This is a genomic window from Mesorhizobium sp. P2_A12, from assembly GCF_056405075.1.
The window spans coordinates 1-54,546 of sequence record NZ_JBFUCU010000019.1 but is presented as its reverse complement, the minus strand read 5'-3'; the positions used below and the strand labels follow the sequence as shown (position 1 = coordinate 54,546).

Below are 54,546 nucleotides of genomic sequence, written 5' to 3'. Positions count from 1 at the left end.
CAGATGACGTGGCGGGCGCCACGCTTGCCGTTGGCGCGCGTGTTGATCTCCTCGACAGCAAAGCCTGCCTGCTTCAGCCGCCGCGTGAAGCCGCCGTCGGGGCCTTGCGACCACACCGCCAGGACACCGCCCGGCTTTAGGGCGGTGCGCGCGGCTCCCAGCCCCTGCAGGCTGTAAAGCGCGTCGTTGGATTTGTGGACGATGCCTTGCGGGCCGTTGTCGACATCGAGCAGGATGGCGTCCCAGGCAGCCGGCTCCGACCGTATCAACTGGCCGACGTCGGCCTCCTCGACAGTGACGCGCGGATCGTCGAGGCAGCCGCCAAATACCTCGGCCATCGCGCCGCGTGCCCAGGCGACGACTGCCGGCACCAGCTCCGCAACGACGATGCTGGGATCATTGCCGAGTTCGGCGAGGGCGGCGCGCAAGGTAAAACCCATGCCGAGCCCGCCGATCAGCATTCTCGGCCGCCGATGGCCGGCAATCCTTTGGCAAGACAGTTTTGCCAGCGCTTGCTCGGAGCCGCTGAGGCGGCTGTTCATCAACTCATTGGTGCCGAGCATGATCGAGAATTCGGAACCGCGCCGCTTGAGGCGAAGCTCTTGTTGGCCGTCTGGGGTCTTTGCCGAATCGAGCTGGACCCAGGGGATCACGGGCTTTCTTTCTGTTTGGCCGTGACCTTATCCGAAACGGCCTAGACCGCGACAGCCGGCTGGCTCCAGCGGGCGGCGACAAGCCGGTAGGGGATCAGCGCCACAATGGCGATGATCAGCTTCACACTGAGGTCGCCGAGAGCCCAGGAGATCCAGCGCATGGCGTCGACATGGAACACACCCATCAGTGGTGCGGTTTCGAGCGCGAAACTGTCGTTGGGACCAGCGAAGGCGAAAGCGGCCGAGAAAGCGACGGTAAAGAACACGGCGGTGTCGAACACCGAGCCGACCAGTGTGCCGACGATCGGCGCCTGCCACCAGCTCTGCCGTCGCAGCCGGTTGAACACGGTGACGTCGAGCAATTGCGCACAGAGGAACGCAGCACCTGACGCCGCGGCGATGCGCACCAGCCGGTCGGCCGCGGTCTCGAATTCCATCAGGCCGTGGCGGAAAAGGAAGGGCGGGACGAGGATCGAGCAGATGACGGCAGTCATGAAGCCGACAAAGACGATCCTGCGCGCCACGGCAGGCCCATAGCGGCGGTTGGCGAGATCGGTGACCAGGAACGAGAAGGGATAGGTGAAGGCGCCCCAGGTCAAAAGGTCGGCCAGCGACAGGCTGCCGATCTGCCCCTGCATCGGGAACTGCACGAGAATGTTCGATGCCACGACGACAAGCGCCATGGCGGCCACGAAGGGCAGGTATCGCGAGAAGGAACTCATTTTTTTATCCTGGGTAATGGAACCAGCGGAGCGTTATTCCGAAACCGAATCACGCTCGCTTTGTTTGAGCATCGGAAGCCACTTTGAAAGGCTTGGATCCGATGCCCAAGGCGGTCGTCCCCCGCCTTTAAACGATGTTAGGCAGCAGGCTGATCGGCAAGCTTCTTGGCGATCTGCTTCTTCAACAGACGCGCGCGCTGCGACAGTTCCTTGACGTCGGCCTTGGCCAGGAAGGCATCCAGACCGCCGCGATGTTCGACCGAACGCAGGGCGTTGGCCGAAATGCGCAGGCGCACGTTCTGGTTCAGCGCTTCCGAGATCAGCGTCACATTGACGAGGTTCGGCAGGAAGCGACGCTTGGTCTTGTTGTTGGCGTGGCTCACATTGTTGCCGGACATGACTGCCTTGGCAGTGAGTTCGCAGGTGCGGGACATAGTTCTAACCTTCAGTTCTCGGGTCTGCCAAACCTTTATGCCCACGCCGGGTGGCGCGCGGTTCTGGTCAGGCGGCCTTATGGAAAAAGTTGGCGTTCCATAGTTGCATTTCGCCGGTGCGTCAAGCTCCGGCATGCCCACGGACGCGCCCGGCATTTCATATTAAGGCCGGAATTCATCCTATAAGCGGTCTGACAGGGACATGCCAGCCCGGAGTTGCCCGCCTCCGGCCAAGAATCAAGGACCCGATGCCGCCATGCTTCGTTCCTCTCTCGCCCTTGCTGCCGTGCTCGCCATCGCCTTGCCGTCCGCCGCCACAGCTGCCTCGCCGCAGTCGTTCAAGGGCGAGTACATCGTGTCATTTTTTGGTCTTTCGATAGCGAAATCAACGTTTTCCAGCCACTATGAGAACGGCGCCTACGCGATCGAAGGCAGCGTCAGAGCTGCCGGTCTCGCCAAGCTGTTCGACGATACCCAGGGCACGGTCTCGTCCAAGGGCACGATCTCGGGCAAGAAGATGGTGCCGCAGGCGTTTCGTGCCGATTACACCTCCGGCAAGAAGGCATCGGTGGTCGATATCCGCTTTGCCAATGGCACGGTCACCTCGACGCAGGTCATCCCGGCGCCGGACAAGCGCGATCCCAAGAGCTGGGTGCCGATTGGCACCGGCGACCTGGCATCGGTGCTTGATCCGATGGCCGCCACGGTCATCCACGCCGACAGCCTAGACCAGGTCTGCGGCCGCACGGTGAAATTCTATGATGGCGAGATGCGCGCCGATCTGACGCTGACCTACGCGTCGAAAGGCACGATCTCGGTGCCGGGTTACAAGGGCGATACCATCACCTGCCGGATGGGCTTCGATCCGGTGGCGGGCTATCGCAAGGGCCGCAAGGCGCTCAACTACCTGAAGGACCGCAGCCGCATGATGGTGACGTTTGCGCCGCTCGGCCAAACCGGCGTATATGCGCCGATCCACGCCACGGTTGGAACGCAGATCGGCACCTTGACCATCAGCGCCAGGCGTTTCGAAGCGGTACAATAGGTCAGGCGCGCCACTGGGGACAGAACGGGGCGCACCACTGGAGACAGAATGGGGCGCGCAACACTCATAGGCTTTTCGGCGGTCGCCATGTGGGCGCTGCTGGCGCTGCTTACGGATGCCTCCGGCCAGGTGCCGCCGTTCCTGCTGTCGGCAATCACCTTTTCGATCGGCACCGGGGTCGGGTTTGTCGCGCGGCTGGTCATGCCGGCCCCCGACAAGAGCCAGAAGATACCGCCGCAGGTTTGGCTGATCGGCATTGCCGGGCTGTTCGGCTACCACTTCTTCTACTTCACTGCGCTGCGCAATGCGCCGGCGGTGGAGGCGAGCCTGATCGCCTATCTGTGGCCGCTGCTCATCGTGCTGGGTTCGGCGCTGATGCCGGGCGAGCGCCTGGCCTGGAACCATGTCGTCGGCGCGCTGCTCGGCCTTGCCGGCACCGTGCTGATCGTCACCAAGGGCGGCGGCCTCGCCTTCGATGCCCGCTACGCCTTCGGCTATGCCATGGCCGCCGTCTGCGCCGTGCTGTGGTCGTCCTATTCGCTTTTGTCGCGGCGCTTCCCGTCGGTGCCGACCAGCATCGTCACCTGGTTCTGCGCCGCCACCGCGGTGCTGTCGCTCGCTTGCCACCTGACGCTGGAAAAGACCGTGCTTCCGGAGGGTGCCGGCCAGTGGCTGGCCGTGCTCGGGCTTGGCCTGATGCCTGTCGGCGCGGCCTTCTACGCCTGGGATATCGGCGTCAAACGCGGCAACATCCAGGTGCTCGGCGCGGCAAGCTATGCGGCGCCGCTATTGTCGACGCTTGTGCTGATCGCGGCCGGCGTCGCCGAGCCGTCGCTGCGCGTCCTCGCCGCCTGCGTGCTCATCACCGGCGGGGCGGCGCTGGCGGCAAAATCGCTGTTCCTGCGCAAGCCGGTCGCGACGGAAAGCGGAGCCAAGGCATGACGATGCCGTTTGCAGGCGGCATCGACGCCAATGCCAATGCGACGTTGATCTTTTCGCTGGTGGCGGCGGTGATCTACGCCTTCATATCAGGCATGCCGCCGACGCTCGCCCGCTCGGCGGCAAAGACACTGGCCGTGGCGATGCTTGCCGTGCTGGTGGCGCTGCAAGGCGGCCCGCTGCTGCTGGTCATCGCCCTTGCGCTCAGCGCCGCTGGCGATGCCTTCCTGTCGCGCGACGGCGAAAGGGCCTTTCTCGGCGGGCTGGCCAGTTTTCTCGTTGCCCACATCGTCTATGTCGCGTTGTTCTTGCGCAGTGGCGGCGGCCTGGAGTTGCTTGGCGCCGAGTCGTGGCGCGGGGCGATCGCGCTGGCAATGGCGGCGTTCGCGATCGTCATGCTGGCGGCGCTCTGGCGGCGTGTCGGTCCCGGCCTGCGCATTCCGATCGTCGCCTATGTCGCGGCCATCCTCGCCATGGGCGTTTCGGCACTGACGACGGGCAGCGTCTCGATTGTCGGCGGCGCGCTGCTGTTCATGGCATCGGACGGGTTGCTCGCCGCGGAAAAATTCCTGGCGGCCGCCATCTCGCCGCACCGCGTCTGGATGCGTTTGGCCGTCTGGGGTCTCTACTACGCCGCCCAACTGGCGATCACCCTAGGATTCCTGCTGAGCTAGGGGTTCTCGCTGAGTTGGGGTTGTTTCGGCTGCCAGCCGGGCTCTGCCAATTCGAAGGTGGCGAACTCAAAGCCTGGAGCGACTGTGCAGCCGACCAGCGTCCATTCGCCCAGGCTGCGCGCCGATTGCCACCAGCCTGCCGGGATGACGACCTGCGGCCGCTCGCCTGCCGCCAGGTCGATGCCGAGCACCTGCTCGAACACGGCGCCATCTTCCTCACTCATCGACAACGCCAGCGGGGCTCCGGCGTGGAAATGCCAGACCTCGGTGGCGTCCTTGACCCGGTGCCAGGCCGAAACCTGGTGCTGTTCCAAAAGGAAATATATCGCGGTCGAATGGCCGCGCGCGCCGCCGGCGCCGTCGCGAAACGTCTCCGCATACCAGCCACCTTCCGGATGCGGCTTCAGGCCGAGGATCGCGATGATTTCGGCTGCGCTGGTCATGGGTTCCGGACCATCCTGTGCTTAGAAATTATCCTTGCGTTTGCGGATTTCGGCGAACACCTCGGCGTCCGAGGCCTTCTCCAGCCCAAGATGCTTGCGGATCGCCGGGTCGTGCCAGCGCAGGAACGGATTGGTCGACAGTTCCTCGCCGATCGTCGTCGGCAGCGTCGACTTGTTGTCGGCCCGCAACGCCTCGATCTTGGCGGCACGTTCCTTCAACGCCGAATTGGTCGGGTCGACGGTCAGCGCGAAACGGGCGTTGGAGAGCGTGTACTCGTGGCCGCAATAGATGACGGTCGCGGCGGGAAGCGCTGCAAGCTTTTTCAGCGACTCGTACATCACCGGCGGCTTGCATTCGAACAGCCGCCCGCAGCCCAGCGCAAACAGCGTGTCGGCGGTGAACGCCACCTTCGATGCCGGCAAGTAGTAGGAGACGTGGCCGGCGGTATGGCCAGGCGTGGCGATCACCTCGATGCGTTCATCGCCGAGATGAACGACGGAACCGTCTTCGACGGTTTCGTCGATGCCGGGAATCTTCGCCTTTTCCGCTTCCGGGCCGATGATGCGCAGCTTGAAGCGCTCCTTCAGCGCCAGATTGGCCTCGACATGATCGACATGGTGATGCGTGGTCAGGATCATCGTCGGCGTCCAGCCGGTGCGCTTGAGCGCGGCCAGGATCGGCGCTTCCTCGGGCGCATCGATGATCGCGGTCTGGCCGCTTTTGGGGTCATGCACCAGCACGCCGAAATTGTCGCTGCGGCAGTTGAACTGTTCGATTTCGACCGGCATCGCATCTCTCCGTTGTCGCCGCAGACATAGGGCGCCAAGGCGCCGATGTCATCCCGGAATGTCGAATGACATTCCAGGGAGATGACAAGTGTCACTCGGGAATGTCGACCTCGTCGAGGCCTTTTGTTGAAACCCGCCGATATCACGGCTACATCCCTCGCATGCATTCCGACATCGTCGATCTTCGCTCCTTCTATTCGACAACGCTCGGCCGGTTCGCCGAGCGCTCGATCACCATGGCGCTGTCGTCGATCTGGGCGGCCGTGCCCAATGAGCGGCTGGTCGGCCTCGGCTACACCTTGCCGTGGCTGGAGCGTTTCGGCACCGATGCCGAGCGGGTCTTCGCCTTCATGCCGGCAACGCAAGGCGCCGTGGTGTGGCCGGCGACGGGGCCGACGGCGACGGCATTGGTCTTCGACGAGGAGCTGCCGCTGGTCGATTCCTGCATCGACCGCATGCTGCTGGTCCATTCGCTCGAACATGTCGAAAATCCGCGCGAAACGCTGAACGAGATCTGGCGGGTGCTGTCGCCGGCTGGCCGCGTCGTCATCGTCGTGCCCAACCGGCGTGGCGTCTGGGCGCGCTTCGAGCATACGCCGTTCGGCAATGGCCGGCCGTTCTCGCGCGGCCAGCTCACCGAACTGCTGCGCGAGACGAATTTCACGCCGGCAGCCTGGTCCGATGCGCTGTTCTTCCCGCCATCGCGGCGGCGCTTCATGATGCGCTTCCAGAACGTGCTGGAACGCGCCGGCCGGCGGCTGTGGCCGATCTTTTCCGGTGTCATCGTCGTCGAGGCGCAGAAGCGGCTCTATCAAGGCGTTCCGGTCGCCCAGCGTGCCTCGCGTCGCGTCTTCGTGCCGGTGCTGTCGCCGCATGGCGCCACGCGGCTCGGCCGTCAGAATGAGGCCGGGGATGCCAGGCCATCGGCTGCGGGGGTGACGGCTTCGTGATCGCGACAAGAACGCCTGGGGCCTTGTCCCACCCTATCTGTCGCAAGGGGGCTCGCAGCCCATTTGAACGACGGATGCGATCAAGTCTCTCCATCCGGTTTCAGCACTGAACGCAAGGACCTCAGCTATGGCTGATCAACTGGACAATGCAGCCACCGTTCAGCCGGCTGCCATGGCGGTCGAAGCCAGCAGCCTGCGTGATCAGGTGGCGACGATCAGGCAAGCGCTGACGGGATCACCGGTTCGCAGCTGGTTGCTCTGGACATCGGGCGGCATCATGGCCGTCATCATCGCAACGTCGATCGGTCAGGTCCTGCTCAACCGCTGGAACCAGCCTTTCTACGATGCGCTTGCGCGCCGCGACATGGCGGCCTTCCTGCACCAGCTTTTCGTCTTTGCGGCAATCGCCGGCGGACTTCTGGTGCTCAATATCGGCCAGACCTGGCTCAACCAGATGATCAGGCTGAAGCTGCGCGAGGCGCTGACGCTGGATCTGATCGACCAGTGGATGCGGCCGGCGCGGGCCTTTCGTCTTGCCAATGCCGGCGCCATCGGCGTCAATCCCGATCAGCGCATGCAGCAGGACGCCGCGCATTTGTCCGACCTGTCGACCGATCTCGGCGTCGGCTTGCTGCAGTCATGCATCCTGCTCGTGTCCTTCGTCGGCGTGTTGTGGGAACTGTCTTCGGGCTTCGTGTTCCATGTCGGCGGCACCTCCCTGGCCATACCGGGCTACATGGTCTGGGCCGCCATCCTTTACGCCGGTACCGCCTCCTGGCTGAGCTGGCTGGTCGGGCGACCGCTGATCCGCCTCAACAGCGACCGCTACACACGCGAAGCCGAGCTGCGCTCATCGATGGTGCGCGTCAACGAGAATGTCGATGCCATCGCGCTGTACCATGGCGAGGCCGATGCCAGGCGACGGCTCGGGCTTGACCTCAGCACGGTGCTGGGCGCCATGCGCCGCATCTACACCGCCCAGATCAACCTGTCCTGGGTGACCGACACCTATGGCTGGATCACCGTCGTGGCACCCATCCTGGTCGCCTCGCCAGTCTATTTCTCGGGCGAAATCAGCTTTGGCGGGCTGATGATGGCGGTCGGCGCCTTCAATCAGGTTCACTCTTCGTTGCGCTGGTTCATCAATAACATCGGCAGCATCGCCGACTGGCGTGCCACGCTGATGCGCGTCGCCGACTTCCGCATCGCGCTCAATGAGACCGATGTGCTGCACGACAAGGAAAGGCGCATTGCCTTCGGCGAGAACGCCAATGGCAGCCTGACTTTCGAGAAGCTTGAAGTGGCCTCGCGGGACGGCTGCACCAAACTTGCCGACCAGCATGTCGAAATCCGCCCCGGCGAGCGCGTCATGATCACCGGCGACCCGGGCGCCGGCAAGACGTTGTTCTTCCGCGCCATTGCCGGCCTGTGGCCATGGGGGAGCGGGCGGATCGGCCTGCCCGCGGGAGAAAATCCCATATTCGTGCCGCGCGTCCCGTATTTCCCGACCGGTACGCTGCGCGAGGTTCTGGACCACCCGAACGGACCTGCGCCGGCAAGCGACGCCGACATTTCGGCGGTGCTTGCCGAAGTCGGGCTTGGACGGCTGTCATCCTCACTCGATCGCAGCGCGCGCTGGGAGCATGAGCTGGGCGATGACGAACAGCGTTCGCTGGCCTTCGCCAGGCTGGCCTTGCGGCAGCCGAAGTGGGTGATCATCGACGAAGCCCTGGACGCGTTCGACGGACCCTCGCTGCGGCGCGTGCTGTCGACACTGGAGAAGCGCTTGCCCGGGACCGCGATCCTCAACATCGGACGCGGCCTGCACAACAATCAGTTCTTTCCGCGCGCGTTGACGATCGTCAAGGATACCGGCGCGCAGGCGCTGAAACCCGTCCGCGTCAGGGCCGGTGCGATCGACCCGCCGCCGGCGACCGCCCGCCGCAAGAAATAGGCTGTTTTCCCGGGGCTACGGGCTCCAAGCTTTATTTTGCCGCGATCGCGAAGGAAGATTTCCCAAAGAAACAACCTTGGCGTCGGCCATGCTTGATGCTTTGCGCCTGCTTGCCTGTCTTGCCTGTGCCCAGGCTACTCCGGTCGCTCCGCCGCCGGATGCGCTGGCGGTCGATGTCGAACTGGTGCTGGCGGTCGACATTTCGCTGTCGATGGACGAGAAGGAGTTCGCCCTGCAGCGCGCCGGTTATGTCGAGGCGCTGCGGCACCCCGATTTCATCCAGGCGGTCCGCGCCGGCAAGACGGGTCGCATCGCGCTCGCCTATTTCGAATGGGCCGGCACGGTGCGCGACGACGCGATCATCGACTGGCAAATCATCGACAGCGCCGAGAGCGCCAACAGCTTTGCCGACAAGGTTGCGGCCCGACCGTTCCGCAGCTTCCGCGGCACCTCGATTTCCAGTGCACTGGCTTTCGGCACCGAGCTTTTCGATCGCCCTTCTTTCGAGGGCGAACGCCGCGTCATCGATATATCTGGCGATGGTCCCAACAATATCGGGCCGCCGGTCACCGCGACGCGCGATGCGGCAACCGCCAAAGGCATCGTCATCAACGGCCTGCCGATCCTGATCAATCCGTCACCAACCTTCAGCCATCTCGACCAGTATTATGCGCAGTGCGTGACCGGAGGGCCTGGTTCCTTCGTGTTGCCGATCTACGCTGCCGCCGAATTTTCGACCGCCATCCGGCGCAAGCTGATCCTCGAAGTGAGCGGCATTCAAGAGAGGACGAGGGTCATCCCCGTCGACGCTGCCGCGCCTGTCGACTGCCTGAAAGGCGAGCGGGACAGACGGTTTTTTTCGGACCCGTATTTTCCGGAACTCGACCGATAGCTTTCGTCGTAGTGACAGGGGTCAGGCCGGACGGGCCTCGAACTTTTGCCGAAACTCATCGTGAAGGTCGCGGCGCCAGCGCCGGCCATAGACATAGCCATTGATCAGTTCGGGCAGCGAGTAGCCGAGGTCTTTCGACGAACGGTTGGCCATGTAGCCCGAGAAGGCTTCCGGAATCCGGCACTTCAGAATATCGGAAATGATCTGTCGCGTGATCATGTAGGGCGGAATATGCGGGTAGGAGCGGGCAATATTCGGGTGTTTGCGCATCAGGTTCGCATAGGCTTCGACATAGCCGTGGCGGCGTCGCGAAATCGAATTCTCCGAATTGTGCTTCGTCCAGTCGATGTTCTGAGACAATTGCGCACCGAAGCGCAGGGCAAGACGCAGCAACAATTCCCGATCTTGCATCCGGGCGATGTCGCTGTCGTAGCCGCCGATGGCCAGCAACGCCTCACGGCGGGCGGTTATCGCCGATCCTGCGATCAAGATTGTCTCCGCGACCAGCGTTCGTTCCAGCGTGGCCGAGTTGAGGAATGCATCGCGATTGATGCAATTGGTGGCGTGTCCGCCCTTCAGGGAGACATAGGAGCTGATCAGCACTTCGAGCGCGGGATCGGCATCGAACCAGGTCAGTGTCCGTTCGAGCCTGTGCGGCAGATAGACATCGTCGGAATCGAGGAACGTCACGATGGGGGCGCGCGCGCGCTCGATGCCTGCATTGCGGGCGGCATTGGCGCCTCGCCATTTCGCGCCGACATAGATCAGTCGCGGATCGCGAATGCCGGCCAGCGCCGCCGCTGTTCCGTCCGTCGAGCCATCGTCGACGACAATATGCTCGTACCTCGGCATGCTCTGGGAAAGTACACTTTCCACGGCGCGCAATACCGCCTCACGCCTGTTGTGAGTCGGCGTAATCACCGTGATGAGAGGAGCGTGCACTGTCTTCCCGGTCATACTGCGTCAGCCATTTCCAGCGCAAAAAATACGCTTCCTGCCAGATCTTTCGATCTTCAGGACGGTCAAATGGATCGGACTCCCCCTTCGATATCCCCCGTATTGGTCACGACGCTACGAAAAACAAGCGCACCTGTCACCCCACAGGGATGCTGCTCAATGCGTGTGAAATGACGAATTCCAGAATCTAGCGCTTCAACTGCAACACTATTGCCGCGCGTTTTGCTTGCGAATCGCCCTTGCGATGAATGACGCGTCTAGAATCCGAATGCATTCCACTACGTAAGACGTAATCGCATCGCGCCGGTGTTTGGGCAGATTGCCGTGGCGAGGTCGGCTGGTCGGCTTCGGTTCCAGAGGAAGTACCTGTCATGACAGCCTACGCCGTTGCCCATATGCGCCAAGCCGGGATGGGTCCGCAACTCGTTGAATATCTGCAAAGGATCGACGCAACGCTGGCCCCTTTCAGCGGCCGTTTCCTGGTCCATGGCGGCGATATCGAGGTCATCGAAAACACCTGGCCGGGCCACCTGATCATCATCGAATTTCCTGACAGGCAGCACGTATGCGGGTGGTACAATTCGGCCGCTTACCAGGCGATACTGTCGTTGAGGACCGACAACTCGGAAGCCGATGTGATCTTCGTTGACGGCGTAGAACATCCGCATATGGCCACGGATGTCCTTGACCCAGCGTGAAGTCGACAGGAAAAGCGCGTAGCGCTTTCCCTGAGGGAATTGCGTCCAAACGAAGAGATAGAGCAGCGAGATTACCGTTTCAGCAAGAACACCGCCTGCTGGCCGAAGAAGTTCCAGAACCACCATGGCATCGACAGGCCGATCTTCTGGCCATTGGCGTCGAGCGCGGTTGCTTTTTCCACGGTGGCGCCAAGCTCGTCGCACAGATTGACGAAGTCGCGGATGGTGCAGAAATGGATGTTGGGCGTGTCGTACCAGGAATAGGGCAGGTCCGTGGTCACCGGCATGCGGCCATTGAGGAACAACGACATGCGGACCCGCCAATGGCCGAAATTGGGGAAGGACACGATGGCGCGATTGCCGATCCTGAGCAGTTCCTTGAGAACCAGCTTCGGGTTGCGGGTGGCCTGCAAGGTCTGCGACAGGACGACGAAGTCAAAGCCCTTGTCGGGATAGAACTCGAGATCTTTGTCGGCGTCGCCCTGAATGACGCTCAAGCCGCGTGCCACGCATTCGTTGACGCCACGCTGCGACAGTTCAAGGCCGCGGCCGTCGACCTGTTTGGTGTCCTGCAGCAATTCGAGCAGTGAGCCATCGCCCGAACCGACGTCGAGCACGCGCGACTGTGGCGGGATGAGGTTGGCGACGACTTCGAGGTCGACGCGCTGGTTGCGGGTGACGTTCATGGCTTCGCCTCCTGCTTGGCGCATGATCCCGATCCGGAAAGTCTGTAACTTTCCGGGGTCATGCGCTGAGCCCTCGCGCCCGCGCCGCGGAGCCGATGAAGCCATTGATGGCGGCAAACAGTTCCGGCTCGTCGAGCAGGAAGGCGTCGTGGCCGCGATCGGTCTCGATCTCGACAAAGGACACCGACGCGCCGGCCGCATTGAGCGCATGCACGATCGAGCGGCTCTCTTCGGTCGGAAACAGCCAATCCGAGGTGAAGGACACCAGGCAGAAGCGGGTTTTCGTACCGGCGAACGCATCCGCCAGCCGGCCGCCATGGTCGGCGGCGAGGTCGAAATAGTCCATCGATCGCGTCATGTAGAGATAGGAATTGGCATCGAAGCGGTCGACGAAAGTCATGCCCTGGTGGCGCAGATAGCTCTCGATCTGGAAGTCGGCGTCGAAGCCGAAGGTGAGCGCCTCGCGATCCTGCAGATTGCGGCCGAACTTCCGGTGCAGGGCGGCTTCCGACAGATAGGTGATGTGGGCGGCCATGCGCGCCACCGCCAAGCCCTTTTCCGGGCGTTTGCCGTGCTCGAAATATTTGCCGCCGTGCCAGTCCGGATCGGCCATCACGGCTTGCCGGCCAACCTCATGGAAGGCGATGTTCTGTGAGGAATGGCGCGCGCCGGTGGCAATCGGCAGAGCCGAGAAGACGCGCTCCGGATAGCTCGACGCCCATTCCAGCACCTGCATGCCGCCCATCGAGCCGCCGAGGACGCAAAACAGTTTTTCGATGCCGAAATGGTCGATCAGCATCTGCTGGGCGCGCACCATGTCGCGGATGGTGATGATCGGCAGGTCGAGCCCATAGGGCTTGCCGGTGGCGGGATTGGTCGAGGCCGGGCCGGTCGAGCCCAGGCAGCCACCAATGACGTTGGAGCAGATGACGAAGAAACGACTGGTGTCGATGATCTTGCCGGGGCCGATCAGCACTTCCCACCAGCCCGGTTTGCCGGTCACCGGATTGGTGCTGCCGACATGCTGGTCGCCGGTCAGCGCATGGCAGACGAGGATGGCGTTGGAACGGGCGTTGTTCAGCGTGCCGTAGGTCTGGTAGGCGATCTGGAACGGCGACAGCAGTGTGCCGGCATCGAGCTTGAGCGGCTTGTCGGGCCCAAAGCGCAGCACCGGGCTCGACGGCTGATCAGCCTCGTTGTTGGTTTTTCCAGCGCGCAGAGCGGCCATTGCATCCATCTCACACTTTGAATCCGCACGGTGCTTTCGAAATTGGAGGCCAATGCGGTGTCCGGCCGGCACGGACAACAAAAAAACCGGCATTGCAGTCGCAAAGCCGGTTACAGGATGCAAACGGCCCTTTAGCAAGTTGTTTAACGTGGCTGCAAGCCGACCGGCCAAATCACCACGGAAGTTCTCACCCCTTCTAGGACTGCGGCACGCCGGCGTCAACGGCCAGCCGTAGTCCAGAGGCTGCCACCTCTCGACATTGCGAGCCGTGGCTTGTATTTCCGCTGCGGCTTCCAGGCGGAAGCGGTCTCGACGGATTTTACGACATGAGCCAGACACCGGACAAGGCACGTCCAACCCCGCGCGCGGGCATCATGGATATCGACGCCTATGTGCCGGGCAAGAGCACGGCGCCCGCCGGTGTCGCCAAGGTGTTCAAACTGTCGTCGAACGAGAACCCGCTCGGTCCGTCGCCGAAGGCAATCGAGGCAGCGCGGGAGATTGCTGCGAAGCTCGACGTCTATCCCGACGGCACCGCCAGGCGGCTGCGTGAGGCGATCGCCGAGGTGCATGGTCTCAATCCGCAGAACATCATCTGTTCCAACGGCTCCGACGAAATTCTCGGCCTTTTGGCGCAGACCTATCTCGCTCCCGGCGACGAGGCGATTTTCACCGAACACGCCTTCATGGTCTACAAGATCTACATCCAGTCGGCCGGCGCCACTCCGGTCGCGGTCAAGGAGACCGATGAGTGTGCCGACATCGATGCGATGCTGGCCGCGGTCACACCGCGCACGAAAATCGTGTTCCTTGCCAATCCCAACAACCCGACCGGGACCTATGTGCCGTTCCAGGAAGTGCGCCGCCTGCATGCCGGCCTGCCCAGAAATGTGCTTCTGGTGCTCGACGCGGCTTACGCCGAATATGTCCGCCGCAACGATTATGAAGCCGGCATCGAACTGGTCGGCGGCGCCGAGAACGTGGTGATGACCCGCACCTTCTCCAAGATCGGCCTCGGCGGGGCGCGGATCGGCTGGATGTACGCGCCGATGCACATCGTCGATGCCATCAACCGTGTGCGTGGCCCTTTCAACGTCAATGCGACGGCGATCGAGGCCGGCATCGCCGCGATCCGTGACCGCGACCACGTCCAACGCAGCGTGATGCACAACGAAACGTGGCTCACATGGCTGAGCGAGGAGTTTGGCAAGCTCGGGCTGCGGGTGACGCCAAGCGTCGGCAATTTCATTCTGATCCATTTTCCCAACGACCAGAAATATTCGGCTGCCGCGGCGGACGATTATCTGACGGCGCGCGGCTATATCCTGCGGCGCGTTTCCGGCTACGGCTTCCCCAACGCGCTGCGCATGACCGTCGGCACCGAAGAGGCCAATCGCGGCGTTGTCGCCGCTCTCACGACTTTCCTGAAAAGCTAGAACACCATGACATCACCGATGTTTGAAAAGATCGCGCTGGTCGGCATCGGCCTGATCGGCTCGTCGCTGGCCCGCGTCATCCGCCGCGAGGGCCTCGCCCGCCACGTCGCCATCTCGACCCGCAGTGCCGCGACGCTGGCGCGGGCGCAAGAGCTTGGGCTCGGCTCCTCCTACACCACCGATGCGAAAGAAGCGGTCCGCGATGCCGATCTGGTCATTGTCTCGGTGCCGGTCGGCTCGTCGGGCGCTGTGGCCGAGGAAATCGCGCCGGCACTGAAGCAGGGCGCGATCCTCACCGATGTCGGCTCGACCAAGGCATCAGTCATCGCGCAGATGCAGCCCTATGTGCCCGATGGCGTGCATTTCATTCCGGGCCACCCCCTGGCGGGCACGGAAAAATCCGGCCCCGATGCCGGTTTCGCCGACCTGTTCGACAATCGCTGGTGCATCTTCACCCCGCTGCCCGACACCGACCCGGATGCGCTGGAGAGGCTGTCGGAATTCTGGCGCCGTTGCGGCGCCAACATCGACACCATGGATCCGCAGCATCACGACATGACGCTGGCCATCGTCTCGCACCTGCCGCACATCATTGCCTACAACATCGTCGGCACCGCCGACGATCTGCAGTCGGTGACAAAGTCCGAAGTGATCAAATATTCGGCTTCAGGTTTTCGCGATTTCACCCGTCTCGCCGCCTCGGATCCGACCATGTGGCGCGACGTCTGCCTGCACAACAAGGACGCCATCCTTGAAATGCTGGCGCGGTTCTCGGAAGATCTGGCGTCGCTGCAGCGGGCGATCCGCTGGGGCGACGGCGAAAAGCTGTTCGATCTGTTCACCCGCACCCGCGCTGTGCGCCGCTCGATCATCGAGGCCGGCCAGGACATCGACGTCCCCGATTTCGGCCGTCAGGCGGTCGAGCACCCGGCGAAGGCATAGATCGGTTCTTCAGCCTGCTGGCCAGTGGCTTTTCATCATCGCCATCGTCTCGGCCCGGTCCGGCGCGCCCAGCCTGCCGCCGAAGCGCAGGCATTTGAGCGCGGCGGCCGCACTGGCAAAGCGCAAGACCTGCTCGACCGGCATGGCTTCTGCCAGCCCGACGGCGAAGGCGCCGTGAAAGACATCGCCGGCGGCCAGCGTGTCGACCGCCTTGATTTTTGGCGCCGCGACATGGCGCGATGATCCCGTCGCGCGATCGAACCACCAGGTTCCACCCGCGCCGCCGGTAATCGCGACAAATGCATCGCCGCGCCGGGCAAGTGCCTCACAGGCCTGGCGCGAATCCAGTTCCGCGCCGCACAGTATGCGCGCCGCCGGCTCGGAAGCCACGATATGGGAAGCCAGCGGCAGCAGCAGCTCCAGCACCTCCCTCGGCGCGGTATCGGCATCAAGGATCGCCGGGCGGCCGATGGCGTGCGCCGCCTCCAGGGCAAGCGCTGCAGCACCGGGCCAGCGGACGTCGACCAGCACGGCATCGAATGCGGAGAGGTCGGCGACCGGTAAAGCCTCGGGATCGGCCTGGGCTTGGCTGTCGTAGAAAGGCACGATGATGCGCTCGCCGTGCGCGTCGACCAGGATCGAGGCGAGCGCCGAGCGGGCGCCACTGACGCGGCGCACGAAGCTGCAATCGACGCCTTCCGCCTGGATCCCGGCGATCAACTGATCGCCGACGGAATCGTCGCCCGTGCTCGCCCACAGCGATACGGCGGCGCCCAGGCGAAGTGCTGCGCAGGCCGCGCTCGTCGCCATGCCCGAGGCAATCTGGACGCCGTCGGAGGCGATGAACTTGCCTTGGTGGTCGGGCAGCGTCTCGACACGCAGGATCGTATCCAGCGTCAGCGCGCCGACACTCAGCAGTCTCACGGTTTTTGCCATCGATGCGCTATTCCACCGGCTTGATCTTGCCCAGCGGAATGAAGCCGAGCGAGGCCTTGCCCTTGACCACCTTGAGCGGCATCGACGGCTGGTTGCCGAGCAGCGCCAAGCCAGCAAAGCCCTGCTCGATTTGCGTTTTCTGCTCGGGGATGGCACCGCCGAGGATCGCCGCCACGGCCTTCGGATCCTTCAGCGTGATCGTCAGGTCGGCGTCGATCAGACCTTCGGCATCGACCGACAACGGTCCGGAAACGGTGACGCGCGCCGTGCCTGACGACAGGTCAAGGTTGCGGATCTCGATCGCCTGGCCGCGCAGGCTCTTCACTTGCCTGCCGATCAGCGCCACGCCATTCTTCAGCGTCACGTCGCCGCTGGCATCGAGCGCCGGCAGCACGCGCCCGCCGATCGCCTCGGAATCGATCTCGAGATCGCTGAAATTGCCGAGATAGTTGATATCCCCACCGTTCGGCTGCAATTGGCTGTCCGCCTTGCCGGCACTGAACAGTTCGACCGGATCGGTGTCATCAGCCGGATCGGTCTGGCCGGAGAGACCCTCGGCCTGAAGCGAAATGCGGCGTGGCAGCGGCCATGACAGTTTGACGTTGGCTTGCAGATTGTCCCAGTCGATCCACAACGGCATCATGCCCGGAACGGAGGTCCTGAGCGGACCGCGCAGATCGGCAACCGGCGACAGCGGCTGGATGATCTGGGCGACCGCATTGAAGCTGCCGGCCGAGGCCGCGATGTTCTTGGCATCGTCCTCATAAGCGAGATTGTCGCAGGAGACGGCAAAGCTCAGCGGATAGCCGCTGACCTGGAGATTGGCGCAGCCGGCCTCGACACCAGTCTTGTTGAGCGCGGCAACGGCCTTGTCGGCTTCACTTCTGACCCGGTCAGCGAGATAGAACCAGCCAGCGCTGTAAATGGCGAACAACACGACGATGAACGCGGCAAGCCAGAACAGGCGGCGTCGGCGCTTCGGTTGGCGTTCGTCACTTGACGTCATGCTTTGGCTCTCGTTAACGCATGGGTGTTGCAGGCGGACTCGCGATTCCGACAACAATAGGTAGACAGAGGCGGACGGAAAAAACACCGATTCCGGTGTGGTGCTGCCATTCTTTACAATCAGGCGCGGCGATATGGGCGATTTTTGGGTGTTTGGCTATGGGTCGCTGATCTGGCGTCCGGGTTTCGCGCATGTCGAGACACAGCGCGCCCGCCTGCACGGCTACCGGCGCTCACTGTGCGTCTATTCCTTCGTGCATCGCGGCACGCGTCAGCGGCCGGGGCTGGTGCTTGGTCTCGACCGTGGTGGCTCCTGCGTCGGTTTGGCGTTCCGCGTGCCCGGCGAATTGCGCGATGAGGTCATCGCCTATCTGCGCGAGCGCGAGCTGGTCACCAACGTCTATCTCGAACGTACGCTCAAGATTCGCCTTGCCGTCGGCCGGACGGTCGAAGCCGTGGCCTACATCGTCGACCGCCAGCATGAGCAATATGCCGGCGCGCTCGACGCGGCGCATGCAGCGGCCGTGGTGCGCGGCGCGGTCGGCCAGTCCGGCAACAATGAGGACTATGTGATCAGCACGCTGGAACACCTCGAGGCGCTGGGCATAAGCGACCACTGGCTGGAGGATGTCGCGCGCCGGGTAGCGCCTTTGTGAAGCGCTGGCTCTGCGGAAAAAGTCGTCAGGCCTTTGACCTCGATATGGCAAGACCTAGGTTAGGTTTTGAACCTCAGCCAGGGCTGCATTCACCGGCCCCCTAATCATCCCGGAGATACGCCTTGCAGAAACGCCGTCTTGGTCGCACCGATCTTTCCATCGCGCCGCTGGTTCTGGGCGGCAATGTCTTCGGCTGGACCGCCGACGAGAAAACGTCGTTCGATCTGCTAGACCGCTTCGTCGGGGCCGGTCTCAACGCCGTCGACACGGCGGACGCCTATTCGCGCTGGGTGCCAGGCCACAAGGGCGGCGAATCGGAAACAATCATCGGCAAGTGGATGAAGGACCGGGGCAATCGCGATCACGTCGTGGTGGTCACCAAGGTAGGCTCGGATATGGGGCAGGGCCACAAGGACTTGTCCGCGGCCTATATCGAAAAGGCCGTCGACGCGTCGCTGAAGCGGTTGCAGACGGACGTCATCGACCTCTATCTGTCGCACTGGCCGGATCCGACCACGCCCTATGAGGAAACCCTTGGCGCCTACGAGAAGCTGCTCGCCAAGGGCAAGATCCGCTATGCCGGCTGCTCGAACCTCGACGCCGGCCAGTTGCGCGCGGCACTCGATGTGGCGAGCCTGCGCAGCCTGCCGCGCTACGAGGTGCTGCAGCCGGAATACAATCTCTACGACCGTTCCTCCTTCGACGGGCCGTTGCGCGATCTGTGCGTGGCCGAGGATATCGGCGTCATCACCTATTTCAGTCTGGCCAAGGGCTTCCTCAGCGGCAAATACCGCAGCGAGGCCGATCTCGGCCAAAGCCCGCGTGGGGGCGGGGTGAAAGACTACCTCAACGCGCGCGGCACGCGCATCCTCGCGGCGCTCGATGCGGTGTCGGCCAGACATTCGGCCAAGCAGGCCGAGGTGGCGCTTGCCTGGGTTATCGCACGGCCAGGCGTCACGGCGCCGATCGCCAGCGCCACCAGGCCTGAGCAGATGGACAGCCTGATCAAGGCGGCGTCGCTGAAATTGACCGCCGACGACATGGCCGAGCTCGACAAAGCGAGCGGCTGACACTTCCGGCGGCCGCTGCTCGCACGAACGTCCAATACCAACCTCCTGTCTTGCCATACCGTCCTTCGCACGGGGCAAGACAGAGGGTGAGATGGCCGAATTTTTCGCTTCACAGCCGGATCTTTGGCGCCAGCTGTTCGCGCTGGTGCTTGCCGCCACTGTCGTCATGGGCAGCCCGGGGCCGGCAACGATAAGCGTCACCGCCGTCGGAGCTGCCTTCGGCTTGCGTGATTCATTGCGGTACGCCTGGGGGATCGTCCTCGGCACGATCGCCGTGCTGCTGGTGGTGGCCACAGGGGTCATGGCGGTGCTCACGTCGGTGCCGAAGCTGGCACCGCTGCTGGCTTTCGCGTCCGGCGCCTATATTCTCTATCTCGCGTTCAAGATCGCCACGGCTCCGCCATTGGCGGCGCGCGCGGCCGAGGCTACGCGCCCGACATGGCTGGCCGGGTTTTTGCTGGCTGTCGCCAACCCAAAAGCCTATGTGGCGATCGCCGCCGTGTTCGCCGGCGCTTCGTCGAGCCAAAGCGCCGACGATATTGGCCTGTGGCTCAAGCTGACCGTTCTGACGCTGATGATCGTCGCCATCCACGCTTTGTGGCTCGTCGCAGGGGCGGCGTTCGCCCGCTTCCTGCGCAGGCCTGCGGCCTCGCGGATCATCAATCTGGTCTTTGCCGCGGCGCTTGTGTTGACCACCGCGCTGGCCGTGTTCGGCTGATTGTTGGCTCGGAGCTTTTCAGGCTTTCGCGCCGAGTTCCCGCAACCGGTTCACCGCGGTCGAGGGCAAGGCCGGCGGGTTGGGAGTGCGGGATGCCTCGATGAGAAGCTGGTCACAGGCAGCCTCCGTCTCACCGATCAGCCGGGCCATGAATTCGTCCTTGCCCAAGCCGGGCGGGATCGGCGGTAGGAACCGCGCCTTGATCGTGCCGGGGTAGCGCAGGAATTTGCGCCGCGGCCAGTAGAGACCGGCGACATGGGCGACCGGCACCACCGGAACGCCAAGCTGCGAATAGATTTCGACGATGCCGTATTTGTAGGCCGGTTCGTCGCCCGGCGCGCGGCGCGTCCCCTCGGGATAGATGATCAGCTGGCGTGGGTTGCGCGCCATTTCCTGCCTGGTGGCGGCGACCACCGCCTTCAACGCTTTCGAGCGGCTGCCGCGGTCGACCGGGATCATGCGCATCTTCATGATGTACCAGCCGAAGAACGGGATCCAGGTCAGTTCGCGCTTGAGGATGTAGAGCGGATCCTGGAGGAACGGGAAGAAGGCGATCGCGTCCCAGAACGATTGATGCTTGGGCGCCAGGATGAAAGAACCCTCGGGCAGGTTTTCCAGGCCGGTGATGTCGCTCTTGGTCCCGGCAATCTTGTCATAGAGCCACATGCACGTGCGTGACCAGAATTTCGGCACGAACCAGGCGCGGTGACGGGGCGACAGGAAATAGTAGGGGGTCCAGAGGATCATCTGGACGATCAGATTGACGTAGAAGACGAAATTGAACGCCAGCGATCGGACATACAGCATGGAGGGAGGCCCGGTGAGAGGTGTGCGTTGGTTACACCAAGCGCGGCGAAAAAGGAAATGGCCGCGAGCCGCTCTGACGAGCGAAGGAGAACGATGGTCGGGCGGCTCGTTTCAGCTACGTCAATCGCGCCAGCCGCTCCTTCAGACGCGGGGCAGCGAAATCGAGAAAGGCCCGCAGCTTGACCGGCAGCAGGCCGTGGCCGGCATGCACCAGGCTTACCGGCCATGGTTCAGGCTCGAACTCCTGCAGCAGGATGCGCAGCGCGCCTGACCGCAGCGCGGCTTCGATCTGGTAGGAAAGCACTTTTGTCACCCCGATGCCGGCAATCGCGGCGTCGATGGCCGCCTCGGCGGTGTTGACCTGAAGCCGCGAGCGGACCTGAACCGGGACTTCCGTCCTGCCCTGGGCGAAGCTCCAGGTGGCGGCAGAAGCAAGTCCCTCGAAGGTGATGCAACTGTGTGTTTCCAGATCCTGCGGGGTCATAGGCGTGCCATGCTCGGCCAGATAGGCCGGGCTCGCACAAGCGATGCGGCGGATCGAGCCGACAGCAATGGCGACCAAGCTCGAATCAGGCAACTGGCCGATGCGAATGGCGAGATCGAAATGGTCCTCAACCAGCTGGGTTATGCGGTCGGCCAGCGTCAGGCGAATGTTCACGTCGGGATAGGCCGCGAGAAAACCGGTGACGACCGGCAGCACGTGCAGGCGGCCAAAGACGACCGGCGCGGTGATGGCCAGTTCGCCGGTCGGAGCGCTGTATTCGCCGGCCGCCGTGCGTTCGGCCTCACCGACATCGTCGAGGATGCGGCGGCAGGCGGCAAGATAGGCCTGGCCGGCATCGGTCGGCGTCAGCCGGCGCGTCGAGCGGTTCAACAGGCGTGTGTTCAGATGTCGTTCGAGATCGGAAACCTTGCGGCTGACTGTCGCCAGCGGAATGCCGAAACGGCGGGCCGCGGCGGAAAGGCTGCCGGCCTCCACCGCAGCGACAAAGAGCGACATGGCTTCGAGACGATCCATAGCTTCTTCCAGAAAATGGAAGGACGGATTGCGAATATGTCATCTGCATTTGAAGGATGGAAGGCTTTATATGAGGATTCTTGGCCTGCCTGCAGCGTGGCCTCAACGAGCAAGGAGCTACCATGTCCGAAAGCCGGCCGCCGCTGCCGCCGTTCACAGCCGAGACCGCCGCGCAGAAGGCGCGCATGGCCGAGGATGCCTGGAATTCGTGCGATCCGGCCCGGGTGGCGCTTGCCTACACAACAGATAGCCGCTGGCGCAACCGCGCCGAATTCCTGCAAGGCCGCGATGCCATCCAGGCTTTCCTGACGCGCAAATGGAGCCGCGAACTCGACTATCGGTTGATCAAGGAGGTCTGGGCCTTCCACGGCAACCGCATCGCCGTGCGCTTCGCCTATGAATGGCACGACGACAGCGGCTCATGGTTCCGCAGCTATGGCAACGAGAACTGGGAATTCGACGAACACGGGCTGATGCGCCTGCGCATCGCCAGCATCAACGACCTGCCGATCGGCGCGGCGGATCGCAAATATCACTGGCCGCTCGGCCGGCGCCCGGACGACCACCCGTCATTGTCGGAGCTTGGGTTTTAGGGTCGTTCGGGCAAGGAGGCTTTCATGAATGCTCATGCTTTCACCAGCGACGTCGCCTTCACACCGACCGTCAAGGCGATCCAGGCCCGCAAGGGCTCACGCCAGTCCTATGCCCGCGTCGAGGAGCGTGGGGGGTGGCAGGCTGATATCACGCCCGACCTTGCCGCCTTCATCGAGATGCAGACCAGCGTCTTTCTGTCGACGGCCAATGGCGATGGCCAGCCCTATATCCAGCATCGAGGTGGACCCGCCGGGTTTCTCAAGGTGCTGGATCAACACACGATCGGCTTTGCGGATTTCTCCGGCAACAGGCAGTTCATCACGCAGGGCAACCTGGCCGACAATCCGAAGGCCTTCCTGTTCCTGATCGACTATGCCCACCGGCAACGCATCAAGATCTGGGGCACGGCCCGCGTCGTCGAGAACGATGCCGAGCTGATGGCGAGGCTGATGCCGCAGGACTACAAGGCGCGTCCCGAGCAGGTCATCCTGTTCACGGTCTCGGCCTGGGACTCCAATTGCCCGCAACATATCCCGCAGCGGTTCGAGGCGGCGGACGTGGCAGCGGCGCTTGGTGAACGGGACAGGCGTATCGAGCGCCTCGAACAGGAGATAGCGCGCCTCAAGGGGATTTCAGGCGCTGCCGCCGGGGCGGGCGCAGCCACCGGGGAATGATGGTTCAGCCGCCGGCCGCGGTCTCGGCCAGTGCGATGCCGTCCGGCGTCGGCTTCATCGGCACGATGCCGCGCGCCAGCGCCAGCAGATATTTATTGTATTCGGTGAACAGCACGCGCAATGCGCGCGGCTTGGTCAGCCAGCTGCCATTGTCGAGGTTGGTGTTGACCACGGGATACGGTTCGAGTTTGGCGCCATGCAGCAGCCGGCCCATTTCCAGCAGGCTGCGCGGCATATGATAGTTGTTGGTAACCAGGATCACCGTGCCGTAGGCATGGCTCTCCACCCATTTGGCGCTCTCCTCGGCATTGCCGATCGTGTCCAGCGCGGCGCGGTCGATATCGACGCAACAGGAGAACAAGCGCTTGTCGCCCCCGATCGCCGCCTGCAGCTGGCGGCGGCTGGCGGAAGGATGCACGCCGCTGATCAACAGCCGCTCGCCCTTGCCGGACGCCAGCAGATCCATCGCGGCGTCAAGGCGGGACTGGCCGCCGGTCAAAACGATGATCGCGTCGGCCTTGGCCGGATTGGCGGGCGTCGTCAGGTGGCTGACCTTGTTGGCGAACCACCCAAAGCCGCCGGCAAACAGAGTTGCGAGTATGAGCAGGGAAAGCGCGGACAGGCGCAGAGCAGCTTTTAGGCGGCTGAGCTTGCCGTGGTCGCGCAAATGGGCAACCACCACTGGCATCTGCCCAGCCGTCCCGGTCGTTTGCCGCGCGTCCATCGCCATATGGTTAATCCCCAAATGTGACTTTGGGTAGTAGAAAGACGCACTTTGCGTTACGCCAATTCTCCATCCGTGATCATCCTGTTTCTATCGATGTCATTGCCTCGAACTGGTCTCTGCTTCCAAGCGACGTGAATTAGCCGGCATCCGGCTGGCGAACCTCGATGTCGCTGAGATAGGCGACGACGGTGGCGTGCGAGGTTGCCGCCGTCAGTGCGCCGATCACCAGCACCATGAGAAAGACGCCGAGATAGCCTGCCGAGCCGATTGCGAAATTGCCGAACAGCGCGGTCGCCTGGTCGGCCTGCGGCGTCGCCATGTTGCGCGACGACCACCAGGAAAAGACGATGAACACGAGCACAGCCGCGGCTCCGCCGGCGGCGGCACCCTTCATGCCGGTAACCAGGAAATGCCTGCGGAATTCACGCGCGATGAAGCTCGCCTCGGCGCCGACGAAATGCAGCACCTCGATGATGTGGCCATTGCCTGCCATGGCGCCGCGCGTCGCGAACACCACGGTCAGCACGGTCGCCGACAGCATCAGCGCCAGCACGGCGATACCGATGGTCACAGTGGTGCGGGCCATGGCCACCAGCCGGTCGACCCAGGTGCGGTGATCGTCGAGCGATGCGCTTGGCAATTTTGGCGTGATCGCGGCGCGCATGGCGGCGAAATCGGGCGGGCTGCTCTCGTCGATGGTGACGATGATCAGGCGCGGCACCGGCAGTTCATCGATGTTGAGGCCGGAGCCCAGCCACGGCTCCAAGAGCCTCGCGGTCGCGTCGCGATCGATGATCCGGGTCGCCTTCACGCCAGGAAACTCGCTGGCCATCTGCGAGGCCTGGGCAAGGGCGGCTTCCATGTCGAGGCCGTCGACCGGCTTGATCTGGATCGTCGCCTCGCGCGAGATTTGGTTCTCCCAGACCGAGGCGGTGTCACGCACCAGCGTCACCGCGCCGAAGGTCAGGCAGGACAGGAAGGTCATGATGGCAATGACCAGCACCAGTGCCCGGCCGGCAATGTTCTGTGCCGGCACGATCGGCGCCATCCTACGCTGGGCACGCGGCCTCGCTTCGGTCGCCTCGGCGTCCTGCTCCTGGTGTTCAAGATGTTCGGCAGACAGCTCAGTCATAGATGTCCAGCCTTCCGCCGGCCAGGATCATGCGGCGCGCGTCGACCTGTTCCATCAGGCCAAGGTCGTGGGTCGCGATCACCACGGCGGTGCCGAGACGGTTGAGCTCGATGAACAGTCGCAGCAGGCGTCGCGCCAGCGGCGGATCGACATTGCCGGTCGGCTCGTCGGCCAGCAGGATCTCCGGCTGCTCGATCAGCGCACGTGCGATCGCGGCGCGCTGCTTCTCCCCGCCGGACAGGACCGGCGGCAGCACATGCATGCGCTCGCCCAGTCCGACCCATTTCAAGAGCTCGGTGACATCGGTGCGGTAGCTCGCCTCCTCGCGCCCGCGCACGCGCAGTGGCAACGCCACGTTCTCGTAGGTGGTCATATGGTCGAGCAAGCGAAAGTCCTGGAACACCACGCCGATGCGGCGCCTCAGATGCGGCAGTTCAGCGCGCGAGATGCGCGAGCGGTCCTTGCCGAAAATGGTGATCAGCCCGCGCGTCGGCTTCAACGACATGAACAGCAGGCGCAGCAAGGTTGTCTTGCCGGCACCCGAAGGCCCGCTCAGGAACTGGAAGGAGCGCTCCGGAATGTGCAGGGAGATGTCACGGAGGATTTCCGGACCCATGCCATAGCGGAGGCCGACATTTTCGAAGCGAATCAATTTCGGCGACCTGAAATTCGCGGCGGCAGCGAGCCAGCCTGTTCTGGGTAATGACCATCGGCCGGCATGGTTAACCGGCGGTTAATTCTTGGGCTTTTTCGGCTCTTCACGAGGGCTCCGGTGGGGAAGCGTTAACCATTTGTGTTTACGCAAAAGAAACGAAAAGCGAACACCTGCTGCAATGCTGGGGCCATGATGGCTGACGATAGAACCGCGCGCCCGGTTTCCGGCGAAATCATGACCGATCCGGCGGCAATTGCCGCAACGGACCGGTTCATGCGCGCTCCAGCGTCCGACATCGTCGATGCCGACTATGTGGTGATGCCGCGCCTTGTCCCGGCCTCGGAAAGCGTCTCGCCGCTGCCGCGCGCGATCGTCACGCCGCCCATCGAGGGAATGGACATGCTGCGCAAGCCCGAGGCCCCGGCGGAGCGGCCACCGGCTTCACGCGGCGGGCCGATCTTCTGGATCGCCGGCATTGGCGCCGCCTTGGCAGCCTTCTGGGTCTCCGGAGGGCATGCGCTGTTGCGCCAGGCGCCGCTCCGGTCCGGTGCGCAGGCGTCGGCGTTGAGCATTTCAGGCGTCACCTCACGCGTCGACACCTCCGGGCCGAATCCAGTGCTGTTCGTCGATGGCGAGGCCGGCAATGACGGAGCGAAACCGGCACCGCTGCCGCCGCTCGAAATCCGGGTGACCGGCAATGACGGGCGCACGACGCGCTATACGTTGGGGACATCCGGTCGGGCGCTGGCGTCAGGCGAAAGATTCGGCTTTGCCAGCCGGCTCGACGTGCCTAAGAACGGCGTAAGAACCGTTTTGGTCACTTTCACCCAATAGGCGATTACCGGGGAAGACCACCAATGCCAATCGTACGCGGCAAGGACATCGAGGTGCTGTTTTCGGCATCAGCGATCGCACGGCGCAATCTAGAGCTCGCCAAGGAGATCGCCGGCCACGACTACCATGATCTGCTGGTGATTTCGGTGCTGAAGGGCTCGTTCATCTTCGCCGCCGACCTGATCCGCGCCATGCATGATGTCGGCCTGTCGCCGGAGGTCGAATTCATCTTCATTTCCAGCTACGGCGCCGGCACGACCAGTGGCGAGGTGAGGGTGCTGCGCGACATCGACAATGAGGTCGCCGGGCGCGACGTGCTGTTGATCGACGACATTCTCGAATCGGGCAAGACGCTGAGCTTCACCCGCGACCTGATGCTGTCGCGCGGCGCCAAAAGCTGCGCCATCGCCGTGCTGCTCGACAAGCGCATGCGCCGCCAGACCTCACTCAGCGCCGACTATGTCGGCTTCGACTGTCCCGACTATTTCGTCGTCGGCTACGGCATGGACGTTGCACATGCCTTTCGCGAATTGCCGTTTGTCGGTGTCGTCAAAGGCGACGTGTAAGCGACTTCCAAAAAGGCTTGTCGACCCCTGGCGCCTTCAGAAAAAGTCAACTTTTCGCAGCCAAATATGCCTGCCATGGCAAAGCTTCTAATCGTCGAGGACGATGAGTCCGTTCGCACCCTGGCCGCCCGCGCGCTTGAACGCGCCGGACACACAATCGATATCGCTGCGGACGGCGCGCAAGGCCTTTCGCTGATCCGAGCAGCCAATGGCGGCTATGATCTCGTCGTCTCCGACATCCGCATGCCGGAGATGGACGGCATCGAGATGGCGATTGCGGCGGCGGCCCTCTTCCCGTCGATGAAGATCATGCTGATGACCGGCTATGCCGACCAGCGCGAGCGCGCCGAGGAACTGAACGGCGTTATCCTCGATGTCGTGCAGAAGCCGTTTACGCTGGCCGAAATCCGCTCCCGGGTGGAAAGGGCGCTGATCTGCTTCGCCTGATCAGGCTGGATCGGCTGCAGCGAGCACGGGCGAAGCGCTCTTGCGACGTTCGAAGTTGAGCGCCAGCAGGCCGGCGCCGATGATCAGAGCAGCGCCGATCACGGTCGTCGACCGTGGCACCTCGGCGAAGAACAGGAAGCCCCACAGCGGCGACCAAAGGATGCCGGTGTATTCGAAGGTGGCAACGCGGTTGGCCGGTGCCATCCGGTAGGCCTGCGACAGCAGGATCATGCCGGCGGAGGCGACGAAACCGCAGGCCGCCATCTTGAGAAAATCAGGCAGTGTCGGCGAGAGCCAGGGCCGCACCAGGAATTCCAGGCTCGGGTGGACGGCGTGGGTGACGCCGGCCAGGTGAAACGCGCCGGCAACCACGGCGGCGCCGACCAGATAGGCGCCGTTCTGATAGAAGGCCATGACGGTGGACGATTCGGTATCGCCGATCTTGCGGGCCATCAACTGCGAAAAGCCGTAGAGCGCCGCCGAACCCAATGACAGCAGCGCTGCCCAGTCGAAGAGACCCGCGCCCGGGCGCAGCATCACGAGGACGCCGAACAGCCCGATCAGCACCGTCGCCAGCGTCTGCCACGAGACGCGCTCGCCAAGATACGGACCGGCCAGCACCATGATGAACAGCGGCGCCATGAAATAGAGCGCCACGGCGTCGGCCAGCGGCAAGGCGGCGATAGCCAGATAGTACACCGTATAGGAGGTGAACTGGATGAAGGCGCGCATCGTCAGCATGCCGAATCGTCTCGACAGGATCGCAGGCAAGCCGACATCGACATGGACGAGAACAATCAGGATCGGCAAGGCGACGATCGAGCGGATCGCCATCACCTCGGTCACCGGATAGCCGCTCGACACGGCTTTGACGAGCGGGTCCTGCAGCGAGAAAACCAGCACGCCAAGACATAGGCTCAGGATGCCAAGCACCATCCGGTTCTGCATGTGCCTTCGGGGCTCTCCCTGCAAGCGAAAAAGAACCCGCCACCGTTTCGGGCAGCGGGCATGAGTGAGGACTCTTCGAATTGGTCCGCGGCCGATTTTGGCAGCCGCATATCCAATGGGTGAGGCGACTATCGTTCGGCGTTTGACATGTTGCAAACGAATTGGAATGATATCAGCGATCAAATTTGCTTATGGCGGATTTCATGCGACCGACCCTCGACAGCGACCTCCTGCGCACCTTCGTGGCTATTGCCGAAGCCGGCAATTTCACCAGGGCGGCAGAGCAGGCCGGCCGCACCCAGTCGGCGGTGTCGATGCAAATGAAGAAGCTCGAGGACCTGATCGGCGACAGCCTGTTCGAGCGCGGTTCGCGCGGGGTCGTGTTGACGCGGCGCGGCGGCGAACTCATCGTCAACGCTCGCCGCATCGTTTCGCTGCTCGACGAGACGGCGGCGTCGATGGCGGCGGCGCCGCTTGGCGGGCCGGTGCGCATCGGCATTCCGGAGGAATATGGCCATGCCATCCTGTCGCGCGCGCTCGGCGCCTTTTCGAAGCGCCACACACAGGTCGAGGTCACCGTGCGCTATGCGCATTCGGGGGCGCAGATGGCGGCGCTCGCCGCCGGCGAACTCGATCTGTGCGTGGTTTTCGAATGGCAGGATCCTGCCGGCGGCGAAGTGCTGATGCACGATCCGACCGTATGGGTGACATCGACGCTGCATCACATGCATGAGGAGCGGCCGGTGCCGATCGCGCTCTACAACCGGGCCGGCTGGTGCAAGGATTTTGCCGTCAAATCACTGGAGCAGCGCGGTCTTGCCTATCGCGTCGCCTATACGAGCGACACCACTGGCGGCTTGAAGCTCGCCGTCACCTCCGGACTGGCGATCGCGCCGATCTCGCGCAGCAACATTCCGGCCGGCTGTCGCGAACTGACGTCGGCGGACGGGTTCGGCGACATCGATTCCTCGAATGTGGTGATGCACCGCAACCCGAATGCCTCGGGTGAGGCGATCGACGGCATGCAAGAGGCAATCCGCGAGGCGTTCGTCAACAGGCAGATTTAGTGCCTGTCGTCCATGTGCAGCGGTGTTGGGACTCAGGCGGCCGCTTCCTCGTAGAAATGCAGCCGGTTGCCGAACGGATCGGCGACCGATATTTCGCGGGATTTCCACGGCGTCTCCTCCAGGCCTGGCCTGGCGAAGCGGTAGTTTTTGCCGATCAGCTCGCGATGAAGTGCGGCGATGTCCTCGACCTTGATGCGCACGGCAATGCCAGGCGCGCCGTCGCCGTGATGTTCGCTCAGATGCAGCACGCAGCCGTCGCGGTCGACCGCCATATAGAGCGGCGCGTTGTCGTCGAAGCGATGCTCCCATTGCACCTTGAAACCAAGGAAGCCGACATAGAATTCACGCGCCTTGGCAATGTCGAAGATGCGCAGGATGGGCGTGACGGCGCCAAGTTTCGGCATGGTGTTGCAACCGTTCGAGTGTCTTCGGGTGAGGTTGGAAGCGGGCGGCGATCCCTATTTCAGCTCGAGCAGGCGTTCCAGATAGCTGCGTTCGATGTCGGGGCTGAGCGCGTTGCCGAGCCGCTTGCGGATCGCTTCCAGAATCTGGCGGGCGCGCTGCACGTCGATCTCGTCGGGCACTTTCACTGAATCGCCGAAATCAGGGCCCTGGCTGGCACGTGGCCGGCCCAGCGGGTCACGGTCGGCGTTCTGCTGGCGGCCACCTTCCTCGCTGCCGCCCTGATCGCCCTGCATGGCCTGCATCTGCTTCATCATGTCCTTGGCGCCCTTGCGCAGCGCTTCCAGCGCCCGGCCCTGGTGGCCGACCGCCTGATCGCCGTCGCCTTCGCCGAGCGCCTGTTCGGCATTGCCCATGGATTTGCCGGCCTCGCCGAATCCCTCATTGGGCTCCATGCCCATGCCTTCGAGCCCCTTCTTCAGCTGCTCGAGGTCGCTTTTCAACTGGCCCTGGCCCTGCTGCAGCTGTTTCAGCGCATCGGCGAATTCCTGCGGTGTCATCGGCTTCTGCTGGCCATCCTCGCCGGGCTTGCCGTTTTCGCCCGATTGACCTTGCTCACCGTCCTGGCCGAGTTGCTCTTCGCGGTTCTGCCCGCGCTGGCGCTCGCCGCGCTGCATCTGGTCCATGCGGAAGGTGTCGTTCATCATCTCCTGCTGGCGCCGCAGGATCTCGCCGAGCTTGTCCATCTGCTGGCGCATCTCGCTGTCCTGCTGGCCGCCTTGCTGCTGACGGCCAGCCTGGAGGTTGTTCATCATGTCCTGCAGTTGCGACAGCAATTGCTGCGCCTTGTCGCGATCGCCCGACTTCGCCAGGTTCTCGATCTGGTCCATCATGCGGTCGATATCGCTTTGGCGCAGTTCCTGGCCGTTCTGCTGCATCTGCGGTGCGTTGGGATTCTGCTTGGCGCGTTCGGCGAATTCCTGCAGGAACTGGTTCATCGCCTCGCGCAGTTCCTTCATCGCCTTTTCGATCTCCGCATCGCTGGCGCCGTTCTTGATGGCGTCCTGCAGGGCCTGCTGCGCCTGGCGCAGCCGCTTTTCCGCGGCCGAGAGATTGCCTTCCTCGATGCCGAGCGCGATTTCCCAGAGATAGGACACCTCGCTGCGCAGTTGGTCGTCATTGACGGCCATCTTCAGCCGGCTGCGGGCGCTCATAATGGCGAGGTAGTGGGACATGTTGTCGAACGTGTCCTCGGGCCGCAGCGTGATCGCGTCCATCAGGTCGAGCACGCGCGGCTTGGCGTTGGCGTCGAGCGCCAGCAGGCGGCGCTGCTCGATCACCGCGCGCGCCAGCGGATTGGCGAAAGGCCGCTGCGGCATAACCAGCGTCTTGGTTTCGCTCGACGCCGTGTGCCCGGCATCGTCGGTTGCGACCAGCGTCAGCTTGATGCTGCCGCCGGCCCAGACATGTTCGGTCAGGTCCTTCGTCGTCCGGGCGGCATTCGACTTGCCGCCGCGACGCGGCAGCGACAGCGGCATTTCAGGCGGACCATAGAGCGGATGTGCATTGGGCGCCTGCGGATCGGCGAGCGCGAAAACCGCCTTGGCATTGGCGGCGCCATAGTCGTCGTCGATCTGGTAGTTGAGCTCGAAGGCGCCGTTGGCGGCACGCTTTGGCTCGCCGACGAAGCGAATCTGCGGCGGCTTGTCCGGCATGACCGAGAACGCCCAGCGGCCGAGCTGGTCCTCGCCCGACGTCAGCGTCAGGGTGCCGTCGCCGGTGAGCTTGCCGGTGAACTGCCGGACCTTGGATGGCGTTGCCGGGTTTGCCGCCGGCTTGGCCGAGGGAGCCTGCGGGCCGGCGGGGTCGATGGCGCGGGAATTGCCGTTCTTGTCGGCATAGGCGAGCGTTTCCTCGCCCGAGCCGCCGGTGACGCGCAGCGAGACGTCGCTGCCTTCGGGAATGATGAAGGTCGGCGTCGCCTGGTTGACGTCGGCGGTCAGGAAGACCGGCGGCTTGCCGGTATAGGCCGGCGGCGTCACCCAGGCGTCGATGCGCGGTGGTACGGCATCGTGGACGCTATGGGCATTGAACCCGTCGACAATCCTGCCGCCGCTCGGTCCGAAGGAGAAGGCAAAGGCAGTCACCAGCAGAAGTGCGGCCACCGCGCGCAGGCCCCAGCGGTCGCGCTCCGGCACACGCGTGCGCGGCAGGTCGGCGCCAAGGCTGTCCAGCTTTCCGGCCATGCGCTTCTGGTGTTCGCGCCACAGTGCCTGCGAGAAGCTGCTTTCCCGGCCGCTTGGCCGATCGGTCTGCACCAGTACCGGGCTGTGCAGCAATTGATTGGCCGCTTCGATCCTTCGGTCGATTTCGGCGGCGCGGGGCATGCGGAAGAAACGCAGCGGATAGAGTGCCGCAAGTGCCGCCACGCCGAATGCGGCAACCAGGCCGATGCGCCCCATGTCCGGCAGGCGAGAGAAGATGCCGAGCCAGGAGACGCTGAGGAACAGGCTGGCGACGATGACGAGCGGAAGCAGCAACGGCCAGCCACGCTCGACCATCATCGAGACCCGCGTCGCCAGCCGGCTCAAGGCAAGGCGCCGGGCCAGGCCGCGATGGCTGCTGAAGGTGGGTCGTTGCGTCATCGGCCCTTCCATGGGCGGGCAGGATAGCCCGATCCTCACGACTCGAAGAATACCAGCAAACACGGCAAAGGCGAGGCAGTTTGAGAAAACGTGAAGCTGCCGGACCGGTTGCTGTCAGAACGTGGCGGGGTTCGCGTTGGCACCGCAGACCAGTACGGCGACCCTTTCGCCGGGCGCGGGCTCATACCGTCCGGACAGCACGGCCGCGAAGGCGGCGGCGCCGCCCGGTTCCGAGATGATGCGCACCCGGTTCCACAGCGCCTTCTGGGCAGCGACGATGTCGTCGTCGCTAACCAGGATCGAGCGTTCGACAAAGACCTCGGCGATCGGGAACATCATTTCGCCGACGCGCTTGGGCGCCAGCGAATCGGCGGCGATGCCCTCGGCCGGCGCGTCGACGGGGCGGCCGGCCTCGAAGGCGCGGTAAAGCGTTGGCGCCCCCTCCGGCTCGATGGCGATGATGCGGATGCGGCCGGCGAACCAGGCGGCGATGCCGCCAATCAGGCCGCCGCCGCCGACGGCGACCAGCAGCGTGTCGATCTCAGGCAAATCGCTCTCGATTTCCAGCCCGAGCGTGCCTTGGCCGACCAGAGTCTCCTCCTGGTTGAAGGCATGGATCTGCAAGGCGCCGGTTTCCTCGGCGAAGCGTTCGCTGGCGGCCAGCGCCTCGGCGTAGCGGGCGCCGCCGACGATGAGCTCAGCGCCGTAGCTGCGGATCCGCTCAAGTTTGGCCGGCGGACTCACCTCTGGAACGAAGATGGTCGCCTTGTGGCCGAGCCGCATGGCGGCGTAGGCGACCGCGGCGCCGTGGTTGCCGCCCGATGCGGCGACGACGCCAGCCTTGGGAACCGTTCTCTCCAGCAGGTTGGTGAAGGCGCCGCGCGCCTTGAACGAGCCGGAATGCTGCAGGCATTCGAGCTTCAGGTCGACGGTCAGCGGCGGGCGGTCGAAGTCGGCCATGTCGACGCGCAGCACCGGCGTGTGGCGCACATAGGGCCGGATGCGCGGTTCCATCGCGGCAATGCGTTCGCGTGTGACGGTGTTGCCGTTGCTCATCGACGTCTCCTCGGGATTGACAGCAATTAGTAACTTGGCAAAATGGCTAAATGCAAGAGGTTGATGTCTTCAAGGCGATCGCCAACGAACGCAGGCTGCAGATTCTCGACTGGCTGAAGGACCCGCGCGCGCATTTCCCGCGCCAAGCCGACGGCGATCTGGTCGACGACGGTGTTTGCGCGCTGCTGATCGCCGAGAAGCTCGGCATCACCCAGGCGACGCTCAGCGAGCACATGCGCGTGCTCACCCAGGCCGGCCTGCTGCGGGCCAAGCGCATCAAGCAATGGACGTTCTACCGGCGCGACGAGGACAGGATCGCCGACACAAGGGCGCTTATCCAGAACCGGCTGTAGTGCCCCGGCACAGCGTTTCGGACAGGGCAGCGTCTACCTTAGCCAGTCGGGTACCGAATCCAGCCCGATCAGGTCGTCATAGGTCAGGCGCGGGCGCACGATGTGGAAACGGTCGCCGTCGACCAGCACCTCGGGCACCAGCAGGCGGGTGTTGTAGGTGCCGGCCTGCACCGCGCCATAGGCGCCGGCGGTGGAAACGGCAATCAGGTCGCCAGCCTTCAGCCTGGCCAGGTCACGGTCGAGGCCGAGATAATCGCCGGTCTCGCAGACCGGGCCGACGACATCGACCATCATGCGCGGCGTGTCGGCCGGCGGCTGCACCACCGGCCTTATGTCGTGGAAGGCGTCGTAGAGCGTCGGCCGGATCAGATCGTTCATGGCGGCGTCGACGACGAGGAAATTCTTGGCGTCGCCTTCCTTCACGAAGATCACTTCGGAGACGAGGATGCCGGCATTGCCGACGATCAGCCGGCCGGGCTCGAACATCACCTTGAGCCCCAGCTTGGTGACATGCTTCCTGACGATCTGGGCATAGGCGTCGGGCAAGGGCGGCGGGTTGTTGTCGATACGGTAGGGGATGCCGAGGCCGCCGCCGAGATCGACATGCTCGATGGCATGGCCGTCGGCGCGCAGCGCGCCGACCAGATCGACAAGGAGGGCGAAGGCGTCGTCGAAGGGCTGCAGCTCGGTGATCTGGCTGCCGATATGGGTGTCGATGCCGGTGACCTTGAGGCCCGGCAGCTGTGCAGCACGGGCATAGACCTGACGCGCCCGCTGCCACGGAATGCCGAATTTGTTCTCGGCCTTGCCGGTGGAAATCTTCTTGTGGGTCTTGGCGTCGACATCCGGATTGATGCGCAGCGAGATCGGCGCCACCTTGCCAAGGGCGGCGGCACGGGCCGACAACAGCTCCAGTTCCGGCTCGGATTCGACGTTGAAGCAAAGGATGCCGGTGGCGAGGGCAAAGTCCATTTCGCGCGCGGTCTTGCCGACGCCCGAAAACAGGATCTTGCTTGCCGGGATGCCGGCGGCCAGCGCCCGCCGCAATTCGCCTTCCGACACCACGTCGGCACCGGCGCCGAGCCTGGCCAGCGTTCGCAGCACCGCCTGGTTGGAATTGGCCTTCATGGCGTAACAGACCAGCGCGTCGAGCCCGGCAAAGGCCTGGGCAAACACCCGGTAGTGCCTGGTCAAGGTGGCCGTCGAATAGCAATAGAACGGCGTGCCAACCTGTGCGGCGATATCAGGGATCGCCACGTCTTCGGCATGCAGCACGCCGTCGCGGTAGTCGAAATGGTTCACGAGAGTGGTTCCGGAAGTTGGAGCACGATGAGACCGGGTTATAAACGACCAACCCGGGTGTCATCGGCCTAGATCAGCGGGTCGAGGAAGAACTTCTTGTCCTTGACCGGTTTTTCCGGCTCCAGCGGCACGGGCTGGTGCGCCTTTGAGGCATCCTTGCGCGCTTGGACGGCTGCCTCATAGGGCGAGTCGAGGGCGCCCCTCCTGCCGCAGGCCGAGACGGCCGCAATCGCCACCAGCAGCGTCAGCGTCACCAAAATCCTGCTTCCGGTCATCGATCCATCCGTCCGAAACTTTTTCCAGCCGCCGCTTTTAGCCGAGTTCTCAGAGCATTGCACCCCGGATATTGCTGGTCGCACTATCCAGGATCATGCCTTGGCGATGCGCTTTTTCCAGCCGCGGATCTGCCTTCTGACTTCCGACGGCGCGGTGCCACCGAAACTGGTGCGGCTCTTCACCGAGTTCTGCACCGCCAGCACCGAAAATATATCCGCAGTGATGCCGGGATTGATCGACTGCAGGTCTTCCAGCGATAGCTTCTCCAGCCCCACTTTCTTGTCTTCGGCCAGCGCCACCGCCCGGCCGGTGACATGATGCGCCTCGCGGAACGGCAAGCCGAGCGTGCGCACCAGCCAGTCGGCAAGGTCGGTGGCGGTCGCGTGGCCCGAGCCGGCGGCCTTTTTCATCGCCGCTGCGTTGATTGTCATGTCCGAGACCATGCCGGTCATCGCCGCCAGCATCAGGTCGAGCGTCTCGGCGGCATCGAACACCGATTCCTTGTCTTCCTGCATGTCCTTGCCATAGGTCAGAGGCATGCCCTTCATCACCGTCAGCAGGCCGACCAGATGGCCGGTGACGCGGCCGGTCTTGCCGCGCACCAGTTCGGCGGCGTCGGGGTTCTTCTTCTGCGGCATGATCGACGAGCCGGTGGAAAAGCTGTCCGACAGCCTGACGAAGCCGAATTGCGGCGTCGACCAGATGATGATCTCCTCGGCGAGCCGCGACAAATGCGTGGCGCAGATTGCCGCCAAGGCGAGGAACTCAAGCGCGAAATCGCGATCCGAAACGCTGTCCAGCGAATTGCGCATAGGCTCGCGGAAGCCGAGTGCCTTGGCGGTTCTGTGGCGGTCGATCGGGAAGCTGGTGCCGGCAAGGGCCGCGGCACCGAGCGGGCTCTCGTCCATCCGTTCGATCGCGTCGCGAACCCGCGAAAGGTCACGCGCAAACATTTCGACATAGGCCATGCAGTGATGGCCGAAGGTCACCGGCTGCGCCGCCTGCATATGGGTGAAGCCCGGCATCACCGTCGCCGCATGCTCCTCGGCCCGTGCCAGCAGCGCCTCGATCAGCCCTTTCAACGCCCCGGCGACGCGAAGGCACTCGTCCTTGACCCACAGTCTCAGGTCGACCGCGACCTGGTCGTTGCGTGAGCGGGCGGTGTGCAGGCGGCCGGCCGCCGGTCCGATCAGGTCGGCGAGGCGAGCCTCGACATTCATGTGAATGTCTTCCAGCCGGGTCGAGAACTCGAATGTGCCGGCCTCGATCTCTTTCTGAATCGTGTTCAGCCCGTGAGCGATTTTTTCTTGATCGGCCGCCGAAATAATGCCCGTTTGCGCCAGCATCTCGCTATGGGCGATCGAGCCTCGGATGTCTTGCGCATAGAGTTTGCGGTCGAACGAGATCGACGCGTTGATTGCTTCCATGATCGCGGCCGGACCCGAGGCAAAACGTCCGCCCCACATCTGGTTGCTGGTCTTCTTGTCGCTCATGGCTATAACCCGTGCTTCGGAGCAGTTTTGAGAAAATGGCAGACGGTAATAGATTCTTCCCGGCCCCGCGCCTGATCCTCGCCGCGTTGGTGGCGGGCGCGCTGGCCGGCGCGGTCGCGGTATATGTCAGCGAGAGCCGGTCTGGCAACAACGCCGAGCACCAGGTGGCTGTCGGCGACAGCAAGGACGATGTCGCCTGCGCCGCCAAGGGCGAGCGCGCCAAGAAGGTGGCGGCAGCGGCCACCGGCGAGGTCGCGGCATTGTTGCCGGCCGATCCGCCGCAATCGTTGAAGAGCCTTGCCTTCAATGGGCCGGACGGCAAGCCGATGACGCTCGCCGACCTTGCCGGCAAGACGGTGCTGCTCAATCTGTGGGCGACATGGTGCGCGCCGTGCCGTGCCGAAATGCCGGCGCTCGATGCGCTGCAGAAGGAAAAGGGCAGCGACGCCTTTCAGGTGGTCGCCGTCAATGTCGATGCCGGCGACGATGTGAAGCCGAAGAAGTTCCTCAGCGAGACAGGCGTCGAGACGCTCGGCTACTACCGGGATTCGACGATGGCCGTGTTCAACGATCTCAAGACGCGCGGCCTGGCGCTTGGCCTTCCCGCCACCATGCTGATCGACGGTGAAGGCTGCCTGATCGCTCATATGAACGGCCCTGCCGAATGGTCGGGGCCGGACGCAAAGCGACTGGTCGAGGCCGCGCTCCAGCCCGAAAGCTAGGCTCTGTCCACACTCAGTGCAGGCGCGGGTGCGAAGGCCAGGACGCTTCTGTTGCGCTGGCCGGCGGCGTCGTTGCTGACCGTGGCTGCGTCGACACCGGTCAGCTCGCCGAACTCCTCGATGAGGCCAGGCCTGCCGATATAGTAACCCTGGCCGATCTCGCAGGCTTCGGCATCCAGGAATTTCAGCTCGCCGAGCGTCTCGACACCCTCCGCCAGAACCGGCAGGCCGAGGCCGCGCCCGAGCCCCAGAACGGCGCGCACGATTGCCGCGACCTGGCCGTTCTTGTCGACGGATTTGATGAAGGAGCCGTCGATCTTGATCTTGTCGAAGGGAAAGGCGCGAAGGTTGGAGAGCGAGGAATAGCCGGTTCCAAAATCGTCCATGGCCACGCGCACGCCCAGCGCCTTAACCTGCCGCAAGGTCGCCAGCGCGCGCGGCATGTCCTTCACAAGCGCCGTCTCGGTGATCTCAAGTTCCAGCCTGCCGGGTGCAAGACCGGAATTCAGCAGTGTTTCGTGGACCTTGCGGCTGAAACTCGGATTGTGAAGCTGCACCGCCGAAACGTTGACGGCCACCGTCAGCGGATTTTCCCAGCGGGCGGCTTCCTCGCAGGCCGCCGTCAACACCCATTCGCCAATCTGGCCAATGGCTCCACTGTCTTCGGCGATCGGGATGAATATGGTCGGGGGCACGTCGCCGCGCGTCGGATGCCGCCAACGGATCAGGGCTTCGAAGCCGACCATCTTTCCGCTGCTGATCTCCTTCTGCGGCTGGTAGACGAGGTAGAACTCCTTGCGCGCGACAGCCTGGCGCAGTTCGTGCTCCATCACGCGCTTGTCGCGCGCCTCGGCCCCCATCGAGGCCTCGAAGTAGCGGTATGTGTCCCTGCCTTCGGTCTTGGCCCGGTAGAGTGCGGTATCGGCGTGGGTTATCAGGCTGGCCTGGTTTTCGGCATCCGACGGAAAAAGCGCAATGCCGACGCTGGCCGACACGAGACCACCGCCGACCGAGAGCCTGTTTTCCTCGCGCATCGCGTTCAGCACGGCGTTGGCGATGCGGCCGGCCTCCAAGGGGTCGGTCAGGTTTGGGGCGATGATGGCGAATTCATCGCCGCCCAGCCGCGCAACCATCTGTCCTTGGCGAAGGACGCCGGTGACGCACTGCGCAACCTTCTGCAGCATGGCGTCGCCGGCGCCGTGACCGTAGAGGTCGTTGACCTCTTTGAACCGGTCGAGATCGAGCAGCAGCAGCGCCAGGTGGCCGGTTTTCCTGGCCCGGCCCATCGCCGCGATTTCCATCTCGAGCCGGCTGGAAAAACTGCGGCGATTGGCAAGTCCGGTCAACGGATCGAAATGCGCAAGGCGCAGGATTTCCTGTTCCGCCTTCTTGCGCTCGCGAATGTCGCGGACTGCGAGCACGTTGTGAGGCTTGCCACAATAGTCGATGCTCCTGGCGATCAGTTCGACAGGAATGCCCGTGCCGTCGTGTGCCCTCAATTCGGCCTCCTGCGGCTGCTCGCCGAAGCCGGACATATCGGACCCGAAGAGGTCGCCAAGCTGCATCCCATTCAGCGTCGCGGTGGCCATGCCCGTCAGCTTCGCCATGCTGTCATTGGCGCTGATGACACGGTTACCGTCGCAGACGATCAGACCCTCCACGGCGGCATTGGCCAAACCGTGCATGCGGTCGGCCTCGAGCTTCTGGCGGCGGAAGCGCAGATCGATCCAAAGTGCCGTGCCCGAGAGAACAAGGATCACCAGGCTGGCGGCCGCCACGGCAAAGGCCTGCGAAGTGGGCGCGATGGTGTATGGCGATATCTCGATCGAGGAATCCGGGACGATCGACACCGCGCCCATCGCGATGAAATGCAAGGTGCAGATCGCCAGCGTCAACAGCACGGCGCCGCCCAGTGTCGCAGATAGCGATGGGCGACGCAGGACAACCACAAGCGCCAGCGCGGCGAGCGTTACCCCGGCCAGCAGGGAGACCGCCACGAGCAGCGGGTTCCATTCGATCCGGCCCTGCACCTCGAACGCCGCCATGCCGATGTAGTGCATGGTGGCGATGCCAGCGCCCAGGATGGCGCCGCCGACGAGATAATGGTCGAGCCCGTTGCGCAACGTGGCGACCCACATGCCGGCGGCCGTCACGACGACGGCGGCGGCAAGCGAGAGCACGGAGAGTTCCGGATTGTAGGCGTTTGGTATGCCCGGCGTGAACGCAAGCATGGCGATGAAATGCGTTGCCCAGATACCGAAGCCGGTCGACGCCGCCGCGATCATCAACCAGGCAAGCCGGTTTCGATTTGTCGACCGGCCGACATGGTGAAGCAGGTTGACGGCAGAAAAAGAAGATATTCCGCAGATCAGGGCGGCGAGCGCCACTAGTCTCAAATCGTGTTCATTGACGATACAATTGTAGACCGTCAGCATCTTCTCTCACCTGATCTACCGGGAATAAACAAGGCAATAGCATTGATTAGTCCCTGGCAGTTGAAGGATCGATTAAGTACGCTGCAACCCTGGCGTGCTTTGCCGGGCAGGTACGGCTGCGGGAGATTGGCCTGTCGTTCGGGTGGACGCGGTTTCATAGGGTCGGAAGTGGCTCAGGGCCAGGCCAGAGGCCCTGCCGCCGATCTCGATCTGACCCAGCGCGGGAGTGGCGGCAGCGAGGCGCAGATGGGTCGCGCTATCACGCGGCCCCTCGCGCATGGCCTCGCGGTCGGCGATCGGCACATGTGTCAGCTGCGAGACAAGCATTTCGTCTATCCATTTTTAGCCGGTTAACGACGTGGGCCTTTACGCCAGTTTTCGACGCCCTAGGTACCTAGGGCGCCGATATGACGTTTTCATTTCATGCCGGCGCAAGCCGTCGAGGGAGGAGAGATTGGCTGTCCACAGGCCTGAAAAGGCACAGCAGAACTGTCACATACTTTCTCTATGAGACGGCCCGGGACCTGCGCAACGATCCTTGAAACGAGCCACTCAACAGGGAATGAGATTCATGTCGATGATCAAAAATGGCCTGGCGGCTCTTGCCGCCGGTGCAATCAGCGTTTCCATGGCGCTGCCAGCGGCCGCTGCGCCCACCAAGTTCGATTTCTGGTTCGGCCTTTCGGGCGACCTCGCACGGGTCGTCGACACGCTGTGCAAGAACTTCAACGCCTCGCAGTCCGACTATGAAGTCGTCTGCACCAGCCAGGGCAATTATGACGCCACGCTGCAGAACACCATCGCCGCCTTCCGCGCCGGCAAACAGCCCGCCATCGTCCAGGTCTATGATGTCGGTACCGCCACGATGATGCTGTCGGGCGCCTACAAGCCGGCCGACAAGCTGATGGAAGAAAACGGCTACAAGATCGACTACGCCGACTATTTCCCCGGCATCGCGCGCTACTACGCAACGTCGAAGGGCGAGATGCTGTCGTTCCCGTTCAATTCCTCGACGGCGCTGCTGTACTGGAACAAGGACGCCTTCGCCAAGATCGGCAAGACCGAGGCGCCGAAGACCTGGGAAGATGTCGGCGCCGACCTGCAGGCGATGAAGGACGCCGGCTACGAATGCCCGATGGCGATCAACATCTCGGCCAATGAAAGCTGGCAGCTGATGGAGCAGTTCTCGGCCATCCACAACCAGCCGATCGCCACCAAGAACAACGGCTATGACGGCCTCGACGCCCGCCTGGAAGTCAACAAGACCAAGTTCGTCCAGTATGTCACCGACCTCAAGAAGTGGTATGACGCCGGCCTGATCAAGATCAAGTCGAAGGACCTCGGCCAGGACATGGTCCAGGCTTTCGCCTCGGGCACCTGCCAGGTCATCATGACCTCGGTCGGCGACCACGGCACCGTCGGCAAGACCCAGAAACAAGGCATGAACTGGGATGTCGCCGAACTGCCGGCCTACGCCGGCACCGAGCGCAAGAATTCGCTGGTCGGCGGCGCTTCGCTGTGGGTGCTCTCGGGCAAGTCGGACGCGGAATACAAGGGCGCGGCCGCGTTCCTCAATTTCATCCACGATCCCAAGACCGCGCTGTTCTGGTCGACCAACACCGGCTACATCCCGGTGACCAAGTCGGGCTTCGACTACATGAAGTCGAATGGCTTCTACGACAAGGCGCCCTTCAAGGGCCGTGAAACCGCGATCGCCAGCCTGACCGCGTCCGAGCCGACCGAAATCACCCGCGGTATCCGTCTGGGCAATTTCACCCAGATCCGCGCCGAGTTCGGCACGCAGATGCAGGCGATCTTCGCCAACAAGGTCAGCGTCAAGGAAGGCCTCGACACGCTGGTCAAGAATGGCGACGCCATCCTTGACCGCTTCCAGCAGACCTATCCGGGCAAGACCCTGCCCTGATCTCGGATCTACGTGGCCCCCCTGCGGTTTTGTCCAAGCATGATCTTTTCCGAAAACCGGTTTCCACTTTCGGGATCATGCTTGGGTCGACGGGCGGCCATTTCGTAGACTAGTCTCCCTTGCTCTAAGCCAGCTGTAAAGCGGCGTCGGCGGACCGATGGAAAAACGCGTTACCTTCAGCAGTTGGACGATCGGCATCCTTTTCGCGGTGCCGCAGCTCCTCTTGATCTTCACGTTCTTCTACTGGCCGGCCGGTCAGGCGGTCTACTGGTCGCTGACGCTGCAGCAGCCCTGGGGCGGCGGCAACATCTGGGTCGGGCTCGACAATTTCCGCTCGATCCTGTCCAACGCCGATTACTGGAACTCGATCACCGCCAGCCTGGTCTTTGCCGGGATCAGCACCGGGCTTGCGATGTTCATCGCGCTCGTGCTCGCGGCGCTGACCGACCGGCAGCTTGCCGGCTCGCGCTTCTATCGCGTGGTTCTGATCTGGCCCTACGGCATCGCCGCTCCGGCGCTGGCAATGGCGTTCCGATTCATCCTGGCGCCGGAAGCGGGCTTCATGGCCGTCGTCAACCAGGTCTGGCCCGGCTTCTGGGACCCTGGCCTTGATGGCGCCGACGCCATGGCCTCGATCATCGTCGCCTTCTCCTGGAAATATGTCGGCTATAATTTCATCTTCTTCCTCGCCGCGTTTCAAGCCATCCCGCGTTCGCTGATCGAGGCGGCGGCGATGGACGGCTCGGGCGTCATGAGGCGTTTCCGGGACATCCAGTTCCCGTTGATCACGCCGACGGTCTTCTTCCTGCTGGTCATCAACATCACCGAAAGCTTCCAGGATTCCTTCGGCATCGTCGACATCATGACCTCGGGCGGGCCGGCCAACGCCACCAACCTGATGGTCTACAAGATCTATTCCGACGGCTTCAAAGGGCTCGATTACTCGGGTGCCGCCGCGCAGAGCATCATCCTGATGCTGCTCATCATCGTGCTGACCATTTTCCAGTTCCGCTTCATCGAGCGGCGTGTGCACTACAGATGAGGCCGATATGGTAGAGCGCACCCCTTTCCTCAATTTCTTCACGCATGTGATCCTGTTCGTCGGCTTCGTGCTTTGCATCGCGCCGTTCGTGGTCGTCACCATTGCCGCGTCGCATAATCTCAAGGATGTCAACGACGTGCCGATGTCGCTGCTGCCGGGCAGCGACTTCTGGCTCAACATCAAGACGGCCTGGACGACCGCCGACCTTGGCCCCAAGCTTCTGAACAGTTTCATCATGGCTGCCGGCGTCGCGGCGGGCAAAGTGATGATCTCGGCGCTCACCGCCTTTTCGATCGTCTATTTCCGCTACCCCGGCCGCACCTTCATCTTCTGGCTGATCTTCGTCACGCTGATGCTGCCGCTGGAAGTGCGCATCGTGCCGACCTACGCAGTGGTCGCCAACGTTCTGTCGCCCTATCAGACCATCCTCGATTTGACTGGTCTGAGCTGGCTCATCGAGAAAGTCTCGGGCGTGCAGGTCTCGCTCAGCCTCGGGCTGCTCAACTCCTATTCCGGACTTATCCTGCCGCTGATCGCGACGGCAACCGGCACCTTCCTCTACCGGCAGTTCTTCCTGACGGTTCCCGATGAGCTGACCGAGGCCGCGCGCATGGACGGCGCCGGTGCCTTGCGCTTTTTCATCGACATCCTGCTGCCGCTGTCGCGCAACAACATGGCGGCGCTTGGAACCATCATGTTCCTGTGGGCATGGAACCAATATCTGTGGCCGCTGCTCATCACCACCGACCAGTCGCATGCGACAGCGGTCACCGAGTTGAAGCAGCTTATCCCCAATGTTGGCGGCATCCCGGAATGGAACATCGCCATGGCCGGAACGCTTATCGTCATGCTGCCGCCGCTGATTGTCGTGGTCGCCATGCAGCGCTGGTTCGTGCGCGGCCTGATCGCCACCGAAAAGTAACAAGGAGACGGCCGATGGCCTCCATCACCATTCGCGACGTCAAGAAGAGCTACGCCAAGTCGCAGGTCGTGCACGGCGTCGACCTCGATATCGCGTCGGGCGAATTCGTCGTCATCCTCGGGCCGTCCGGCTGCGGCAAGTCCACTTTGCTTCGCATGATCGCCGGACTGGAGGATATCTCCGGCGGCACGATCGCGATCGACGGCACCGTCGTCAACAAGCTGGAACCGCGCGAGCGCGGCTGCGCCATGGTGTTCCAGAACTATGCGCTCTATCCGCATATGAGCGTGGCGCAGAACATCGGCTATTCGCTCAAGGTCGCGGGTGTTCCAGCCGCCGAGCGTACGCAGCGCATCCAGGCGGTTGCCCGTACGCTGGAACTCGAACATCTGCTCGACCGCAAGCCGATGGCGCTTTCCGGAGGCCAGAGGCAGCGCGTTGCCATGGGCCGAGCGATGATCCGCGAACCCAAGGTGTTCCTGTTCGACGAGCCGCTGTCCAATCTCGACGCCAAACTGCGCGTCCAGATGCGCTCGGAGATCCGCAAGTTGCATCGCCGCTTGAACGCCACCTCCGTGTTCGTCACCCACGACCAGGTCGAGGCGATGACACTGGCCGACCGGCTGGTGGTGATGAATGGCGGACGTGTCGAACAGGTCGGCACACCCGGTGAAGTCTACAGCCGTCCGGCCAGCCGTTTCGTCGCCACCTTCGTCGGTGCGCCGGCGATGAACATGCTCGAAGGCACGGTCGAGCTCGACGGGCTTTCGCTGCTCGGCGGCAGCCGGCGCCTTGCCGTTCAACGCGCCGGTCTGGCTGTCGGCACGCGGGTGGCCGTCGGCATCCGGCCGGAGGCCGTCCGTCTGGTGGCGCCCGGCACCACAGGCGCGCTCGACGCGACGGTCGACCTCGTCGAGGAACTGGGCGCTGGACGGGTCATCTATGTCGATCTCGACGGCGCGTCGTTCTCCGTCATGACTTCGGAGGCCGTCCACCCCGAACCAGGCAGCACTGTCGGTCTGCGGTTTTCGCCGGATGACTTGCATTTCTTCTCGTCGGAGACGGGAACCCGTCTCGAGGTCTTCAAGGCTTCGGTGCCGGAGCCGGTACTCTGATTTATGAAGGCAGTCACTGTCGCCGATGATGGGGCAGCCGGCACTGGCAAGACGGTTGTACGATGAAAATAATCCAGGTCACCGATGTCCATCTTGGCCGGCAGGGCGAGCGCCGCTATGGCGTCGACCTGCACCAGCGATTGGCTTCATGCATCGCGCACATCAATGCGCATCACGCCGACGCGGTGCTTTGCGTCTTCACCGGCGACCTGACAGAGACCGGAGCGCCCGAGAGCTATGCCGATCTCAGGACAGCCCTGAACGCGCTGTCGGTGCCCTGGCGACTGCTGCCGGGCAACCATGACCGGCGGGCCAATCTTGCCGCGGCATTTCCTGAAGTTCCGGTCGATGGGAACGGTTTCGTGCAGTCGGCGCATCAGATGGCCGACGAGGTGCTGCTGTTCCTCGACTGCCTGGCGGAAGGACGCATCGAAGGCGAATTGTGCGAAAGGCGGCTTGCCTGGCTCGACGCCCGGCTCGAAGAGACCGCAGGCAGGCCTGCCTATGTCTTCATGCACCATCCGCCGGTCGCGCTCGGCCTGCCGCAGCTCGATCCGCTGGCGCTCGAGCAGCCCGAACGCTTCCTCGGCCTGCTGCGGCGCCATGGCAACGTCCGCCACATCTTCTTCGGTCACGTCCATCGCGACATTGCCGGAACGGTCGCCGGCATTCCGTTCTCGGCGCAGCGCGGCCTGCATGCAAGGTTCGAGCTCGCCCTCGACAGATCGAGCGAGATCGTCGAGCAGGCGCCACCCTCCTACGCAGTCATCCTCGTCGACAGCGCCAACGGGCGCGTGGTCGTGCATGGCTGCGATTTTCTTGAACAATGGCCGACCTATTCCGGCGAAACCGGCGAACGCATCACGGCGTGAGCCGGCGGCGCCGCGTCGAGCCGCAGCGTCGCCAGGCCTTCCACCGTTCAGGCGAACACGTGCGCCGTTCCCGATACGGTCAGCCGGACGATCTCGCCGACGGTTGGCGCGTCCATGCCCGATTTGCGCAGGATCAGCGGCGTGTTGCCGATCGCGGCGGCGTCGGGCGGATCGGCGCTGTTCAGAAGCCGCACCGCGACCGTGCACATCGAGCCGGCGAATTCGGATTCCGTCACTTCGCCGAACAGCATGTCAGGGGTGCCTGACATGCCTTCGCGCGATGTGCGCTTCAAGGCAATCTGCTCCGGCCGCAGCATGATGCGGACAACATCGCGGCTGTCCGACGTATCGACGGCGATGCGGCCGAGCGGAGAGTAGGCGAAGCCGCCTGATATCTTTGCCGGCAGGATAATGGCGTCGCCGAGGAACTCGGCGATCATCCTGTCCTTCGGCTTGAGGTAGAGCTCGCGCGGCGTACCGACCTGCGAGAACTTGCCGTCGCGCATCACCGCCACCTGGCTGGCGAAGGACAGCGCCTCGGCCTGGTCGTGCGTCACCAGGATGGTGGTGATGCCGGCTGCCTTCAGGAGTTCGGCGACGGCCTTGCGCATGGAGGCGCGCAGGCCGGTATCCAGGGCCGAGAACGGCTCGTCGAGAAGCATCAGCCGCGGCTTCATCGCCATCGCGCGGGCCAGCGCCACGCGCTGCTGCTGGCCGCCGGAGAGTTGATGGGGGCGGCGTTTGAGGATCGCCTTGTCGAGCCCGACAATGTACGCGAGTTCGGCGATGCGCTCGGCGCGCTTGTCCTCGCCGCGACCCATGCCGAAACCGATATTGTCGCCAATGGTCAGGTGCGGGAACAGCGCGCCGTCCTGCGCCACCACGCCGATGCCTCGACGATGCGCCGGCACCGCGCTGCCGTCCTTGGCCAGCACCTCGCCGTCGAGCGTGATGCGGCCCTGGTCCGGCGCCTCGAAGCCGGCGATCAGCCGCAGCAAGGTCGTCTTGCCGCAACCGGATGGGCCGACGATCGCCGTGCGGCTGCCGCTGACGACGCTCAGGTCGACGCCGGCAAGTGCCGCCACCGGGCCGTAATGCTTGTGCAGGCCGCTGATTTCGAGAAAGCTCATCGTCCGGCCATCCGTTTCGACTGGACATAGAGCAGCCAGGTCAAGGGGAGCGACATCGCCACCATGATGAAGGCGTAAGGGGCCGCCGAGGCGTAATCAATCTCGCCGCTGTAGGACCAGAACGCCATCGCCAGCGTGCGGGTGCCGTTCGGCGCCAGCATCTGGGTGGCGGTCAGTTCGTTCATGATGCCGAGCGCCACCAGCGCCATGCCGGCCGCGGCACCTGGCGCCGACAGGCGGATCGTGGTCGACCACAGCGCCTGCAGCGGCGGCCGGCCGAGACTGGATGCAGCGCGCTCGAGTTCGACCGGCGCCTGCGCGATCGAAGCGCGCAGGCTGACCAGCGCGCGCGGCAGGAACATCAGCGCATAGGCCACCAGGATGGTGAACAGGGTCTGGTAGAGGGGCATGGCGATGCGCACGGTTATGGTGACCAGCGCCAGCGCGATGACGACCCCGGGCAACGAGCCGACGATGTAGTTGCAGCCCTCCAGCAGGCGCTGCAATGGTCCGGGCGCGCGGATCGAGATCCAGGCCATCGGCATGGCGGCGACGGTGGCGAGCAATGCGCCGGCGAGCGCCAGGAACAGCGTCTGGCCGAGCGCCAGGCCGATCTCGTCGAAGCGCCAGACGGCGGTGCCGCCGGCGGCCAGCCAGCCGCCGATGGTGACGAAAGGCACGCCAAGCGCCAGCAGCGTGGTGGCGGCAAGCACGGCCAGGCACGGGATTGTGGCGCGACCGAGGGGCGTGCGCTGCTGGTGTCGTGCGGCGCCTGAGCCGACGCGCGCATAACGCTCTTCGCCGCGCACCAGCACTTCGAGGCCCAGAAGCACGAAACAGCAGCTCACCAGCACGCCGGCCAGCATGTTGGCCGCCGGTCCGTTGAAGGTCGACTGGAATTGGTCGACGATCGCGGTGGTGAAGGTGTCGAAGCGGATGAAGACATAGAGGCCGTACTCGGCCAGCAGATGCAGCCCGACCAGCAGCGAGCCGCCGCAGATGGCGAGCCTGAGTTGCGGCAGCACGACGCGCCAGAATACGCGCCACGGGCCAAGGCCGAGTGCCGCCGCGGCGTCCTCGAGGGCGGGATCGAGCCGGCGCAACGCCGCCGACACCGGCAGATAGAGGAACGGGAAATAGGCGATGACGGAAACCAGCACGCCGGCCCACAGGCCGTGCAGCCTGGGCACCATGGTGATCCATGCGTAGCTGTGCACGAAAGCCGGGATGGCGAGCGGCGCCACGCACAGCCAGGCCCAGAGCCGGGCGCCAGGCAGGTCGCTGCGCTCGGTCAGCCAGGCCAGCGCCACCGACAGCACGACGGTGATCGGCACGGCCAGCAACACCAGCAGGACCGTGTTGACCAGAAGTTCGCCGACACGCGGCCGGAAGACCAGAGCCGAGACTGTTTCCCAACCGGTCTGCACCGCGATCCAGATGATGAAGGCCAGCGGCAGCAGCGCCAGCAGCGAAACGAAGATGGCGGCGATGACCAGCCAGGGTGCCGCGCGTCGCCGAGCCCTTCGGGCTGTGCCCGCAGGCAGGCCCGAGCGCGCGAGATCGACCGCAGACTGCATCAGGTCAGACGCCGCGCCGGTGCCGTCCAGCGGCAGCAGTTGAAGGACCGCAATTGCGGTCGGGAACACAGCGTGTCGTCATCGACGAATGCCATCTCGAAAAACAAAATCACTCCCGCGGAAGGCCAATTCCCGCGGGAGCGTGGTTGGTTGTCCTTTTAGGAGGAATGGCAACTAAAGCAAGCCGGCTGCCGTCATCAGGTCGGTGACCTTCTTGGAGTTCAGCGTCGTGGCATCGACCTTGGGTGCCTGGAGATCGGCCAGCGGCACCAGCTTCGGATTGGACTCGGCACCCTTGCCGACCGCGTATTCGAAAGAATCGCCAGTCTTCAAGATCTCCTGGCCGCCCTTGCCGGTCACCCACTTGAGGAACGTCTGGGCTTCCTTCGGATGCTTGCTCGAGGCCAGCACGCCGCCGCCGGAGATCGAAACGAATGCGCCCGGATCCTGGTTCTTGAAATAATGCAGTTCGACATTCTTGCTGTTTTCGCCGGTCTTGGCCTGATCGCCGAAATAGTAATAGTGGTAGATCACGCCGCCTTCGATCTCACCGGCATTGACCGCCTTCATCACCGTGCTGTTGCCCTTGTAGGCGGTGAAATTCGTCTTCATCGCCTTCAGCCAGTCCGCGGTGGCGGCCTCGCCCTTGAGCTGCAGCAACGCGCTGACAATGGCCTGGAAATCGGCGCCCGACGGCGAGGCGGCCCAACGGCCCTTCCAGCTCGGATCGGCGAGATCCAGCATCGACTTGGGAAGCTGGTCGGCCGTCAGCTTGGTCTTGTTGTAGGCAAAGACGGTGCTGCGTGCGGCGACGCCGACCCATTTGCCGCTGGCCGGCTGATAGTCGTTGGGAACCTGCGCCAGCGTGTCGGCGTCTACCGGCGCGAACAGGCCGGCACTTTCGACCAGCGCCATGGCAGGCGAGTTTTCGGTCAGGAACACGTCGGCGGGCGAGGCAGCGCCTTCGGCGACGATCTGGTTGGAGAAGTCGCTGTCGCCGCCATTGCGGACAGTGACCTTGATGCCGGTTTCCTTGGTGAAGCCTTCGGCCCACGCCTTGGTCAGGTTCTCGTGCTGTGCGTTGTAGACAATGATGCCACTATCTTCCGCCATCGCCGGGCCGGCGATCAGGCTAATTGCCAGCGCGGTGGCGCCGACGAGGGTGGAAAGAGCATATTTCATGGCATTGTCCTCGATCTCGGGGGGCTTGCGTCTGTCACGGCTGCACCTATCAATACCTGACAGGGATAGTCAACATTGTCTTGCCTATTTTAATCAAGCGCCGAGACGCAAACTTTCGTGATTTGCCGGTAATTTGGCTTGGACATTATTTCGCCGGCCACGTAACAAATCACTGCCGAGACGCGAAAATCGGGGAGTAACTCTTGTGACCGGCAAGGATGAGGCCGAGCTTTCCCGGCTGATGCGGGCCGCGATCGCGGGAGACGAAAAGGCTTACGTCGACTTTCTGCACCGGATTGCCGCGCTGGTTCGCGGTTTTGTCAGGCGCAAGATCGTGCAGGGCGGGGTCGATCCCGAGGATGTCGTGCAGGAAACCTTGCTGGCCATTCATGTGAAACGACATACCTGGCGCCAGGATGCGCCGGTGTTGCCGTGGGTCTATGCGATTGCCCGCTTCAAACTGATCGACGCGTTCCGGCGGCGCGGACGGCGCATCGAGATCGATGTCGACGATATCGCCGAGACCTTCGCCGAACCGGAACAGGAGAGCGTCAGCGAACGCGACATCAACCGGGCATTGGACGGCCTGTCACCGGCACAGCGTTCCGTGGTCTCTGCCGTGTCGGTGGAGGGGCGGTCGATCGGCGAGACGGCGGCCAGGTTCGGCATCAGCGAGACGGCGGTGCGGGTGTCGCTGCATCGGGGGCTTGCCGCGATAGCCAAGCGATTCGGGCAGGGGCGATTCGGGCGGGAATGACATGAGGACGGACGATCTCATCAAGGCCCTGGACGCCGATGCCCGCAGCAAGGCGATGCCGCTGCAATCGGCCTGGTGGATGGCCGCCGGTGCGGCAGCAGTTGTCGCGGCCATCATTTTCCTGCTGACGATCGGCCCGCGCCCCGACTTCATGGCGGCCGCGCACACGATGCGCTTTCTCTCCAAATTCGTCTTCACCATCGTGCTTACCGTCAGCGCATTTGCCCTGATCCGTGCCTTGTCGACACCCGGTGCGCCGACCGGCAGGGCAATGGCTGGGATGGTCGCCGCGCCGCTGTTGGTGGCCTTGGCTGTGGTTCTTGAGCTGTTCGCCGTGCCCGAGGCGGACTGGGGCACAAGGATGGTCGGCTCCAACATGATGATCTGCATGGGCTTCATTCCGCTGATCGGCATTGGCCCGCTTGCCATTTTCCTATGGATGCTACGCTACGGCGCGCCGACACGGCCGGTGCTTGCCGGTGCGGTCGCGGGCCTGCTTGGGGGCGGGCTGGCGGCAACCTTCTACGCCGCGCACTGCTTCGACGATTCGCCGCTTTTCGTCGCCACCTGGTACACAATAGCGATCGCGATCCTCGCGCTGCTTGGCGCGCTCGGCGGGCGGTTTTTCGTGCGCTGGTAGTGCGGCGCCCGGAGCGGTTCACGGAAACGCCGAACCGCTCCATCTTTTTGTTTGACGCAATTCCGGACGGAAAGCGCTTCACACTTTTCCTGGAATTGCTCCGTCGCGCCCCCTGCTCACCGATCCTTAATCATGCCGGCAATTGTTTGTCGGTTACTGATCGCGCCGGCATGCCGCACGCAACCATTCTTTAAAATCGATCCGCCAAGGTCGGCGGGACAACATGCGTTTGCGCACGGGGGTGGCACGTATCGTGATGGGGCGAGGATTGACCGGCCGAAGATCTTTTGGGCACGCAGGGTTGGTGCTGCTCGTGGCCGGCCTTTGTGTTGGGGCAGCCTCGATTCTGCTGTCGCGACTGGATCCCGGCACCGAGGTGCTGAAATTCTGCCTGCAGATATCGGTGGCGGTGGCGGTGGGTGCGCTTTGCCTCGCAGCCCTGTTCAACCGCCGGATCAGCAAGGACCGCCGGCAGATCGCGGAGAGCGAGCAGCGCTTCCGCCGCGCCATGGAGGATTCGGCGATCGGCATCGCCGTTGTCGGCCTCGACGGGCGCATTCTCCAGACCAATCCGGCCTTTGCCGCCATGCTCGGCTACAGCCGCGAGGAGATCGAGGCGCTGACCTTCTTCCAGATCACGCATCCCGACGATATCCAGATCGGCCGGGAAACGATGGCTGGTCTGAAGGCGGGCACGGTCAATTCCTTCCACTTCGAGAAACGCTATCTCAGGAAGGATGGCACACCCGTTTGGGCGCATCTTGCGGGCTCCGTCATCCGCGACGAAAGGAGCGGCCGTCCGCTCTATCTCGTCTCGCAGATCGAGGACATCGACGCACGCAAGCAGGCCGAGGCGCGCATTGCCGAAGCGGAAACGCGCTGGAATTTTGCGCTTGCCGGCGCCGGCCAGGGCGTCTGGGATCTCGACATGCGCAAGGGCGGGACGACGTACTCCGAGACCTGGGGCAAGATGCTGGGCTTTGAGGATGGCGAGCTCGACGGTGATCCCAACCGCTGGCTGACGATGATCCATCCCGACGATCGCGAGACCGTCGCCGAGGCGGATCGCGCCCATCTCGACGGCAACACGCCCTACTTCGAAGCCGAATTCAGGATGCGCCATAGGGATGGCCACTGGATATGGATCCTCGACCGCGGCAAGGCCATCGAGCGTGACGAGGAGGGGCGGCTGGTCAGGGCCATCGGCAGCCTGACCGACATCACCCGGCGCAAGGAGGCGGAAGCACGCCTCACCGTATCGGCGGCGATGCTGGCCGATGAGAAGGAGCGGCTGAGGGTGACGCTGCAGTCGATCGGCGATGCAGTCATCTGCACCGATGCCGCAAACCGCGTCACCTTCATGAACCCGGTCGCCGAAAAGCTGACAGGGGTTGCCGGCGGCGAGGCCCTCGGCAAGATGCTTGGCCACGTCTACTGGGCGGTCGACGAGGAGACGGGGCACAGGATCGGCGTCACCCGGCCGACCATCGGCAGCCAGGCGCCTGCCGACCAGAACAGTCGAGCCGTCCTGATCCGGCGCGACGATACGCGCTGCAGCATCCGTCAGGTGGTGTCGCCGATCATCAACGAGCGAAACGAATTCTGCGGACTGGTCATCGTCTTCCAGGACTTCACCGATGCGCGCGCGCTGCAGCGTCAGCTTGCCCATGCGGCCGCACATGACGCACTGACCGGCCTTGCCAATCGCTCGAACTTCATCCGCGCCATGGAGGAACTGGTCGATCAGGCCCGCAAGGAAGGCACCTCGGGCAGCGGACATCAGTTCATGTTCATTGACCTCGACCACTTCAAACTGGTCAACGACACCGGCGGCCACGCAGCCGGCGACGCCTTGCTCAAGCGGGTTGCCGAGGCAATTCGCGGCGTGCTTAGTCCCGAAGACATGGTCGCGCGCCTGGGCGGCGACGAATTCGCGGTCATCCTGAAATCGGGTTCGGCTGCCGGCGCCAAGATCGCGGCGCGTTCCATCATCGATGCGATACGCGGCCTGGACTTCGCCTGGGATGGCCGTCCTCACGTAATCGGCGCCAGCATCGGCTTGGCTGCGATCGGCGCCAGTTGCGGCGAGGTCGACGAGATCATCGCCAGGGCCGACGCCGCTTGCTATGCGGCCAAGGCGGCCGGCCGCGGCTGCGTTTGCGTGGCGCTGGACGGCGAGGTCATGGACGACAGGACGGAACCGCCCGAGCCGCTGGCCGCGGCCTCGTGATCCCGGCCGATCAGCCTCAGACCTGATTAGCGCGTCGGAACGGGATGCTCGCCGCGATAGTCGTAGAAGCCGCGCCCGGTCTTGCGGCCGAGCCAGCCGGCCTCGACATATTTGACCAGCAGCGGGCAGGGACGGTATTTCGAATCCGACAGGCCGTCATGCAGCACCTGCATGATCGACAGGCAGGTATCCAGCCCGATGAAATCGGCCAGCTGCAGCGGGCCCATCGGATGGTTGGCGCCGAGCCGCATGGCGGTGTCGATGGCGTCGACCGAGCCGACACCCTCATAGAGCGTGTAGATCGCCTCGTTGATCATCGGCAGCAGGATGCGGTTGACGATGAAGGCCGGGAAATCCTCCGAGACCGTGATCGTCTTGTCGAGCTGCTTCACATAGGTCTTCGCCGCCTCGAACGTCTGGTCCTCGGTGGCGATGCCGCGCACCAGCTCGACCAGCTTCATCAGCGGCACCGGGTTCATGAAATGGATGCCGATGAAGCGCTCCGGCCGGTCGGTCTGCGCGGCAAGCCGCGTGATCGAGATCGACGAGGTGTTGGTCGCCAGGATGGCTTCGGGATTAAGCTGCGGACAGAGCTGTGCGTAAATCTTGCGCTTGACCGTCTCGTCCTCGGTCGCGGCCTCGATCACCAGATCGGCGCCGGCAAGATCGGCCATCGCCGGGGCGGAGGCGATGCGCGCCATCGCTTCGTTGCGCACCTTCTCGTCGAGCTTGCCTGACCCTACCTGGCGGGCCATGTTGCCGCTGATGGTGGCGATACCCTTCTCGATGCGGTCGGGCGATATGTCGTAGATCAGCACCTTGTAGCCCGAAAGGGCGGAGACATGGGCGATGCCGCCGCCCATCTGGCCCGCGCCGATGATGCCGATCGTCTCGATCTTGCTCATTACACCGATCCCGTCAAAAGGCCTTTGCGGCCTGCTTTTTGTGCGGTGCAAACTAAAAGGGCGGGGCGACTTCGTCTACCCCACCCCTCACTATTTAATACGCTTTGGCAGACAGCGTCAAAGCGCCTTTTGCAGTTCCGGCAGGATGACGAAGAGGTCGCCGACGAGGCCGTAGTCGGCGACCTGGAAAATCGGTGCCTCCTCGTCCTTGTTGATGGCGACGATGACCTTCGAATCCTTCATGCCGGCGAGGTGCTGGATGGCGCCGGA

55 protein-coding genes, 1 pseudogene and 1 riboswitch (1 of these 57 only partly in view) are annotated in these 54,546 nt (G+C 63.7%); of the genes and pseudogenes, 28 read left to right on the top strand and 28 right to left on the bottom strand.

Annotated elements, in window-relative coordinates:
* The 3 genes from AC1DZU_RS28970 to rpmB form a co-directional block, all read right to left on the bottom strand.
* Positions 1–653 carry the 5' portion of a hypothetical protein gene (locus AC1DZU_RS28970; protein WP_477290010.1) on the bottom strand. 28 nt of this gene lie to the left of the window's left edge, so 653 of the gene's 681 nt are visible here — the first part of the coding sequence; the start codon lies at positions 651–653; the stop codon falls past the left edge of the window.
* A 41-nt stretch (positions 654–694) separates the two neighbouring features.
* The gene (locus AC1DZU_RS28965) at positions 695–1,375 is read right to left on the bottom strand and encodes a queuosine precursor transporter (protein ID WP_477290008.1); all 681 of its coding nucleotides are present in this window, start codon (positions 1,373–1,375) and stop codon (positions 695–697) included.
* 137 nt (positions 1,376–1,512) lie between these two features.
* On the bottom strand, positions 1,513–1,809 hold the full coding sequence (gene rpmB / locus AC1DZU_RS28960; RefSeq protein WP_091585249.1) for a 50S ribosomal protein L28: 297 nt from the start codon (positions 1,807–1,809) through the stop codon (positions 1,513–1,515).
* 256 nt (positions 1,810–2,065) lie between these two features.
* Between rpmB and AC1DZU_RS28955 the strand changes: the two genes are divergently transcribed.
* From AC1DZU_RS28955 to AC1DZU_RS28945, 3 genes are read left to right on the top strand one after another with little or no spacing between them, the layout of a single operon-like run.
* Positions 2,066–2,854, top strand: coding sequence for a DUF3108 domain-containing protein (locus tag AC1DZU_RS28955; protein WP_477290006.1), 789 nt, complete (start codon positions 2,066–2,068; stop codon positions 2,852–2,854).
* 48 nt (positions 2,855–2,902) lie between these two features.
* Positions 2,903–3,796: an aromatic amino acid exporter YddG gene (yddG, locus tag AC1DZU_RS28950; protein WP_477290004.1), complete on the top strand. Its 894-nt coding sequence runs from the start codon at positions 2,903–2,905 to the stop codon at positions 3,794–3,796.
* Complete coding sequence (locus AC1DZU_RS28945; RefSeq protein WP_477290002.1) at positions 3,793–4,467, top strand: lysoplasmalogenase; 675 nt, start codon at positions 3,793–3,795, stop codon at positions 4,465–4,467. Before yddG ends, AC1DZU_RS28945 begins: the two co-directional genes overlap by 4 nt.
* On the opposite strand, the gene AC1DZU_RS28940 is transcribed toward AC1DZU_RS28945, so the two are convergent.
* A complete protein-coding gene (locus AC1DZU_RS28940) occupies positions 4,464–4,910 on the bottom strand; it encodes a cupin domain-containing protein (RefSeq protein ID WP_477290000.1) in 447 nt (148 codons plus the stop codon). The two genes, AC1DZU_RS28945 and AC1DZU_RS28940, sit on opposite strands and share 4 nt — an antisense overlap.
* A 21-nt stretch (positions 4,911–4,931) precedes the next feature.
* Entirely contained in the window at positions 4,932–5,699 is a 768-nt protein-coding gene (gene gloB, locus AC1DZU_RS28935) for a hydroxyacylglutathione hydrolase (RefSeq protein WP_477289999.1), read from the bottom strand.
* 161 nt (positions 5,700–5,860) lie between these two features.
* Between gloB and AC1DZU_RS28930 the strand changes: the two genes are divergently transcribed.
* The 3 genes from AC1DZU_RS28930 to AC1DZU_RS28920 all read left to right on the top strand — a co-directional run bounded on the left by AC1DZU_RS28930 (position 5,861) and on the right by AC1DZU_RS28920 (position 9,495).
* Entirely contained in the window at positions 5,861–6,649 is a 789-nt protein-coding gene (locus tag AC1DZU_RS28930) for a class I SAM-dependent methyltransferase (protein ID WP_477289998.1), read from the top strand.
* Positions 6,650–6,776: 127 nt separating this feature from the next.
* Entirely contained in the window at positions 6,777–8,603 is a 1,827-nt protein-coding gene (locus AC1DZU_RS28925; protein ID WP_477289997.1) for an ABC transporter ATP-binding protein/permease, read from the top strand.
* Positions 8,604–8,691: 88 nt separating this feature from the next.
* Entirely contained in the window at positions 8,692–9,495 is an 804-nt protein-coding gene (locus tag AC1DZU_RS28920) for a DUF1194 domain-containing protein (protein WP_477289996.1), read from the top strand.
* 21 nt (positions 9,496–9,516) lie between these two features.
* On the opposite strand, the gene AC1DZU_RS28915 is transcribed toward AC1DZU_RS28920, so the two are convergent.
* Positions 9,517–10,452, bottom strand: coding sequence for a glycosyltransferase family 2 protein (locus AC1DZU_RS28915; RefSeq protein ID WP_477289995.1), 936 nt, complete (start codon positions 10,450–10,452; stop codon positions 9,517–9,519).
* A 371-nt stretch (positions 10,453–10,823) separates the two neighbouring features.
* Here AC1DZU_RS28915 and AC1DZU_RS28910 point away from each other — a divergent pair, with 371 nt between their 5' ends.
* On the top strand, positions 10,824–11,150 hold the full coding sequence (locus tag AC1DZU_RS28910) for a DUF1330 domain-containing protein (protein ID WP_477289994.1): 327 nt from the start codon (positions 10,824–10,826) through the stop codon (positions 11,148–11,150).
* A gap of 71 nt (positions 11,151–11,221) precedes the next feature.
* Here the strand turns inward: AC1DZU_RS28910 and metW are convergent, their stop codons facing one another.
* Together metW and metX are read right to left on the bottom strand one after the other, a co-directional pair.
* Complete coding sequence (gene metW, locus AC1DZU_RS28905) at positions 11,222–11,836, bottom strand: methionine biosynthesis protein MetW (protein ID WP_095084894.1); 615 nt, start codon at positions 11,834–11,836, stop codon at positions 11,222–11,224.
* 58 nt (positions 11,837–11,894) lie between these two features.
* Complete coding sequence (metX, locus tag AC1DZU_RS28900; protein WP_477289993.1) at positions 11,895–13,064, bottom strand: homoserine O-acetyltransferase MetX; 1,170 nt, start codon at positions 13,062–13,064, stop codon at positions 11,895–11,897.
* Between the two features lie 111 nt (positions 13,065–13,175).
* Positions 13,176–13,253: riboswitch (SAM riboswitch) on the bottom strand.
* Positions 13,254–13,390: 137 nt separating this feature from the next.
* Here metX and hisC point away from each other — a divergent pair.
* Both hisC and AC1DZU_RS28890 read left to right on the top strand, forming a co-directional pair.
* A complete protein-coding gene (gene hisC, locus AC1DZU_RS28895) occupies positions 13,391–14,500 on the top strand; it encodes a histidinol-phosphate transaminase (RefSeq protein WP_477289992.1) in 1,110 nt (369 codons plus the stop codon).
* 6 nt (positions 14,501–14,506) lie between these two features.
* Positions 14,507–15,442, top strand: a complete 936-nt coding sequence (locus AC1DZU_RS28890) for a prephenate/arogenate dehydrogenase family protein (RefSeq protein ID WP_477289991.1) — start codon at positions 14,507–14,509, stop codon at positions 15,440–15,442.
* Between the two features lie 9 nt (positions 15,443–15,451).
* Here AC1DZU_RS28890 and AC1DZU_RS28885 read toward each other — a convergent pair whose 3' ends face one another.
* The gene (locus AC1DZU_RS28885) at positions 15,452–16,378 is read right to left on the bottom strand and encodes a sugar kinase (protein ID WP_477289990.1); all 927 of its coding nucleotides are present in this window, start codon (positions 16,376–16,378) and stop codon (positions 15,452–15,454) included.
* 7 nt (positions 16,379–16,385) lie between these two features.
* On the bottom strand, positions 16,386–17,384 hold the full coding sequence (locus AC1DZU_RS28880) for a DUF2125 domain-containing protein (protein ID WP_477289989.1): 999 nt from the start codon (positions 17,382–17,384) through the stop codon (positions 16,386–16,388).
* Positions 17,385–17,517: 133 nt separating this feature from the next.
* Here AC1DZU_RS28880 and AC1DZU_RS28875 point away from each other — a divergent pair, with 133 nt between their 5' ends.
* The 3 genes from AC1DZU_RS28875 (at position 17,518) to AC1DZU_RS28865 (ending at position 19,827) form a co-directional block, all read left to right on the top strand.
* Positions 17,518–18,039 carry a gamma-glutamylcyclotransferase gene (locus AC1DZU_RS28875; protein ID WP_477289988.1) on the top strand — a complete coding sequence of 174 codons (522 nt, stop codon included), beginning with the start codon at positions 17,518–17,520 and terminating at the stop codon, positions 18,037–18,039.
* Positions 18,040–18,161: 122 nt separating this feature from the next.
* Positions 18,162–19,109: an aldo/keto reductase gene (locus tag AC1DZU_RS28870; protein WP_477289987.1), complete on the top strand. Its 948-nt coding sequence runs from the start codon at positions 18,162–18,164 to the stop codon at positions 19,107–19,109.
* Positions 19,110–19,200: 91 nt separating this feature from the next.
* A complete protein-coding gene (locus AC1DZU_RS28865) occupies positions 19,201–19,827 on the top strand; it encodes a LysE family translocator (RefSeq protein ID WP_477289986.1) in 627 nt (208 codons plus the stop codon).
* Positions 19,828–19,845: 18 nt separating this feature from the next.
* Here AC1DZU_RS28865 and AC1DZU_RS28860 read toward each other — a convergent pair whose 3' ends face one another.
* Positions 19,846–20,634: a lysophospholipid acyltransferase family protein gene (locus AC1DZU_RS28860; RefSeq protein WP_477289985.1), complete on the bottom strand. Its 789-nt coding sequence runs from the start codon at positions 20,632–20,634 to the stop codon at positions 19,846–19,848.
* A gap of 115 nt (positions 20,635–20,749) precedes the next feature.
* A complete protein-coding gene (locus AC1DZU_RS28855; protein ID WP_477289984.1) occupies positions 20,750–21,652 on the bottom strand; it encodes a LysR family transcriptional regulator in 903 nt (300 codons plus the stop codon).
* A gap of 122 nt (positions 21,653–21,774) precedes the next feature.
* On the opposite strand from AC1DZU_RS28855, the gene AC1DZU_RS28850 reads away from it, so the two are divergent.
* Both AC1DZU_RS28850 and AC1DZU_RS28845 read left to right on the top strand, forming a co-directional pair.
* Positions 21,775–22,245: a nuclear transport factor 2 family protein gene (locus AC1DZU_RS28850; RefSeq protein WP_477289983.1), complete on the top strand. Its 471-nt coding sequence runs from the start codon at positions 21,775–21,777 to the stop codon at positions 22,243–22,245.
* Positions 22,246–22,269: 24 nt separating this feature from the next.
* Positions 22,270–22,920 carry a pyridoxamine 5'-phosphate oxidase family protein gene (locus AC1DZU_RS28845; protein ID WP_477289982.1) on the top strand — a complete coding sequence of 217 codons (651 nt, stop codon included), beginning with the start codon at positions 22,270–22,272 and terminating at the stop codon, positions 22,918–22,920.
* A 4-nt stretch (positions 22,921–22,924) separates the two neighbouring features.
* Here the strand turns inward: AC1DZU_RS28845 and AC1DZU_RS28840 are convergent, their stop codons facing one another.
* The 3 genes from AC1DZU_RS28840 to ftsE form a co-directional block, all read right to left on the bottom strand.
* Positions 22,925–23,650, bottom strand: coding sequence for a YdcF family protein (locus tag AC1DZU_RS28840; RefSeq protein WP_477289981.1), 726 nt, complete (start codon positions 23,648–23,650; stop codon positions 22,925–22,927).
* 133 nt (positions 23,651–23,783) lie between these two features.
* Positions 23,784–24,779 carry a cell division protein FtsX gene (locus AC1DZU_RS28835; protein ID WP_477289980.1) on the bottom strand — a complete coding sequence of 332 codons (996 nt, stop codon included), beginning with the start codon at positions 24,777–24,779 and terminating at the stop codon, positions 23,784–23,786.
* Positions 24,772–25,431 carry a cell division ATP-binding protein FtsE gene (gene ftsE / locus AC1DZU_RS28830; protein ID WP_027023302.1) on the bottom strand — a complete coding sequence of 220 codons (660 nt, stop codon included), beginning with the start codon at positions 25,429–25,431 and terminating at the stop codon, positions 24,772–24,774. The genes AC1DZU_RS28835 and ftsE overlap by 8 nt, the downstream gene beginning before the upstream one ends.
* 192 nt (positions 25,432–25,623) lie before the next feature.
* Between ftsE and AC1DZU_RS28825 the strand changes: the two genes are divergently transcribed.
* From AC1DZU_RS28825 to AC1DZU_RS28815, 3 genes are all read left to right on the top strand, one after another.
* Positions 25,624–26,268: a hypothetical protein gene (locus AC1DZU_RS28825; RefSeq protein WP_477289979.1), complete on the top strand. Its 645-nt coding sequence runs from the start codon at positions 25,624–25,626 to the stop codon at positions 26,266–26,268.
* Between the two features lie 23 nt (positions 26,269–26,291).
* Positions 26,292–26,834, top strand: coding sequence for a hypoxanthine phosphoribosyltransferase (hpt, locus tag AC1DZU_RS28820; protein ID WP_477289978.1), 543 nt, complete (start codon positions 26,292–26,294; stop codon positions 26,832–26,834).
* Positions 26,835–26,909: 75 nt separating this feature from the next.
* The gene (locus AC1DZU_RS28815) at positions 26,910–27,281 is read left to right on the top strand and encodes a response regulator (RefSeq protein WP_477228458.1); all 372 of its coding nucleotides are present in this window, start codon (positions 26,910–26,912) and stop codon (positions 27,279–27,281) included.
* Here AC1DZU_RS28815 and AC1DZU_RS28810 read toward each other — a convergent pair whose 3' ends face one another.
* A complete protein-coding gene (locus AC1DZU_RS28810; protein WP_477289977.1) occupies positions 27,282–28,229 on the bottom strand; it encodes a DMT family transporter in 948 nt (315 codons plus the stop codon). It lies immediately after the preceding gene.
* Positions 28,230–28,432: 203 nt separating this feature from the next.
* Here AC1DZU_RS28810 and AC1DZU_RS28805 point away from each other — a divergent pair, with 203 nt between their 5' ends.
* A complete protein-coding gene (locus AC1DZU_RS28805) occupies positions 28,433–29,296 on the top strand; it encodes a LysR family transcriptional regulator (protein WP_477289976.1) in 864 nt (287 codons plus the stop codon).
* A 32-nt stretch (positions 29,297–29,328) separates the two neighbouring features.
* On the opposite strand, the gene AC1DZU_RS28800 is transcribed toward AC1DZU_RS28805, so the two are convergent.
* The 3 genes from AC1DZU_RS28800 to AC1DZU_RS28790 all read right to left on the bottom strand — a co-directional run bounded on the left by AC1DZU_RS28800 (position 29,329) and on the right by AC1DZU_RS28790 (position 33,399).
* Entirely contained in the window at positions 29,329–29,700 is a 372-nt protein-coding gene (locus AC1DZU_RS28800; RefSeq protein ID WP_477289975.1) for a glyoxalase superfamily protein, read from the bottom strand.
* A gap of 54 nt (positions 29,701–29,754) precedes the next feature.
* Positions 29,755–32,343: a TIGR02302 family protein gene (locus tag AC1DZU_RS28795; RefSeq protein ID WP_477289974.1), complete on the bottom strand. Its 2,589-nt coding sequence runs from the start codon at positions 32,341–32,343 to the stop codon at positions 29,755–29,757.
* Positions 32,344–32,457: 114 nt separating this feature from the next.
* Positions 32,458–33,399 (bottom strand): threonine/serine dehydratase, encoded by a 942-nt coding sequence (locus AC1DZU_RS28790; RefSeq protein WP_477289973.1) that lies wholly within the window; start codon positions 33,397–33,399, stop codon positions 32,458–32,460.
* Positions 33,400–33,449: 50 nt separating this feature from the next.
* Here AC1DZU_RS28790 and AC1DZU_RS28785 point away from each other — a divergent pair, with 50 nt between their 5' ends.
* A complete protein-coding gene (locus AC1DZU_RS28785) occupies positions 33,450–33,752 on the top strand; it encodes an ArsR/SmtB family transcription factor (RefSeq protein ID WP_477289972.1) in 303 nt (100 codons plus the stop codon).
* A 33-nt stretch (positions 33,753–33,785) separates the two neighbouring features.
* Here AC1DZU_RS28785 and lysA read toward each other — a convergent pair whose 3' ends face one another.
* The 3 genes from lysA to argH all read right to left on the bottom strand — a co-directional run bounded on the left by lysA (position 33,786) and on the right by argH (position 36,823).
* Complete coding sequence (gene lysA / locus AC1DZU_RS28780) at positions 33,786–35,054, bottom strand: diaminopimelate decarboxylase (RefSeq protein ID WP_477289971.1); 1,269 nt, start codon at positions 35,052–35,054, stop codon at positions 33,786–33,788.
* Between the two features lie 68 nt (positions 35,055–35,122).
* Positions 35,123–35,329, bottom strand: coding sequence for a lipoprotein (locus AC1DZU_RS28775; protein WP_477289970.1), 207 nt, complete (start codon positions 35,327–35,329; stop codon positions 35,123–35,125).
* Between the two features lie 93 nt (positions 35,330–35,422).
* Positions 35,423–36,823 (bottom strand): argininosuccinate lyase, encoded by a 1,401-nt coding sequence (gene argH, locus AC1DZU_RS28770; RefSeq protein ID WP_477289969.1) that lies wholly within the window; start codon positions 36,821–36,823, stop codon positions 35,423–35,425.
* Between the two features lie 35 nt (positions 36,824–36,858).
* Here argH and tlpA point away from each other — a divergent pair, with 35 nt between their 5' ends.
* A complete protein-coding gene (tlpA, locus tag AC1DZU_RS28765) occupies positions 36,859–37,545 on the top strand; it encodes a thiol:disulfide interchange protein TlpA (protein WP_477289968.1) in 687 nt (228 codons plus the stop codon).
* Here tlpA and AC1DZU_RS28760 read toward each other — a convergent pair.
* Entirely contained in the window at positions 37,542–39,980 is a 2,439-nt protein-coding gene (locus AC1DZU_RS28760; protein ID WP_477289967.1) for a putative bifunctional diguanylate cyclase/phosphodiesterase, read from the bottom strand. The two genes, tlpA and AC1DZU_RS28760, sit on opposite strands and share 4 nt — an antisense overlap.
* A 571-nt stretch (positions 39,981–40,551) precedes the next feature.
* Here AC1DZU_RS28760 and AC1DZU_RS28755 point away from each other — a divergent pair.
* The 5 genes from AC1DZU_RS28755 (at position 40,552) to AC1DZU_RS28735 (ending at position 45,855) form a co-directional block, all read left to right on the top strand.
* Positions 40,552–41,904, top strand: a complete 1,353-nt coding sequence (locus AC1DZU_RS28755; RefSeq protein ID WP_477289966.1) for an extracellular solute-binding protein — start codon at positions 40,552–40,554, stop codon at positions 41,902–41,904.
* 157 nt (positions 41,905–42,061) lie between these two features.
* Positions 42,062–42,946, top strand: coding sequence for a carbohydrate ABC transporter permease (locus AC1DZU_RS28750; protein WP_477289965.1), 885 nt, complete (start codon positions 42,062–42,064; stop codon positions 42,944–42,946).
* Positions 42,947–42,953: 7 nt separating this feature from the next.
* The gene (locus AC1DZU_RS28745; protein WP_095084868.1) at positions 42,954–43,868 is read left to right on the top strand and encodes an ABC transporter permease subunit; all 915 of its coding nucleotides are present in this window, start codon (positions 42,954–42,956) and stop codon (positions 43,866–43,868) included.
* A gap of 14 nt (positions 43,869–43,882) precedes the next feature.
* Positions 43,883–44,983 (top strand): sn-glycerol-3-phosphate import ATP-binding protein UgpC, encoded by a 1,101-nt coding sequence (locus tag AC1DZU_RS28740; protein ID WP_477289964.1) that lies wholly within the window; start codon positions 43,883–43,885, stop codon positions 44,981–44,983.
* A gap of 62 nt (positions 44,984–45,045) precedes the next feature.
* Entirely contained in the window at positions 45,046–45,855 is an 810-nt protein-coding gene (locus AC1DZU_RS28735; RefSeq protein WP_477289963.1) for a phosphodiesterase, read from the top strand.
* Positions 45,856–45,902: 47 nt separating this feature from the next.
* Here the strand turns inward: AC1DZU_RS28735 and AC1DZU_RS28730 are convergent, their stop codons facing one another.
* The 3 genes from AC1DZU_RS28730 to AC1DZU_RS28720 form a co-directional block, all read right to left on the bottom strand.
* On the bottom strand, positions 45,903–46,985 hold the full coding sequence (locus AC1DZU_RS28730; protein WP_477289962.1) for an ABC transporter ATP-binding protein: 1,083 nt from the start codon (positions 46,983–46,985) through the stop codon (positions 45,903–45,905).
* Positions 46,982–48,562: an ABC transporter permease gene (locus tag AC1DZU_RS28725; RefSeq protein ID WP_477290069.1), complete on the bottom strand. Its 1,581-nt coding sequence runs from the start codon at positions 48,560–48,562 to the stop codon at positions 46,982–46,984. Before AC1DZU_RS28725 ends, AC1DZU_RS28730 begins: the two co-directional genes overlap by 4 nt.
* A 174-nt stretch (positions 48,563–48,736) precedes the next feature.
* Entirely contained in the window at positions 48,737–49,744 is a 1,008-nt protein-coding gene (locus AC1DZU_RS28720) for an iron ABC transporter substrate-binding protein (protein ID WP_477289961.1), read from the bottom strand.
* A 205-nt stretch (positions 49,745–49,949) separates the two neighbouring features.
* Between AC1DZU_RS28720 and AC1DZU_RS28715 the strand changes: the two genes are divergently transcribed.
* The 3 genes from AC1DZU_RS28715 (at position 49,950) to AC1DZU_RS28705 (ending at position 53,371) form a co-directional block, all read left to right on the top strand.
* Positions 49,950–50,501 (top strand): sigma-70 family RNA polymerase sigma factor, encoded by a 552-nt coding sequence (locus AC1DZU_RS28715; protein ID WP_477289960.1) that lies wholly within the window; start codon positions 49,950–49,952, stop codon positions 50,499–50,501.
* Position 50,502: 1 nt separating this feature from the next.
* Positions 50,503–51,141 (top strand): NrsF family protein, encoded by a 639-nt coding sequence (locus AC1DZU_RS28710; RefSeq protein WP_477289959.1) that lies wholly within the window; start codon positions 50,503–50,505, stop codon positions 51,139–51,141.
* A gap of 313 nt (positions 51,142–51,454) precedes the next feature.
* Positions 51,455–53,371, top strand: coding sequence for a PAS domain S-box protein (locus AC1DZU_RS28705; protein ID WP_477289958.1), 1,917 nt, complete (start codon positions 51,455–51,457; stop codon positions 53,369–53,371).
* Positions 53,372–53,397: 26 nt separating this feature from the next.
* On the opposite strand, the gene AC1DZU_RS28700 is transcribed toward AC1DZU_RS28705, so the two are convergent.
* Together AC1DZU_RS28700 and AC1DZU_RS28695 are read right to left on the bottom strand one after the other, a co-directional pair.
* The gene (locus tag AC1DZU_RS28700; protein ID WP_095084859.1) at positions 53,398–54,276 is read right to left on the bottom strand and encodes a 3-hydroxybutyryl-CoA dehydrogenase; all 879 of its coding nucleotides are present in this window, start codon (positions 54,274–54,276) and stop codon (positions 53,398–53,400) included.
* A 117-nt stretch (positions 54,277–54,393) separates the two neighbouring features.
* A pseudogene (locus AC1DZU_RS28695) lies at positions 54,394–54,546 on the bottom strand (electron transfer flavoprotein subunit alpha/FixB family protein); the annotation flags it as partial.

What these genes read in the sequence shown, in the direction of transcription:
- AC1DZU_RS28965 (WP_477290008.1), bottom strand. Translation starts at nt 1,375, where the DNA reads ATGAGTTCCTTCTCGCGATACCTGCCCTTCGTGGCCGCCATGGCGCTT.
- rpmB (WP_091585249.1), bottom strand. Translation starts at nt 1,809, where the DNA reads ATGTCCCGCACCTGCGAACTCACTGCCAAGGCAGTCATGTCCGGCAAC.
- AC1DZU_RS28955 (WP_477290006.1), top strand. Translation starts at nt 2,066, where the DNA reads ATGCTTCGTTCCTCTCTCGCCCTTGCTGCCGTGCTCGCCATCGCCTTG.
- yddG (WP_477290004.1), top strand. Translation starts at nt 2,903, where the DNA reads ATGGGGCGCGCAACACTCATAGGCTTTTCGGCGGTCGCCATGTGGGCG.
- AC1DZU_RS28945 (WP_477290002.1), top strand. Translation starts at nt 3,793, where the DNA reads ATGACGATGCCGTTTGCAGGCGGCATCGACGCCAATGCCAATGCGACG.
- AC1DZU_RS28940 (WP_477290000.1), bottom strand. Translation starts at nt 4,910, where the DNA reads ATGACCAGCGCAGCCGAAATCATCGCGATCCTCGGCCTGAAGCCGCAT.
- gloB (WP_477289999.1), bottom strand. Translation starts at nt 5,699, where the DNA reads ATGCCGGTCGAAATCGAACAGTTCAACTGCCGCAGCGACAATTTCGGC.
- AC1DZU_RS28930 (WP_477289998.1), top strand. Translation starts at nt 5,861, where the DNA reads ATGCATTCCGACATCGTCGATCTTCGCTCCTTCTATTCGACAACGCTC.
- AC1DZU_RS28925 (WP_477289997.1), top strand. Translation starts at nt 6,777, where the DNA reads ATGGCTGATCAACTGGACAATGCAGCCACCGTTCAGCCGGCTGCCATG.
- AC1DZU_RS28920 (WP_477289996.1), top strand. Translation starts at nt 8,692, where the DNA reads ATGCTTGATGCTTTGCGCCTGCTTGCCTGTCTTGCCTGTGCCCAGGCT.
- AC1DZU_RS28915 (WP_477289995.1), bottom strand. Translation starts at nt 10,452, where the DNA reads ATGACCGGGAAGACAGTGCACGCTCCTCTCATCACGGTGATTACGCCG.
- AC1DZU_RS28910 (WP_477289994.1), top strand. Translation starts at nt 10,824, where the DNA reads ATGACAGCCTACGCCGTTGCCCATATGCGCCAAGCCGGGATGGGTCCG.
- metW (WP_095084894.1), bottom strand. Translation starts at nt 11,836, where the DNA reads ATGAACGTCACCCGCAACCAGCGCGTCGACCTCGAAGTCGTCGCCAAC.
- metX (WP_477289993.1), bottom strand. Translation starts at nt 13,064, where the DNA reads ATGGCCGCTCTGCGCGCTGGAAAAACCAACAACGAGGCTGATCAGCCG.
- hisC (WP_477289992.1), top strand. Translation starts at nt 13,391, where the DNA reads ATGAGCCAGACACCGGACAAGGCACGTCCAACCCCGCGCGCGGGCATC.
- AC1DZU_RS28890 (WP_477289991.1), top strand. Translation starts at nt 14,507, where the DNA reads ATGACATCACCGATGTTTGAAAAGATCGCGCTGGTCGGCATCGGCCTG.
- AC1DZU_RS28885 (WP_477289990.1), bottom strand. Translation starts at nt 16,378, where the DNA reads ATGGCAAAAACCGTGAGACTGCTGAGTGTCGGCGCGCTGACGCTGGAT.
- AC1DZU_RS28880 (WP_477289989.1), bottom strand. Translation starts at nt 17,384, where the DNA reads ATGACGTCAAGTGACGAACGCCAACCGAAGCGCCGACGCCGCCTGTTC.
- AC1DZU_RS28875 (WP_477289988.1), top strand. Translation starts at nt 17,518, where the DNA reads ATGGGCGATTTTTGGGTGTTTGGCTATGGGTCGCTGATCTGGCGTCCG.
- AC1DZU_RS28865 (WP_477289986.1), top strand. Translation starts at nt 19,201, where the DNA reads ATGGCCGAATTTTTCGCTTCACAGCCGGATCTTTGGCGCCAGCTGTTC.
- AC1DZU_RS28860 (WP_477289985.1), bottom strand. Translation starts at nt 20,634, where the DNA reads ATGCTGTATGTCCGATCGCTGGCGTTCAATTTCGTCTTCTACGTCAAT.
- AC1DZU_RS28855 (WP_477289984.1), bottom strand. Translation starts at nt 21,652, where the DNA reads ATGGATCGTCTCGAAGCCATGTCGCTCTTTGTCGCTGCGGTGGAGGCC.
- AC1DZU_RS28850 (WP_477289983.1), top strand. Translation starts at nt 21,775, where the DNA reads ATGTCCGAAAGCCGGCCGCCGCTGCCGCCGTTCACAGCCGAGACCGCC.
- AC1DZU_RS28845 (WP_477289982.1), top strand. Translation starts at nt 22,270, where the DNA reads ATGAATGCTCATGCTTTCACCAGCGACGTCGCCTTCACACCGACCGTC.
- AC1DZU_RS28840 (WP_477289981.1), bottom strand. Translation starts at nt 23,650, where the DNA reads ATGGCGATGGACGCGCGGCAAACGACCGGGACGGCTGGGCAGATGCCA.
- AC1DZU_RS28835 (WP_477289980.1), bottom strand. Translation starts at nt 24,779, where the DNA reads ATGACTGAGCTGTCTGCCGAACATCTTGAACACCAGGAGCAGGACGCC.
- AC1DZU_RS28825 (WP_477289979.1), top strand. Translation starts at nt 25,624, where the DNA reads ATGATGGCTGACGATAGAACCGCGCGCCCGGTTTCCGGCGAAATCATG.
- hpt (WP_477289978.1), top strand. Translation starts at nt 26,292, where the DNA reads ATGCCAATCGTACGCGGCAAGGACATCGAGGTGCTGTTTTCGGCATCA.
- AC1DZU_RS28815 (WP_477228458.1), top strand. Translation starts at nt 26,910, where the DNA reads ATGGCAAAGCTTCTAATCGTCGAGGACGATGAGTCCGTTCGCACCCTG.
- AC1DZU_RS28810 (WP_477289977.1), bottom strand. Translation starts at nt 28,229, where the DNA reads ATGCAGAACCGGATGGTGCTTGGCATCCTGAGCCTATGTCTTGGCGTG.
- AC1DZU_RS28805 (WP_477289976.1), top strand. Translation starts at nt 28,433, where the DNA reads ATGCGACCGACCCTCGACAGCGACCTCCTGCGCACCTTCGTGGCTATT.
- AC1DZU_RS28800 (WP_477289975.1), bottom strand. Translation starts at nt 29,700, where the DNA reads ATGCCGAAACTTGGCGCCGTCACGCCCATCCTGCGCATCTTCGACATT.
- AC1DZU_RS28795 (WP_477289974.1), bottom strand. Translation starts at nt 32,343, where the DNA reads ATGACGCAACGACCCACCTTCAGCAGCCATCGCGGCCTGGCCCGGCGC.
- AC1DZU_RS28790 (WP_477289973.1), bottom strand. Translation starts at nt 33,399, where the DNA reads ATGAGCAACGGCAACACCGTCACACGCGAACGCATTGCCGCGATGGAA.
- AC1DZU_RS28785 (WP_477289972.1), top strand. Translation starts at nt 33,450, where the DNA reads ATGCAAGAGGTTGATGTCTTCAAGGCGATCGCCAACGAACGCAGGCTG.
- AC1DZU_RS28775 (WP_477289970.1), bottom strand. Translation starts at nt 35,329, where the DNA reads ATGACCGGAAGCAGGATTTTGGTGACGCTGACGCTGCTGGTGGCGATT.
- argH (WP_477289969.1), bottom strand. Translation starts at nt 36,823, where the DNA reads ATGAGCGACAAGAAGACCAGCAACCAGATGTGGGGCGGACGTTTTGCC.
- tlpA (WP_477289968.1), top strand. Translation starts at nt 36,859, where the DNA reads ATGGCAGACGGTAATAGATTCTTCCCGGCCCCGCGCCTGATCCTCGCC.
- AC1DZU_RS28760 (WP_477289967.1), bottom strand. Translation starts at nt 39,980, where the DNA reads ATGCTGACGGTCTACAATTGTATCGTCAATGAACACGATTTGAGACTA.
- AC1DZU_RS28755 (WP_477289966.1), top strand. Translation starts at nt 40,552, where the DNA reads ATGTCGATGATCAAAAATGGCCTGGCGGCTCTTGCCGCCGGTGCAATC.
- AC1DZU_RS28750 (WP_477289965.1), top strand. Translation starts at nt 42,062, where the DNA reads ATGGAAAAACGCGTTACCTTCAGCAGTTGGACGATCGGCATCCTTTTC.
- AC1DZU_RS28745 (WP_095084868.1), top strand. Translation starts at nt 42,954, where the DNA reads ATGGTAGAGCGCACCCCTTTCCTCAATTTCTTCACGCATGTGATCCTG.
- AC1DZU_RS28740 (WP_477289964.1), top strand. Translation starts at nt 43,883, where the DNA reads ATGGCCTCCATCACCATTCGCGACGTCAAGAAGAGCTACGCCAAGTCG.
- AC1DZU_RS28735 (WP_477289963.1), top strand. Translation starts at nt 45,046, where the DNA reads ATGAAAATAATCCAGGTCACCGATGTCCATCTTGGCCGGCAGGGCGAG.
- AC1DZU_RS28730 (WP_477289962.1), bottom strand. Translation starts at nt 46,985, where the DNA reads ATGAGCTTTCTCGAAATCAGCGGCCTGCACAAGCATTACGGCCCGGTG.
- AC1DZU_RS28725 (WP_477290069.1), bottom strand. Translation starts at nt 48,562, where the DNA reads ATGCAGTCTGCGGTCGATCTCGCGCGCTCGGGCCTGCCTGCGGGCACA.
- AC1DZU_RS28720 (WP_477289961.1), bottom strand. Translation starts at nt 49,744, where the DNA reads ATGAAATATGCTCTTTCCACCCTCGTCGGCGCCACCGCGCTGGCAATT.
- AC1DZU_RS28710 (WP_477289959.1), top strand. Translation starts at nt 50,503, where the DNA reads ATGAGGACGGACGATCTCATCAAGGCCCTGGACGCCGATGCCCGCAGC.
- AC1DZU_RS28700 (WP_095084859.1), bottom strand. Translation starts at nt 54,276, where the DNA reads ATGAGCAAGATCGAGACGATCGGCATCATCGGCGCGGGCCAGATGGGC.